At 41.1% G+C, this 49,323-nt stretch carries 36 protein-coding genes; 18 read left to right on the top strand and 18 right to left on the bottom strand.

What is annotated here, in order from left to right; all coding sequences use genetic code 11:
- Positions 1 to 297 precede the first annotated feature (297 nt).
- Positions 298 to 1,203, top strand: a complete 906-nt coding sequence (locus L1266_RS18180; RefSeq protein WP_235378064.1) for a LysR family transcriptional regulator — start codon at positions 298 to 300, stop codon at positions 1,201 to 1,203.
- 24 nt (positions 1,204 to 1,227) lie between these two features.
- On the opposite strand, the gene L1266_RS18175 is transcribed toward L1266_RS18180, so the two are convergent.
- The 3 genes from L1266_RS18175 to L1266_RS18165 all read right to left on the bottom strand — a co-directional run bounded on the left by L1266_RS18175 (position 1,228) and on the right by L1266_RS18165 (position 5,602).
- Complete coding sequence (locus L1266_RS18175) at positions 1,228 to 2,325, bottom strand: serine hydrolase domain-containing protein (protein WP_235378063.1); 1,098 nt, start codon at positions 2,323 to 2,325, stop codon at positions 1,228 to 1,230.
- A 108-nt stretch (positions 2,326 to 2,433) separates the two neighbouring features.
- Positions 2,434 to 3,033: a hypothetical protein gene (locus L1266_RS18170; RefSeq protein WP_235378062.1), complete on the bottom strand. Its 600-nt coding sequence runs from the start codon at positions 3,031 to 3,033 to the stop codon at positions 2,434 to 2,436.
- Between the two features lie 115 nt (positions 3,034 to 3,148).
- The gene (locus tag L1266_RS18165; protein ID WP_235378061.1) at positions 3,149 to 5,602 is read right to left on the bottom strand and encodes a S9 family peptidase; all 2,454 of its coding nucleotides are present in this window, start codon (positions 5,600 to 5,602) and stop codon (positions 3,149 to 3,151) included.
- 162 nt (positions 5,603 to 5,764) lie between these two features.
- Here L1266_RS18165 and L1266_RS18160 point away from each other — a divergent pair, with 162 nt between their 5' ends.
- The 4 genes from L1266_RS18160 to L1266_RS18145 all read left to right on the top strand — a co-directional run bounded on the left by L1266_RS18160 (position 5,765) and on the right by L1266_RS18145 (position 11,732).
- On the top strand, positions 5,765 to 6,772 hold the full coding sequence (locus L1266_RS18160; RefSeq protein ID WP_054553993.1) for a LacI family DNA-binding transcriptional regulator: 1,008 nt from the start codon (positions 5,765 to 5,767) through the stop codon (positions 6,770 to 6,772).
- Entirely contained in the window at positions 6,769 to 7,989 is a 1,221-nt protein-coding gene (locus tag L1266_RS18155) for a glycosyltransferase family 4 protein (RefSeq protein ID WP_235378060.1), read from the top strand. Before L1266_RS18160 ends, L1266_RS18155 begins: the two co-directional genes overlap by 4 nt.
- A 149-nt stretch (positions 7,990 to 8,138) precedes the next feature.
- A complete protein-coding gene (locus L1266_RS18150; RefSeq protein ID WP_082389304.1) occupies positions 8,139 to 9,365 on the top strand; it encodes a threonine/serine ThrE exporter family protein in 1,227 nt (408 codons plus the stop codon).
- Between the two features lie 126 nt (positions 9,366 to 9,491).
- A complete protein-coding gene (locus L1266_RS18145) occupies positions 9,492 to 11,732 on the top strand; it encodes a tetratricopeptide repeat protein (RefSeq protein ID WP_235378065.1) in 2,241 nt (746 codons plus the stop codon).
- 40 nt (positions 11,733 to 11,772) lie between these two features.
- Here the strand turns inward: L1266_RS18145 and L1266_RS18140 are convergent, their stop codons facing one another.
- Positions 11,773 to 13,269, bottom strand: coding sequence for an arylsulfatase (locus L1266_RS18140; protein WP_054553996.1), 1,497 nt, complete (start codon positions 13,267 to 13,269; stop codon positions 11,773 to 11,775).
- 335 nt (positions 13,270 to 13,604) lie between these two features.
- On the opposite strand from L1266_RS18140, the gene L1266_RS18135 reads away from it, so the two are divergent.
- The 3 genes from L1266_RS18135 to L1266_RS18125 all read left to right on the top strand — a co-directional run bounded on the left by L1266_RS18135 (position 13,605) and on the right by L1266_RS18125 (position 16,180).
- On the top strand, positions 13,605 to 14,396 hold the full coding sequence (locus L1266_RS18135) for a hypothetical protein (protein WP_235378059.1): 792 nt from the start codon (positions 13,605 to 13,607) through the stop codon (positions 14,394 to 14,396).
- Between the two features lie 42 nt (positions 14,397 to 14,438).
- Positions 14,439 to 15,608, top strand: a complete 1,170-nt coding sequence (locus L1266_RS18130; protein ID WP_235378058.1) for a BamA/TamA family outer membrane protein — start codon at positions 14,439 to 14,441, stop codon at positions 15,606 to 15,608.
- A 110-nt stretch (positions 15,609 to 15,718) separates the two neighbouring features.
- Positions 15,719 to 16,180 (top strand): hypothetical protein, encoded by a 462-nt coding sequence (locus tag L1266_RS18125; RefSeq protein WP_054553999.1) that lies wholly within the window; start codon positions 15,719 to 15,721, stop codon positions 16,178 to 16,180.
- Positions 16,181 to 16,188: 8 nt separating this feature from the next.
- Here the strand turns inward: L1266_RS18125 and map are convergent, their stop codons facing one another.
- The 4 genes from map to exaC form a co-directional block, all read right to left on the bottom strand.
- Entirely contained in the window at positions 16,189 to 16,971 is a 783-nt protein-coding gene (map, locus tag L1266_RS18120; RefSeq protein WP_235378057.1) for a type I methionyl aminopeptidase, read from the bottom strand.
- A complete protein-coding gene (locus L1266_RS18115) occupies positions 16,964 to 17,170 on the bottom strand; it encodes a ParD-like family protein (protein ID WP_119853080.1) in 207 nt (68 codons plus the stop codon). The genes map and L1266_RS18115 overlap by 8 nt, the downstream gene beginning before the upstream one ends.
- A 72-nt stretch (positions 17,171 to 17,242) precedes the next feature.
- Entirely contained in the window at positions 17,243 to 18,727 is a 1,485-nt protein-coding gene (locus L1266_RS18110; RefSeq protein WP_235378056.1) for a S41 family peptidase, read from the bottom strand.
- A 655-nt stretch (positions 18,728 to 19,382) separates the two neighbouring features.
- Positions 19,383 to 20,903, bottom strand: coding sequence for an acetaldehyde dehydrogenase ExaC (gene exaC / locus L1266_RS18105; RefSeq protein ID WP_138618950.1), 1,521 nt, complete (start codon positions 20,901 to 20,903; stop codon positions 19,383 to 19,385).
- 177 nt (positions 20,904 to 21,080) lie between these two features.
- On the opposite strand from exaC, the gene L1266_RS18100 reads away from it, so the two are divergent.
- Positions 21,081 to 21,989: an AraC family transcriptional regulator gene (locus L1266_RS18100; protein WP_054554004.1), complete on the top strand. Its 909-nt coding sequence runs from the start codon at positions 21,081 to 21,083 to the stop codon at positions 21,987 to 21,989.
- On the opposite strand, the gene L1266_RS18095 is transcribed toward L1266_RS18100, so the two are convergent.
- On the bottom strand, positions 21,979 to 22,650 hold the full coding sequence (locus L1266_RS18095; protein ID WP_138599247.1) for a YoaK family protein: 672 nt from the start codon (positions 22,648 to 22,650) through the stop codon (positions 21,979 to 21,981). The genes L1266_RS18100 and L1266_RS18095 overlap by 11 nt on opposite strands.
- Before the next feature lie 129 nt (positions 22,651 to 22,779).
- On the opposite strand from L1266_RS18095, the gene L1266_RS18090 reads away from it, so the two are divergent.
- A complete protein-coding gene (locus L1266_RS18090) occupies positions 22,780 to 23,811 on the top strand; it encodes a LacI family DNA-binding transcriptional regulator (RefSeq protein ID WP_138599246.1) in 1,032 nt (343 codons plus the stop codon).
- Here the strand turns inward: L1266_RS18090 and gtfA are convergent.
- On the bottom strand, positions 23,808 to 25,280 hold the full coding sequence (gtfA, locus tag L1266_RS18085) for a sucrose phosphorylase (RefSeq protein WP_138599245.1): 1,473 nt from the start codon (positions 25,278 to 25,280) through the stop codon (positions 23,808 to 23,810). The two genes, L1266_RS18090 and gtfA, sit on opposite strands and share 4 nt — an antisense overlap.
- A gap of 138 nt (positions 25,281 to 25,418) precedes the next feature.
- On the opposite strand from gtfA, the gene L1266_RS18080 reads away from it, so the two are divergent.
- Positions 25,419 to 26,639 carry an MFS transporter gene (locus L1266_RS18080; protein WP_054554008.1) on the top strand — a complete coding sequence of 407 codons (1,221 nt, stop codon included), beginning with the start codon at positions 25,419 to 25,421 and terminating at the stop codon, positions 26,637 to 26,639.
- 152 nt (positions 26,640 to 26,791) lie between these two features.
- Positions 26,792 to 29,191 (top strand): TonB-dependent siderophore receptor, encoded by a 2,400-nt coding sequence (locus L1266_RS18075; RefSeq protein ID WP_235378055.1) that lies wholly within the window; start codon positions 26,792 to 26,794, stop codon positions 29,189 to 29,191.
- 279 nt (positions 29,192 to 29,470) lie between these two features.
- On the opposite strand, the gene L1266_RS18070 is transcribed toward L1266_RS18075, so the two are convergent.
- Both L1266_RS18070 and L1266_RS18065 read right to left on the bottom strand, forming a co-directional pair.
- Positions 29,471 to 30,436, bottom strand: coding sequence for an MFS transporter (locus L1266_RS18070; RefSeq protein ID WP_235378054.1), 966 nt, complete (start codon positions 30,434 to 30,436; stop codon positions 29,471 to 29,473).
- Between the two features lie 134 nt (positions 30,437 to 30,570).
- A complete protein-coding gene (locus tag L1266_RS18065) occupies positions 30,571 to 33,069 on the bottom strand; it encodes a S8 family serine peptidase (protein WP_235378053.1) in 2,499 nt (832 codons plus the stop codon).
- Positions 33,070 to 33,625: 556 nt separating this feature from the next.
- On the opposite strand from L1266_RS18065, the gene L1266_RS18060 reads away from it, so the two are divergent.
- The 4 genes from L1266_RS18060 to L1266_RS18045 are packed head-to-tail and all read left to right on the top strand — an operon-like array spanning position 33,626 to position 36,757.
- A complete protein-coding gene (locus L1266_RS18060) occupies positions 33,626 to 35,140 on the top strand; it encodes a curlin (RefSeq protein ID WP_235378052.1) in 1,515 nt (504 codons plus the stop codon).
- Between the two features lie 36 nt (positions 35,141 to 35,176).
- Positions 35,177 to 35,569: a curli production assembly/transport protein CsgE gene (locus L1266_RS18055; RefSeq protein WP_054554012.1), complete on the top strand. Its 393-nt coding sequence runs from the start codon at positions 35,177 to 35,179 to the stop codon at positions 35,567 to 35,569.
- On the top strand, positions 35,559 to 35,984 hold the full coding sequence (locus L1266_RS18050; RefSeq protein ID WP_054554013.1) for a curli assembly protein CsgF: 426 nt from the start codon (positions 35,559 to 35,561) through the stop codon (positions 35,982 to 35,984). The genes L1266_RS18055 and L1266_RS18050 overlap by 11 nt, the downstream gene beginning before the upstream one ends.
- A complete protein-coding gene (locus tag L1266_RS18045) occupies positions 35,984 to 36,757 on the top strand; it encodes a CsgG/HfaB family protein (RefSeq protein ID WP_054554014.1) in 774 nt (257 codons plus the stop codon). Before L1266_RS18050 ends, L1266_RS18045 begins: the two co-directional genes overlap by 1 nt.
- A 149-nt stretch (positions 36,758 to 36,906) precedes the next feature.
- Here the strand turns inward: L1266_RS18045 and L1266_RS18040 are convergent, their stop codons facing one another.
- From L1266_RS18040 to L1266_RS18025, 4 genes are all read right to left on the bottom strand, one after another.
- Positions 36,907 to 37,605 carry a helix-turn-helix transcriptional regulator gene (locus L1266_RS18040; RefSeq protein WP_054554015.1) on the bottom strand — a complete coding sequence of 233 codons (699 nt, stop codon included), beginning with the start codon at positions 37,603 to 37,605 and terminating at the stop codon, positions 36,907 to 36,909.
- Between the two features lie 163 nt (positions 37,606 to 37,768).
- A complete protein-coding gene (locus L1266_RS18035; protein WP_138599239.1) occupies positions 37,769 to 39,277 on the bottom strand; it encodes a trehalase family glycosidase in 1,509 nt (502 codons plus the stop codon).
- Between the two features lie 2 nt (positions 39,278 to 39,279).
- Positions 39,280 to 40,536 carry an MFS transporter gene (locus L1266_RS18030; protein WP_054554017.1) on the bottom strand — a complete coding sequence of 419 codons (1,257 nt, stop codon included), beginning with the start codon at positions 40,534 to 40,536 and terminating at the stop codon, positions 39,280 to 39,282.
- 104 nt (positions 40,537 to 40,640) lie between these two features.
- Positions 40,641 to 41,645, bottom strand: a complete 1,005-nt coding sequence (locus L1266_RS18025) for a LacI family DNA-binding transcriptional regulator (RefSeq protein WP_054554018.1) — start codon at positions 41,643 to 41,645, stop codon at positions 40,641 to 40,643.
- Positions 41,646 to 41,901: 256 nt separating this feature from the next.
- Here L1266_RS18025 and L1266_RS18020 point away from each other — a divergent pair, with 256 nt between their 5' ends.
- Positions 41,902 to 44,160: a TonB-dependent receptor gene (locus tag L1266_RS18020; protein ID WP_235378051.1), complete on the top strand. Its 2,259-nt coding sequence runs from the start codon at positions 41,902 to 41,904 to the stop codon at positions 44,158 to 44,160.
- 77 nt (positions 44,161 to 44,237) lie between these two features.
- On the opposite strand, the gene L1266_RS18015 is transcribed toward L1266_RS18020, so the two are convergent.
- Both L1266_RS18015 and L1266_RS18010 read right to left on the bottom strand, forming a co-directional pair.
- Complete coding sequence (locus tag L1266_RS18015; protein WP_235378050.1) at positions 44,238 to 47,333, bottom strand: M1 family aminopeptidase; 3,096 nt, start codon at positions 47,331 to 47,333, stop codon at positions 44,238 to 44,240.
- A 50-nt stretch (positions 47,334 to 47,383) separates the two neighbouring features.
- Complete coding sequence (locus L1266_RS18010) at positions 47,384 to 48,253, bottom strand: ABC transporter ATP-binding protein (protein WP_235378049.1); 870 nt, start codon at positions 48,251 to 48,253, stop codon at positions 47,384 to 47,386.
- 303 nt (positions 48,254 to 48,556) lie between these two features.
- On the opposite strand from L1266_RS18010, the gene L1266_RS18005 reads away from it, so the two are divergent.
- Complete coding sequence (locus tag L1266_RS18005) at positions 48,557 to 49,213, top strand: hypothetical protein (RefSeq protein ID WP_235378048.1); 657 nt, start codon at positions 48,557 to 48,559, stop codon at positions 49,211 to 49,213.
- Positions 49,214 to 49,323 lie beyond the last annotated feature (110 nt).

The following is a 49,323-nucleotide window of genomic DNA, read 5'->3' as shown; positions in this document are numbered from 1 at the left end:
TCACTAAAGCAACTGCTTCTTGCTTAAATTCGGTTGTATAAGTTTTGTTTTTTCGTTTTGTCATTTAACACCTCAATATTAGATCATTGTCCATTATTAAAGTGTCCTGCTCAATTAAACCAGTTCAAACTGTATTTTTACCTAAACCGCGATTACCACCTGTGATCACTGCAATTTTGTTGCTCATCGTGCTTACCCTTTTGCTTTGAAGTAATTGTGAGCAACCAGTATATTTACACTGCAAAACCAGATAAACCATGTAAAATCGAATTAACTGTTCGGAAATAACAAACAATCATGAATGAACTAAATGCCATGAAAACCTTTGTTCAGGTTGCAGAGCTAAAAAGCTTTTCGGCTGCAGCACTTGCACTGAGCATGCCTAAATCATCCGTCTCGCAGTTGGTCAAACAACTCGAAGATACGCTAGGTGCTCGGCTTCTAAACCGCACAACAAGACGGGTTACGCTGACCAATGAAGGCACTGTGTTTTATCAGCGCTGCAAAGATATGCTTGCTGATATAGACGAACTACAAACCCTATTTCATAAAAAAGACGAAGCGTTATCAGGGCGTCTTAGAGTAGATATGCCACAGCCAATTAGTCGGCGCTTAGTGCTACCGAATCTAGACAGCTTTTTATCTGCACACCCGCAATTAGAGATTGAACTGAGTAGTTCTGACAGACGAGTTAACCTAATTGAAGAAGGCTTTGATTGTGTAGTGCGAGTCGGTAATTTAGAAGACTCATCGCTGATTGCGAAAAAAATTGGCCACTGCCCTATGATTAACTGTGTCAGCCCAGGTTATATTAAAAACTATGGCAACATAACAAAACTTAGCGATTTAGCCGAGCACTACATTGTTCGCTATAGCCAAACGCTCGGCCAACTTGACCCAGGCTTTGAATACCAAGATACGCATGGCGATTGGCAAACCCTGACCATGAAATCACAACTTACAGTCAACAATACTGATGCTTATAAAGCAGCGTGTTTAGCTGGGCTTGGCCTTATTCAAGTGCCTCGTCATGGGGTTCTCGACGAGCTCAGCCGTGGTGAACTTATCCAAGTTTTACCTGACTATAATTTGCCGCCCATGCCTATGAATATCGTCTACCCAAATCGACGCCATTTACCAAGGCGTACCCGAGTGTTTATTGATTGGTTAAGCGAGCAATTAAAACCGATTACCCATAGCTAAGATACTTGCTATGTGCGCTTCAGTTTAACTACCTTTAATTACAGACAGCAGGAGTTGATCAATTTCATTATTCACTCCACCAACGCTACTATTGTTTAATATTACATAACCAATATTTTTATCTGTCACAGAGCGAGTTAAGGATGTCCAGCCTCTATTAAACCCTGCAAAACCTAGACTGTTATTCTCAGAGTCTACGACATAACTCATACTCCATCGCCCTCCTGTGTGAGGCTGAGCTTGAATCATATTTGCAATAAGCTGATTTGATAAAATATTTGAACCAATGTAATTACCTTGCTCATTTTTTAGCACTGCCTGATTAAACTTAGCTAAATCATCTGCCGTTGTTATAAAGCCAGCGGCAGCTGTTTCTGTAAAGTACACCATAGCTGTTTTGTTGCCATTCTCATCGTAAGGACTAGCCAGCTTTGCTGGAGAAATACGGTTGATATCAAACGAAGAATTTGTCATTCCGAGGGGTAAAAGAACGTTTTCAGTCATAAAATTACTGAAAGATTGATTAGTCAGGTCTTCAATTAACAGCTGAACTATCGTGTAACCACCACCTGAGTATGACCATTTAGTGTCAGGTTCATGAATAATTTTAACGGCTCCATCACCCGTATTATTGCCTTCTAATGACTCTACAAGAGTAGGTAATGGATCTTCAGCACTCCATCCATTGTAGCCACTTAATGAAAGCCCTGCAGTATGAGAGAGAATATTACGTAAAGTTACTTTGTTAGCATCAAACTGAGAATTCGGTATTTTCCAGCTTTTTAAGTAATCATTAATTGGTTTATCAAGTTCAACTTTACCTTGTTCAACTAGTATCATTGCGCCCCAAGCTGTAATCACTTTAGAAATGGAGCCAACATTGAATAAAGTTTTGTGTGTGATTGGGGTTCTATTTTCAGCGTCAGCATGGCCATAAGAATATGAACCAAGCACCTCATTCCCTTGAACAATCGATATAGCAATACCACGCGCTTTGCTTTTTTCAAGAATTAACGGGATCTCCTTATCTAGCACTTTAGAAAATTCTAAACTTTTGGTTTGTTTTGCATGTAATGAGCAAGACGATATTAAAAATAATATAAGAATTATAAACTTATTCATGAGCATCCTTGTTTTATAACGACCGCATCAAAGGCCTAATTTAATTGACTAAAATAGCATTCAAAGCAGAAACCAAGCACTTAGGACCTTCCCTTAAGCTATTGCCTGCTAAACTTTTAGAGCTGATAGTAACTTCTCAGCTTCATCAGATAGCTTAACGCGTTCATCCATTTCTGAAACATGCTTTAAGCGCGTGTAGATTTCAATATAACGTGTTCTTGCTTTTACAAAAGCCTCTGAATGATAGCAGCTGTAAATCCACTCCAGCTCTTGCTCTGATATGCTTTCGAGAACTCTGTATGGTACTTCCTCACAATACTCTAACAGTGAGAAGTTTGTTAGATGGCGCATATCAATAGGTTCTACTTTTTCATCAAGTAGCCATGGCAATAAATATACATTCGAAAACATAGTTTCAGCTAGTTCGTAAGACGCCTTATTAATATCACCAATACGAAACGTTAGTATCGAACGACACAACATTTGCACTGGCTCACCCATATCATCAGGAAAGTGTGAATCATGCCACTGTATATGTTGCTCAGCTTTTTTCATATCATTGAGTACGAGCAACAAAGGAAATATTAAATATCGCTTACCATAACCATCTGAGATACAGCCATAATCTCTAATCTCTCGGTTAAAAGCAGATTTATAGCTAGATATCTTTGCGCGAATTTTCTTGTCGGTATCTGGAATTATAAACATGAACAACATTTCCTCTTATTTGCTAACCGCTTATCTACGAATAAGAATATGCAAGTAGGCAATACAAAAATCCCCGCTTAATGGGCGGGGATTCCTAATATAACCATTTAACTAACTACTGAGTGACACCGTCAGCGGCAACTGGCTCTACGGGTTTTTCGTCACTTAATAAGTATTTTTCTAACCACTGCTCTTGCTCCCAAAGTACATGCAGCAAGCTCTTACGAGCGCGATAGCCATGCGCCTCATAAGGTAACATCACTAAGCGGGCTTCTTTACCTAAGCCTTTTAATGCAGCGTACATACGCTCACTTTGCATTGGGAAAGTACCCGAATTAGGATCTTCTTGACCATGGATCATCAGCATAGGCTCATTGATTTTCTCAGCGTGGAAAAACGGTGACATAGCCGCGTACACATCTTGCGCTTGCCAAAAATCACGCTCTTCACCTTGGAAACCAAATGGCGTTAGGGTGCGGTTGTAAGCACCACTGCGAGCAATACCGGTTTTAAATAAATCGCTGTGCGCTAATAAATTCGCCACCATAAAGGCACCATAAGAGTGACCAGCAATGGCAATGTTATCTTTATCTGCCACACCTTTTTCAACAAGTACATCTACCGCAGCCTTAGCACTTGCCACCAGCTGCTTACGGAATAAGTCGTTTGGCTCTTTACCGTCAACACCCACGATTGGCATTTTCGGGTCGTCAAATACGGCAATACCTTTTGCAAGGTAAGGCATTGGCCCCCAATAACCGATGTAGGTAAATTCATACGGCGACTCGCGCATTTGCGACGCAACGGCTTTATCTTTATATTCAAGCGGATAAGCCCACATTAGAACCGGTAACGGGCCTTGAGTTGAATCATAACCCGGCGGTAAATAAAGCGTACCACTAAGCTCAACACCATCATCACGCTTGTATCGTATTAACTCTTTAGTCACCCCTTTAAATTCTGGGTAAGGGTGCTCAAAAGTCGTAAGTTGAGTCAGGGTTTTATCGTCTAAGTCGCGAATAAAGAAGTTAGGTTGCTCAGTTTTAGATTCGCGAATCGTAATTAAACGCTCGCCTTCATCATCAAGCATTGCACGCACACGCTCATAATATGGCGCTTCTGATTGCCAAACGCGTGTTGTGGTATTGGTTTTTACATCATATCGGTCTAAAAACGGAATATTACCTTGTTCAGAGGCACCGTTACCGCGTAAGAAAAGATAACGCCCACCAACAACTTTTAATACGTCAGCGCCTAAATCATTCTTTTCATAAATTGGGTAACCTGGATCTTTATACGCATCGTTATAGCTGCGCTCAGAAAATAGCACGCGGTTTTTATCTGCATTACGTGGTTGAATAACAAATGTGCGAACTTGTCGGTCGCTAAAGCGCCATTCAGATAACAGAGCAACATTACCGTTGCCCCAAGTAATTGAGTCAAAACGGCGTTCAACTTTCGCAAATAACTTCGCATCACGTTTAAATGGTGCTCTTAGGCTATAAAGGTAATCGTGATGAGAAACGTCGGTTTTCATATCACCGCCGTCTTGTGCTTCTGCCCAAATGACTTCAGCGCCTTGATCTGCTCGCCATTGAAATTCGCGGCGACCAGTACGCACACTGTCATAACCTTGTGGAATGTTATCTGCTAAAGGCTGCTTCGCAAGCTCTGCAAGCGTATAGCCACGCATGCCCCAAATTTGCCAAGTCGCTGCAAATCGGCTGTAAGGTACTTGATACGAAAAAGGCTCATCAATCATGCCAACCAAAATATTGGTTGAATCAGGCGAGACCGAAAACGATTTAATTAAGCCCGGTTGACCAATCGGTTGGCCTTGACCACTGAGCGGAATATAAGTCAGCTGGCTTTGGGCAAAGAACTTAAATTGTGCTTCATCGTATGGGCTAGTTAGCAGGTTTTGATAAGTACGCGCAGGCGCTTTTTCACCACTACTTTGCTGAATAACAGGCACAACCTGCGAGCTGTCGTTGCTGATACGTGCTTTACCAATATTGACCGCTGCATTAGCGACAATAGCGCTGCTATCTGGTAACCAAGTATAAGGCGTGCGCGTTAGCACAGAATTAAGAGGCGTATCACTTAACTGGCGGGCTTGTTTAGTACTTACATTATAGACCCATAGGTTAGCACTCGATGCTTGTTCAACCACAAACGCCAAGTATTGACTGTCGCTTGACCAACTTGGTGAGCGTAAAATGCCATTTGGCAAACCAGATACAACAATTTCAGAGCCTGTTTCAACATGCTTAAGCACTAAAGATGTAAATTTATTACGCACTCGTGAGCGCGAAAAATTAGCAGGATTAAGCTTAATGCCCGCAAGTTTTAACTCTTCTTTGGCTAAGTCTTGTAAGGTATCGATGCGTTTTCTATCAAATAACGCCAGCCACTGGCCATCATTCGATAAATAACTACTTGGTGCGAGCTTAGCGTCAACCACAGCAGCCAGTGCCGGCGATGGAGTTTGATAACCTTGATTAGCAAAACTGGGTGTGCAAACAGCTGCGCCAATGACTAGCGCAAAAAGCAGTTTAAATGCTTTCATGTTCGTTCCTTTTTCGTTTTTATTTTCGATTCTGTAAACAAGTAGAACATGTTTGCAGCATTTCATAAAGAGTTTCGACCCTTTTGGCAGCCAATCAGTGACTTAAACAGCTAAATTACGCTAAAATAAGAGCACTCTATTCGCCACTTTTTGCTAATAAAAATGAAAAAATCGACAGGCAAAGTCACAATTTGGGATGTGGCTGAACAAGCACAGGTTTCAAAGTCAACCGTGTCTTTGGTCCTTACCAACAGTGATAAGGTCAGTAAAAAAAGTAAAGAAAAAGTACTGGCTGCCATTGATAAGCTTGGCTATGTGTATAACCGCGATGCTGCAGCCCTACGCAGCAAGCGATCAAACCTAGTCGCGTTGGTTATAAATGACTTAACCAACCCGTATTCAGCTCAGCTTGCTGTTGGTCTCGAAAAACACATCTTTGAGCTTGGCATGCTGCCAATGCTGGTGAATATTGCAGAGTGTGTCGAAAGGCAAACTCAAGTGGTGAAAACCCTAAAAGAATACAACGTATCGGCGTTTATTATGTGTCCAGCACCGGGGACAGAGCAGCAGTGGCAAGATGATTTAATAAATAGTGGTTTTCCGGTTATTAATATCATGCGTGAAATTCCGTTTTCAGCTGCGCCTTGTATTTTGCCTGATAACAAAAAAGGCACACATATTTCGACTAGCCATATTTTATCGCAAGGCATAGAAGAAGTTGCATTTTTAGGCGGCACGGCAGAAATATCTGACTACCATGAACGTTTAAGTGGTTTTTTAGCTGCGCTTGAGCAATTTAATATCACTGACGAAAAACCCGTTATTCAAGCGCCGACAAACCGCCAAGGTGGCCGAGAAGCCTTTAATACCCTTATAAAACAAGCGCCAAATACCAAGGCCATTGTCTGTTTTAATGATGTGATTGCTTACGGCGCGATTGAAGCTATGCGCCAACACGGCCTTGAGCCGGGTAAAGACATTAAAGTTATTGGCTTTGATGACCTAGAAGATTCACGCTTAATGCTGCCCTCTCTTTCAACCATCGCCATTAATGCCGATGAAATCGGTAAACGCACCTGCCAGGTGTTAAAAGAACTATTAGATAAATCAACGCCACCCGTTCGCACCTTGGTGGATGTTAACTTAAAAATACGAGATTCAAGTCAATGAAAAAAGTGTTAGTGATCGGTTATGTATGGCCTGAGCCTAATTCGTCGGCAGCCGGCACCCACATGATGTCACTCTTGCGCGCCTTTCGTGCAGAAAACTGGCAAGTTGAATTTGCAAGCCCAGCGCAAAAAACCGAACACATGGTGGATCTCAGCGAAGATTGCATTACCACACAGGTCATTGCATTAAACTGCTCAAGCTTTGATGAGTACGTGCAAGCGTATAACCCTGATATTGTGATGTTTGATCGCTTTATGATGGAAGAACAGTTCGGTTGGCGAGTCGATAAATACTGCCCTAACGCACTTAAAATTCTTGATACCGAAGATTTACAGTGCCTAAGAAATTCCCGTCACGAAGCTCACAAAGCAGGCCGAGAATTCAGCCATAGTGATTTACACAGCGATATTGCAAAGCGAGAAATCGCGGCAATTTTACGCTCAGACATCAGCTTAATTATCTCGCATTACGAGATGCAGCTACTCAATGACGTTTTCAAAGTAGATAACGCCCTACTTCATCATTTACCATTTTTGGTTGATTTACAGCATATTCCTACCAGCACCAAAGCATTTGCTGAGCGTAAGCACTTTATGACCATTGGTAATTTTCGTCATGCGCCAAACTGGGATGCAGTGTTGTACTTGCAACAGATTTGGCCGCTGATCCGCAAACAATTACCCGATGCTGAACTCCATATTTATGGCTCCTACCCGCCACCTAAGGCGACAGCGCTTAACAATCCAAAAACCGGCTTCTTAATCAAAGGCTGGGCAGATGATGCTTATCAAGTTATGGAAGATGCCCGAGTATGTTTATCGCCACTGCGTTTTGGGGCGGGTATTAAGGGTAAGTTACTCGAAGCGATGATCATGCAAACGCCGAGCGTAACAACCCCTATTGGTAGTGAAGGCATGCATCAAGATGAGCCATGGTCAGGCGCAATCTGTGAGGATGCACAGCAATTTTCAGGTGCTGCAGTAGCACTTTATCAAGATGAAGCGTTATTTAATGAGGCACAGCAAAATGGCCAGCAGTTATTGCAAAAATATTATGATAAATCAAAACTTCAGTCGCAGTTAATCGCTAAAATCACCGCCATTAGTGAGTCATTAGCGCAGCATAGACAGCAAAATTTTACCGGCCAAATGCTTAAACATCACACCATGCGTTCGACCCAATACATGGCGCAGTGGATTGAAGCAAAAAATAAGTAATTTTGCCGTAAATAACACTAGACATAGCGGCTTTTGTCGCTAAAATCGCGCTGGTCAATTTAAGCGATATAGTCTAGCTATTAGACTATATCTTATTGAATTTTGGTCTATCCTTAACTGAACAATTTAACCTTTGGTTCAAAACGCCTTTGAAAACCGCAACGTTTACTGAAAAACGAAAATTTATCGTGAAGCTTGGCAAAATGCTTCATAAATACGGTACACCTGCATACCGACTAGAAGCGCACTTAATGGAAGTTGCGACTTACCTCGGTTTAAAATCATCTTTTGTTATGTCGCCAACATCCGTGACTTTTGTGATCTGGACAGATGGTCACGAAGAAGAGTATACCCATGTGGCGCGTGTTGATCCGGGCGATCATGACTTAGGCTCGCTGGCAGATACCGATGACTTAGTAAACAAAATGCTTAATGGCGAGCTGACGCTACAAGAAGTCGATAAACAGCTCGATATTATTTACACCATGCCAAACCCATATAATAAATTTATGACTGGCGTTGCATTTGCGACCTCAGGTGGGGCATTTGCCATGTTGATGGGCACTAGCTGGAATGATGTATTTTGGTCAGCACTGATCACCTTAGTGGTGTATTTATTTGTACTTTGGTCAACACGCTCTAAGCGTGTTGCGCATATGCTTGAACCATTAGTTGCCATTGTTTCTGCGATGATTGCCTGCGCTGTAAGCGTATACCTTGATGCCCAAATAAACATACGACTGGTGGTACTTTCAGCCATCATTGTATTTATACCCGGCTTAGCATTAGCCCTCGGTTTAGCAGAGTTAGCGGCAAGGCATTTAGTATCTGGTACAGCTCGGGTGATGGACTCATTCATGCTGCTGTTTAAACTGTATTTTGGTGCTTTTATTGGTATCGGTATTGGTTTTGCTATTTTTGGACAAAGTGATTTTGTGCAACCGGAACCATTACCAAAGTGGACAGCCTGGCTTGCTATCTTCATGTTATGTAGCAGCCTAATCGTTATTTTTAGAACAAAATTAAAGCATGCAGTTTGGTCAATCGCTTCTGGCTTTATCGCGTATGGCACAAGTATTGGTTCCGCTATGTACCTAGACTACACATTAGGTACATTTGTTGGTGCTTTATCTGTCGGGGTATTCAGTAACTTGTTTAACCGTGTTGCAAATGCACCCGCCTCTATTGTAGCCATGCAAGGTTTAATTGTTTTAGTACCTGGAAGTAAAACCTATATCGGTTTGAACTCATTAATTGAAGGCCAAGATTTCGTTTATGCGGAGCATATAGGCCAACAAACCTTCTTGATATTTATGTCATTAGTGGCGGGGCTTATCTTCGCTAACGTTGCGCTGCCACCGAAGAAAAGTCTATAACTTACTAAGCCCGAGCTTCTCGGGCTTTTTTATATCCCCGTTTTAACAAGCCGACTTTGCTTATCTGTAACAAACTGATATAACTCATAAGTGCATGTGGTAAAAATAAAAAGGATTTATTCTGTGATGAGATTGGCTTGGCTGTTATGTAGCTTTTTCGCATTTAGTGTGTTTGCAGAGTCCCAGTGTGTTAACTGTCATCAAAGCCAAGTTGCAGACTGGCAAACATCCCATCATTTTCATGCTATGGAAAAAGCCACTCCCGCTTCAGTGCTTGGCAATTTCAACGAACAAACCCTCGACTATCAAGGTCAGCAGGCGCGCTTTTTTCAAAAAGACCAACAGCTTTTTATAAGCATGCCAAACCTTGATGGCAAGTTGACTGACTACCCTGTTTTATACACATTTGGCTATGAGCCATTGCAGCAATACATGTTTAATATGGGCAAAGGCCACATACAACTGTTTCCATTTGCGTGGGACTCACGCACTAAAACAGACGGCGGTCAGCGCTGGTTTGTACTGCATCCTGAGCAGAAACAACACGACCTTTTTCATTGGTCGCAAAAAGGCCAAAACTGGAATCATATGTGTGCCGATTGTCACTCAACTGATTTCAAAAAGCAATTTGACCTTAAAACGAATAGCTTTGATTCAACTTATTCAAGCATTAACGTGAGCTGTAAAGCGTGTCATGGCGACACACAAGCGCATTTAAAATGGGCTGATGGCGATAGCAGTATTGCTGATAAAGGCTTTACTCATAATATTAAAAAGCAAACCCCGCTTTTTACCCAAGAAATCGATGGCAGTATGCAAAGCGTGCAGCCTCTGGTAAAAAGCGAGCAAGTGCAAGTGTGTGCAACATGCCATGCTCGCCGCTCACAGCTTGATGACCGCAAAGACCCACATAGCTTTTTACAACACTTTCAAGGCTCATTACTCACTCCAGAGCTTTATCACGTTGATGGTCAAGTGTGGGACGAAGACTATGTTTGGGGTTCATTTTTACAAAGTAAAATGTTCAATGCCGGGGTAACATGTAGTAACTGCCATAACCCTCATTCGGGTAAATTAAAGCTACCGGGTAATCAAACCTGTACGCAATGTCATAGCCAAGAGGTGTTCGACACGCCAAAACATCACGGTCATAAAGTGGCAAGTACTGGTAGCCAATGTGTTGATTGTCATATGCCTGCCACCACCTATATGCAAGTGGATGCAAGGCGCGACCACAGCTTTCGGGTACCACGTCCAGACTTAACATTAAAAACCAATGCCCCAAATGCCTGTAATAGCTGCCATGAAGACAAGACGCCACAATGGGCGGTTGCTAAAATAAAAGGCTGGCATCCACATTCAAAGCACCTTGGCACTGCGCATTTTTCTGAGGCGTTTTATGCCGCGGATAACCGTTTGCCTAATGCATCAACCATGCTGACCAAAATCGTGCAAGATAAAGGCTTTCCTGAGATCATCCGTGCATCAGCATTAAGCCGCTTAGCCGCAAGCCAAGATAACAATGCTGTCGTCGCGATTGCTCGCTCAGTAAAAGACAGCGAACCATTAAAACGCCAAGCAGCCATTGAGGCGGCGATGCCGTTTGATATCAACCAGCGCTGGCGCCTGTTGAACCCGCTTTTAGATGATGAAAATTTGCCTATCAGAGCCGAAGCTGCACGAGCACTTGCAGGTATGTTAATTCAACCCTTCCCTACGGGGCTCAATGAGCAAGACAGCAAACGTTTAAATGCAGCCCTTGATGAATACAAAGGCATTCAAGAGTACCAAGCAGAGCGTGGCTATTCACACACCAATTTAGGCAATTTGGCGCTCACATTACAAAAGCCTGAGCAAGCCAAAGCACATTACCTGCAAGCAATCAGTGTTGAGCCTATTTTTGCTCCCGCTTATGTCAATTTAGCAGATTTATACCGTAATCAAGGCGATGAAAAAGCAGCGCAAGCCATCTTAAAACAAGGCTTAGACGTTAACCTAGAAAGCGCCGACATACATTATGCCCTGGCAATGAGCCTTATTCGCGCAAAACAAAAAAACACCGCTCTTAACCATTTACAAAAAGCAGCGCAGTTTGCACAAGAAAATGCAAACTATCAGTTTACCTACGCCCTGCTATTACAAGATTTAGGCAACATGCCCGCAGCCATATCGGCCCTTGAGCGCGCATTTAATTTAACACCGAATAACCCAGATATCAGCTACAGTTTGGCACAGTGGTATGTGGCAGAAGAGAACTACAGCCAAGCGCTGTTTTATGCCAGAAACCTAGCCCGCTTGGTACCGGGTAACCAGCAAGTTGAGCAGTTTGTGAAACAGCTCGAAATGATGAATAGCATTAATCATTAAAAAAGGGCCTAATCGGCCCTTTTCAACTTATGGTTAATAATTAATGCCCATAGTTTAGTGATTTTGCTTTTTCGATTGCTTCATTCACGTTAAGTGACGCCGCTTCTTGACGTGGAGGGAATTCAACAAAGGTTTGAACATGTTCATTTAACTTAGCAATAATCGGCTGCATCAACCAACTCTTACGCATGATTTGATGAAAACCAGTTACCCCATCATAGTGTTCTAATGGATCTTTACGTAAATTAAATAATTTAGGCATACTGTGAGTTACCATATCTTCGTAATATAAGCCATTTGGTTTGGTCGCGAAGTGCATTTTCCATGGACCAAAACGTACCGCCGTAAGTTGTGACTCATAGTAATAAAAGAAATAGTTACGTGCAGATTTATCAGCTTTACCAGTCCAATAAGCTAGGTTGTTTTCACCATCAATATACACTTTGTCTGACTTTTTAAGCTTTTCACGTAAGTTCTTTTCACCTAATGCAGCAGCAACTGTAGGGAAAACATCTTCATGTGATGAAATGCCATTGAGCTTTAAGCCTTTTGGTATTTCATCAGGCCAGCGTACCAAGAAAGGCACGCGCACGCCCCCTTCCCAGGTTGTCATTTTTTCACCACGGAACTCAGTGGTTCCTGCATCAGGCCAGCTTGATTGCTCAGGACCATTATCGCTGGTGTAAATAACAATGGTGTTATCGGCAATTTTTAGCTCATCAAGTTTATCTAGTAGCTTGCCAACATGACCATCATGCTCCATCAAGCCACTACCAAAAATATCTTCTTCAGAACTAATGCCTGTCGCTAAATTTCGGCTTTCAGGTTTTAGGTGAGTGTAAACATGCATACGACTTGTGGCATGCCAAATAAAGAATGGTTTTTTCGCTTTAACTGCGCGTTCCATAAAGTTAAGTGAGCGCTCTAACACTTCTTCATCAAACGTTTCCATTCGTTTGCGAGTAAGTGGGCCAGTATCAGTGATTTTGCCATTGGCGTAAGATTCAATCACACCACGCGGGCCAAACTTTTTAACAAACTTAGGATCTTTAGGGTAATCAGCCTGCTCGGGTTCTTCAGACACATTTAAGTGGTACAAATTTCCGTAAAATTCATCAAAGCCATGCTTTGTTGGTAAGTGCTCATCTAAATCACCTAAATGATTTTTACCATATTGAGCCGTCATATAACCGCGAGCTTTTAAAAATTCGGCTAAGGTAGGATCGGCTTCTTTTATACCAAGAGGGTTACCAGGTTGACCCACCGTGGTTAAGCCTGTCCGCACAGGCAACTGCCCCATTAAAAATGCTGCACGGCCCGCAGTACAGCTAGGTTGTGCATAATGATCAGTAAACAATGCACCTTCGTTAGCAATGCGATCAATATTAGGGGTTGGGTAGGTCATACCGTGCGAGTATGCACTGAGTGAAATTGGCGCAACGTCATCAACCATTATGGCCAATACGTTTGGCTTATCAGCTGCAAGGCTTACCGTTGAAACCAAACCGCAAATAGCTGCCGCTATTAGTTTTTTCATAAATCATCCTTTATTAGTTAAAGCAATACCTTTCACTCACAATGAGCTTTCATCAGTATAGATGAAAAAACGGTCGATTCTAGCACTTACCTTTATATACATTGGCCTCTATCAATAAAACCACCTATTTTCTATAAACCGCTTTTGAAATTAATAATTAATACCTAACAACAAATACTTAGTGAACTTTTTAGCTATACTAAAAAACTAATACTCCATAAATTTTAACTACTGGATCCCCATATTTTCGCCCTCAATTAGGATTGAACAAGAACAAAAAATAGACTATAACTAACTAATGAAACAGCCTTTTTATCTCTGTGTAAGGACAACACATGACTTCATATCACCTCATCACACTAATTAGTATTGGGGTTTCTTTTTCCAGTTATGCGGATAATCAAAAAGAAGTACAAGACATGTCAGATCCTCTGGCTGTTTATACTCAAATAGGCTTTGGTACCACTAACAAAGGGCTAAACTTAAAAGTAGGCCAAGCATACGATACAGGTATCGCAACAACTGCCGGAATGAATGTTATTGAAGTAAAAGGCATATATGGCGATGCACTAGGCTGGGAAAGCGACAGCAAAACAACAGATTCTATCGACTCGTTTCGCTTTCGAAACTTCTCTGTTGATTTGAGCTCTATGAGTGCAACGCAAATTGATGCTAACTATAACCTTAATGCCAATCTTGTTGCTGACGAAAGTATGGATGTTTCGTACAGCTTTATTAAAGCTTTAAAACCTATGGGACGTTTCACGTTCTATCCGTTAGCTGGTGTGGGTACATCGCTTGGTGAAAATACCCTAGAAGATGACGGCAGTCGTGACAGTGGTTATTCCATTATGGGTGCTTATGGTTTAGTGGGTATGTACGCTAAAGTGACAATTAACGATAAAATATGGCTTAACTACAATCCATTTTGGCTAACCACTATCGGCGGTAGTGATAACTACAAAGACCATTACTATGGGTTGAACCAAAGCCATATTTTAACTCATGAATTCGCCGCAAGTTACCAAATAAACCCGCGAATGAATCTCCGCTATTTTGCAAATTGGAATGAAAACGTTGACTTTGTGGATGGCGACCACCGTCTCGAGTTTAATTATCAACTATAAATTAAGATTTGAAGAAGAATAAACTACAGGGTAAGGGATTAAGTGAAAAAAGTAGTACTAATAAATATGTTGGCGGTAAGTTTACTAAGCACTGAAAGCTTTGCATCAAGTTACGATGAATATGCAATAAAACCTGCCGAGCAACAATTAAGCAATCAACAACAAAAAGTTGATGAACCTATTTCATTTTTGCCCATCCCGACGTTTATTACAGAGCCAGCTGTAGGGCCTGGCCTTGGTGTTGTAGGCCTTTTTTTTCATGACAACGAGAAGAAGGCTAAAAAGGAGAAAAAAGAGGGCTCTACCCTACCACAAAGCATTAGTTTAGTTGGCCTTATGGGCACTAAAAATGGCACCAAAGGCGGCGCTGTTGGCCACATTACGTTTTGGGATGAAGACCGAATTCGCTATCAAGGGATTGTTGGCTGGGCGAGTATCAATCTTGATTTTTATACCTTCGATGAAATAAAGCTTCTCACGCCATTATCGTTAAATATTGAAGGTCCTGCTGTGTTCCAAAATCTTAAGTTACGCTATGAAGATAGTAACTTCTTTTACGGTTTTAAACAGATTTATCGCCAAGTTGATATTAGCTTAGCCGATAACCCTATCGAAGATTTTTTACTTGAAAACGACATTATCAAGGAGCACCTTTCACTTGATGTAAATACGTCAGGTATCGGTCCGCTACTGGAATACGATAGCCGAGATAACCCGCTTAACCCTGAACGTGGCTTTAATTACAAGGCCGAATATTTATATTTTGATGAGGCTATTGGCAGTAAGGTTGATTACACCAGTCTAAAGCTAACCGCCTTAAACTATTGGCGTTACACCGATAAGTTTAATTTTGCTTTACGCATGCAGTATGACTCGGTTAATAATCGAGGTGAGAAACGCTTACCGGTTTACATTCCGCCAAGTATTAGCTTGCGTGGGGTGTCAGCAACGCGTTATCAAGGCCTAGATGTATTTGTTACTGAAGCTGAAGCAAGCTATAAAGTCACACATAAAATAAAACTCAATGTGTTTACTGGTATGGGCTGGGCAGCCGATAGCTTTTCTGACTTATCAAAGGCTGAAACCATTGATACTGTGGGTGCAGGGTTTCGCTATTTGATTGATGAACATTACGGTATCAGCATTGGTTTAGATGTAGCCCATGGTCCTGAACAAAATGCTATATACATTCAAGCAGGTTCTACCTGGTAGCAAAACCAGTGCTTTTCCACTAGTTTTCAAGAAAATCCAAACCAAAAGATTGAATTCGTTGATTTCACTGCTATTATCAAAAGCTCAATAAATATTCAGGGATTGAACGGATGCATAAAAAAGTATCAACAAACCATTATCCATTCAAAAACTTTAAACCTCACGGCCTTGTTGAGTTTTATCAACGTGAAAATACACTTTTAACAACCGCAACAGGTCCTTTCAATGAAGAGATTATTGACGCGCACTCTTTTATGCAAAAGGATTACATCAATAAGCTCAACGCTGATTACGGCCAGTGGTTTGAATTAGTTGAATTTAAAAATTCGTGTATGGCAACCCCTGATGCACTTGAAAAGTTAATGGTGTATTTTGTTGAACTCAAGCGTAAGGGCATTGCACCAGCCAAAACAGCCTTAGTCATAAAAGATGGGCTTGAAGGCGGTAGCTTGCTGAGTGATACCTACTGCAATTTGTATAAACGAGCAGGCTTGATAATGAATGTATTTAAGTCAAAAACAGCGGCCCTTAACTGGTTAGCAGAAGAGCCCGTTGCTGAATTAGCCTGTTAACACACTATTTAATTTAAAAAGTGTTGCTCTTCTTCGCGTAAGGTCAACACTTCAACTCCCTCAGCCGTTACTGCTAAAGTGTGCTCCCATTGCGCAGAAAGCTTTTTATCTCTTGTAACCACAGTCCAGCCATCAGGCATGGTTTTTACTTTAGCAGCCCCTTGATTGATCATTGGCTCAATTGTAAAGGTCATCCCCTCTTTTAATACCAGCCCGGTATTTTTCTTGCCATAATGTAATACCTGTGGCTCTTCGTGCATTTGCTGGCCGATACCATGACCACAGTATTCTTTAACCACACTATAACCATGTTGATGAGCAAAGTTTGCAATCGCATTACCAATATCCCCCAGCCTCACGCCTGGTTTTACCATTTTAATCGCGTGCCACAGGGCTTGCTGGGTACTATCTACCAAACGCTTTGCTAAAGGCGATACATCTCCAATTAAGTACATTTTGCTCGAGTCAGCTAAATAGCCATTTTTCTCAAGAGTGATATCAATATTCACAATATCGCCTGCTTTTAAAATACCCTTCTCGCTTGGAAAACCATGACATACCACCTCGTTCACAGAGGCATTTAGTACATAAGGGTAGCCGTACTGCCCTTTACTTGATGGCCTTGCTTGTAACTGCTCAACAATGTAGCGCTCAACGAGATCGTTTATTTCCATTGTAGTCACTCCCTCTTTTACAAAAGGGTCGAGATAAGCAAATACATCAGCAAGTAATCGACCAGACTCTCGCATCAAAGCAATTTCGTCTGCATTTTTAATTACAACTTTACTCATCACTCACATCCTTAGCCTTCACATCAGCTTGACGAAGTTGCTCTTTGATAATATCGCTGTAAGTCATGGTGGGGTTAAGCTCTGCAAGCATCCCTATTTTAATCCAATACTCAGATTGTGAGTTGATTGAGCGTACCATCGCTGTGCTTGCTTTACGGATTTCTTCGTGTAGCTCATCGCTTATTTTAACAATACCCATCATGCGACCTATATATGAAACGTATATAGATCGTATTCATATAATATAAAAAAGCAAGAAGAACTTGTTTAATTACAACTCAGCAATCATTTTAACAAGCGCTTGCGTTGTCCATTCAAGTTCATTGAATTGAATATCAGGTTGATAATAAAAGCCTTTTTCTCGGGGTCTGTTCACATAGACCTTTATCGGCAAAATGACATTAGCAAAACCTGAAGGTAGGGTTTCGAGCCTCACTTCCATATAGGTAGAATCGGTACTACTTGGTGCGCCAACTAACTGTGTGTTTGCAAATAATTTAAAACTATCAAGTGCGTCTAAACAGGCGCTGGCACATTGCCCTGGCACAATCACATAAACCGGTGTAGTAAACTTGCTGGCGTTTTTTGGCAATGCTGGCTGCTCTGCTGCAGGTATCTCAACATAAAAATGTTCACCTTTTTCATAAGCCGCCTGCATACTTTCGTGAGTCGTCTTTAACCATTGATACCAAGGGCTAGCTTTATCATAGCTTGCGACTACATCGCCAAAATAGTCAGTATTGCCTTTAGAAGCACGCCACCACACTTGGGTATTTTTGTCTAACTCATAGCGGCCATATTTAAACTGTTCGCTACCCCAAAGTGCTGAGGCTATTTGCTCACTCCACATCGATGAGCCACCTTGATTATGGCGAAGATCAAGCACCACAGCTTTAGCTTGCATTAACTTATCATGTTGCTGTTCAATGGCGCTCAGCATCGTTTGGTAATCTGCTTGCTGCTGCTCATTGGGTGCATACGTTGGCATACTGATCCACGCAATATCCTTTAAAGGCCAATTAAGCTCAATTGGTAACTTGTCGCCGTTGTAAGCATGTTTAAGTTTACCACTGACATCATCAGGCCTAATACGCCAATTTAACTTTAAGCTGTAAACAGAGCCGTCGGCTTTTTCAAATGTGCAGCTTTCAAGTGGCGATAAAAACGGGTTTCCGTCATCAATAGTTAGTCGCCAGCCATGATTCCACCAACTACCAGGTTGCTCAACTTCGCCGTAATAGCGAAAAACACGTTCAACGAGCAAAGTATTAATTGCTGTATTATCACAGCTTACGAGCTTATCGCCCTTGGCAACTGTATCTAATTCGCTGTAATACACTTTTAACGCATCACCGCGCCATACAGTTGAAAAGCCCGGCCAACTTCTTTGGGGTTTTAATTCACTTGGTAAGGTATCAATCGCTCCCGCATGACCATCTTGTAGTACAGTTCTAAAACGTGCAATAGCCGCAGCAAAACCTTGTGAACTATGCGCTTTTACAGCCAGCTTTAAGCCTTCTTGCTTTGCTTTTTCAAGCTGTTTAGCAAAGCCTGGATTTCGTACATCATGCATCCCTGGGTGATTGATAACCGATAATTGATAAGCCGCTTCAACATCTTTTATAGCAAGTTCAGACCAATTAATTTCAGAGTGAGTGACTGTACGCCCCTCATCGGCACGACATAGATTAACACCAAAAGGGCTAAAGTTTAGAGCTGTAAAGATGAGTGATAAGTAAAGCGTCAAGCGTTTCATAAAAATCCATTTTAAATAATTATTATGTTTAAAAAACACCCTATTTAATCACTAAGGCATTGTTGTGGCAATAAAAAGTACTTCACATGCTAATAGATTAAAAAAATTCATCTATCAGGTTTATTTTAATCGTTTGTCGAATTAGAAGGATTACTCTAAAGTTAACTCATCAGCGCTTTTAAGCTAAACAGCTTCACACCATTGAGCGTGTTTGCGCTAACCGAATTGTTGTCACAAAAAGTCTAGCTTGTGTGTTCTCTGGGCTTTTTTATATACCGAGTCACTGCATACGTGGTGACTCAACCAAATTGTTGTCAAAAGCTTAGTTTGTGTGTTCTCTAAGCTTTTTTATTCCGAGTCATTGCACACGCGGTGACTCAACCAAATTGTTGTCAAAAGCTTAGTTTGTGTGTTCTCTAAGCTTTTTTATTCCGAGTCATTGCACACGCGGTGACTCACCAAATTGTTGTCAAAAGCTTAGTTTGTGTGTTCTCTAAGCTTTTTTATTCCGAGTCACTGCACACGCGGTGACTCAACAAATTGTTGTCGAAAAGCCTGGCTTGTGTGTTCGCCGGGCTTTTTTATGCCCGTTATAAAATAAAAACGCCACTAGATGTGGCGTTTGGGTAGTTTCGACAACAATAAGAAATTGCTTTTAGAAGAAGCCCAGTGGATTCTCACTGTAACTGACTAATAGGTTTTTAGTTTGTTGGTAATGATCAAGGGCAAGTTTATGTGTTTCGCGGCCTATGCCTGACTTTTTATAACCACCAAACGCAGCGTGTGCTGGGTACATGTGATAGCAGTTGGTCCAAACACGGCCTGCTTCAATCTTACGACCAAAGTGATAAGCACGGTTCATGTTTCGACTCCATACACCAGCACCTAAGCCAAACTCAGAACTATTAGCAAGGGCTAACGCTTCGTCTTCATCTTTAAAAGTCGACATTGAAATAACCGGGCCAAAAATCTCTTCTTGGAATACACGCATGTCGTTAGTGCCTTTTAATAGCGTTGGTTGAATGTAGTAACCGCCATTAAACTCATCAGACAGTTGCTCGACTTCGCCGCCAGCGAGAACTTCGGCCCCTTCTTGTTTACCAATTTCGATGTAGCTTAGGATCTTATCAAACTGAGCTTGTGATGCTTGAGCACCCACCATAGTTTCGGTATCAAGTGGATTACCCCGTTTAATTTGTAGAGTTCGGGCAAGAACACGCTCAATAAATTGCTCATAAATATCTTCTTGAATAAATAAACGCGATGGACACGTACACACTTCACCTTGGTTAAAGTACGCAAGTACAGCCCCTTCAATCGCTTTACTCAAAAACTCATCGTCTTTTTCCATGACATCGTTAAAGAAGATATTTGGTGATTTACCACCTAGCTCAACCGTCGAAGGAATAATATTATCAGCAGCGCATTTTAAAATATGTGAACCCACTGGCGTTGAGCCTGTAAAGGCAATCTTCGCAATTCGAGTACTGGTTGCCAGCGCTTCGCCTGCTTCTTTACCATAGCCGTTAACCACATTTAGAACACCTGCAGGCAATAAATCACCAATCACTTCAAGCAACACTAATATAGATGTAGGCGTTTGTTCAGCTGGTTTTAAAACAATACAGTTACCCGCAGCAAGGGCTGGTGCAAGTTTCCACGCCGCCATTAACAATGGAAAGTTCCAAGGAATAATTTGCCCTACTACACCCAGTGGCTCATGAAAATGATAGGCAACCGTGGTTTCGTCTATCTCACCGATTGAACCTTCTTGCGCACGCACACAACCTGCGAAATAGCGAAAGTGATCAGCCGCGAGTGGCACGTCTGCCGCAAGTGTTTCACGGATTGCTTTACCGTTATCCCAGGTTTCGGCCACTGCCAGCATTTCTAGGTTTTGTTCAATACGATCGGCAATTTTTAATAAGATATTGCTACGCTCGGTGACCGACGTTGTTCCCCATGCCCCTTTTGCATCGTGGGCTTTATCAAGTGCCAGCTCGATATCTTCTTTTGATGAACGAGGTACTTTACAAAACACTTTACCGTTTACTGGGCTAATGTTTTCAAAGTATTCTCCTTTTACAGGGGCAACCCACTGGCCACCAATATAATTCTCATACTGCGCTTTAAAGTTAACTTTTGCGCCTTCACTGCCTGGATTTGCATAAATCATAATGTGTTCTCTCTTCAAATTGTTGTGTTTTATTTAGCATTGACTAAATTATGCGGTAGGTTATTGTTTAATGAACCGCTAACAATTGAAGTTAGCTCAGTTACTGAAAACACACTTGATTCCTAGTCCAGACTTTTTGACTATTTGTCCAGAATTTAGGACGACAGCGAGGCAACAATGAACACATCAGTTAGTAGCAGAAGTTTAGATAAAAAACGACAACGTATTGATGTGCTTATTGAAAATAAAGTCAGTTTTGCGGGCGAACATGCCGAATTAAGTATTTACGACACCTATTTAGATGCCCAAAAAGTGGCGTTACATTCCACTGAATTATTATTTTGTGGCATGATCAGCGGTAAAAAAATCATGCATGTTGCCGACAGTGATTATCATGAAGAGTTTTTACCAAACCAATCATTTGTACTTGCCCCAGAGCAAGGGGTGCTAATAGACTTTCCCAATGCATCTCTCAATCAGCCAACAACCTGTTTAGCGATTGAAATCAGTACCGATAAAATAAGCCAAGTAGTTGATGCTCTTAATTTTAACCAGCAAATTACCCAGGATGACTTTTTTCAATATCAAACCAAGTTAGTGCACGCCCAGCATAACCCGCAAACTCAGCAACTGCTTGAGCGGATGATCACCCTATTTAGCGAAAATGAACAACACCGCGATTACTTAATTGATTTATCACTTAATGAACTCATAACCCGCCTGTTACAGCAGCAAAGCCGAGATTTAATGATTGCAAGTTGTAAGCAAGGCAAGCTCGCAACCCCGTTAAGTCATGTAATTAGTTATATAGAACAGCACCTTGCTGAGAATATTGATATTGATGTGTTATGTAAAATAGCCTGTATGAGCCGCAGTAAATTTTATCAGCAATTTAAACTAGCCTTTGGTGTTACGCCCGCTCTTTGGCAACAACAATTACGCTTACAAAAAGCGTATAAATTGCTCGAGAAAGGCGAGGCGATTAGCCAAGTTTGTTACCAATTAGGCTTTAATAACCCAAGCCATTTTAGCCGTGTATTTAAACAGGCCTTTGGCGCAACCCCAAAAAGTATCGCTAATCATTAAGTTCTGGATTGCGATGAGAATAAACGCGATAGGTTAAGGCGAGTAAAATACAAATGGCACTTGGTACATAAAGCGCCGCAAAGGTCATTTTTGCAAATAACCACGCCCCTGCTAAGCCACCAAATATAAAGCCAATAATGATTAGGCCGAACAGCTTAGCCTTACGTTTATCAAGCGCCTCGCCACGAAAAACCCGACCAAACATAATACCTAAATCAGTAAAAATACCCGTAACATGGGTAGTACGCACAATTGCACCACTGTAAGTTGTTGCCAAGGCGTTTTGTAACCCACATGCCGCAGAAGCTAAAAAATGTCCATAGCCCGAGCCATTAAATAATAACCAAAGTGCGCCCAGTAAAAGCCCTGCTTCGATCAGCAATGCCGTGTCGTAATGACGACCTAGTTTAAGTGCTGAACTATGCAGCAAGAACCCGGCAATACCAGACCCAACTAAAAATGACAGTAATACACCTAATAAATGTAAAGCATCAAGGCTATTGCCATGCATGAGATCTGCGCCAAGCAAGGTTGCGGTTCCCGATAAATGCGATACCGCTTGATGCTCAAAGCTAAGTAAACCAACTGCATTCACACACCCAGCCACCAGCGCCAAAATAAATGCACCAACCTCAACCCATTTTGGTAACTTAGAAATCACTCGCTACTCGCATTTTTCTCACCCTCGTACTCATTCTTTTATGGTACGCCTATTTTTATGACTAAAAACACTTTTTTTCGACTCTTTATATGGTAATTTACAATTAAGTAAATCGATTAAGAACCTACAATGACAAAGCCAAAAAGTTGGACGCTGAAAAGTATTGCCCAAGAGTTAGGTGTTTCAAATGCCACTGTATCAAATGCGTTTAACCGCCCTGATCAATTATCGAAAGCACGCCGCGAAGAGATTTTGGCTGCCTGTAAAAAGCTTGGCTATTTTGGCCCTAACAAGGCGGCACAATCATTGCGCCGAGGCACCTTTAATATTGTTGCGTTAGTATTACCAGACAGCGTTGAATATATGATATCTGACCCGGTTGCTAGCAGCTTTATGCGCGGTGTGTCAGCGGTGCTCGAAAAAAATGGTATTAACCTTTTATTATTTTCAGGCAACAGCGATAACCTAAATAGCGTTGTCGACTTTGTAGATGGTTTTATTTGCTACGGCCGCCCACGTAATAAGCAACTTGTTGAGCAATTAAAACAGGTTGCCAAACATGTGGTAACGGTTGATTTTAATATCGGTCGCGATGCCTCAGTAAACGTAAACAACCAACAAGCCAGCTTTGATATTGCAAAACACGCACTTCACAAAAATGATGATCGGGTTGCTATTTTAGGCCTGCGTTTACTCGATAACGACGTATTATGCCGAGTATACGAACATCATGAGTTTGAAGCAGGTCAGTCGATTGCTCATCAACGACTGCGCGGTTATCACCAAGCAATCAGCGATGCTGGCATCACCCTGGGTGATGATAGAACATGGAATATTCCAGAAAGCAGCGAGCGCTTTGCCAGCATTGCCGCCAAAGAAGCACTTAGCAGTACACCAAGGCCAAACGTATTGTTATGTATGAGTGATTTGATCGCCCTTGCCGCCATGCGCGAAGCATTAAAAATGGGCTTATCGGTTCCTGAAGATGTCAGAATTGTTGGCTTTGATGGCATCGATGAAGGCCAACGATTTGTGCCAAAACTCACCACTGTTCATCAAAATAGCGAAGAAAAAGGCCGTATTGCTGCGACCTTGTTTCTATCGAAAGAGCAGCAAACAGCCGAAATCGACTATCAACTGCAATTGGGTCAAAGTAGTTAAGCTAAAAAGTCAGCCAAATCAACAATACTTTGTTCGCCTTCACGGTGATCAACAATGATCACTTCACGGCTTAAAAAGTCAACTTTTAACTCGATTGAGCTGGTATCATCATGCCAGCTTAAACGACACACACTGCCTTCACCTTTAGCAATAAACTCACCGTTAAATGCTGGGTGCTCATTACGTAATTGAATTAGCTTGATCAAACCTTTCACCACAGGTTTAGCAAGCGCAGCATCAATGTCTTGCGCATTTAAATAAGGGCGATTGATATCACGACCTACATTGGTACGAGCCAGTAATTCCATATCGTTTTCACAAGCGAACAGGCCACCATAATAAACTTGTGGAATACCTGGCGCGAAGAACTGAATCGCACGCGCTAATAAGTAATCAAAGTCATCTGCACCCAAAGCATTGTAGTATGTACAGTTTACTTGATATAAATCGACATTACTTGCTGCTGCACCAGTTGCTAAGCGGCTTTGCCCTTCACTCTTTTCATGAATGGTTTCAACCAAGTTATCAATTTCTGCTGCGTTTAATAAGCCCGGTTTATCACCCATCGGGCCTGCGTCAATGATGCCAATGCCATCATGGGTATCGAGTACCGTTAAACAGTTTCGCGGCGAAATGGTTAGCCAATTCAGTAGAGCTTGCGCATCATTGCTAAACAAGCTGTGTAAAATAAGGGGTGGTAAAGCAAAGTCATAAACCATATTTACACGCTTTGCGACTTCAACCTGAGTCTGGAAATGGCTGTGGATCTCGGCAATGGTTTCCATACCCGCTTCATTTGCTTGCGCCGAAAGCTTATTTAAATACTCAAAGGTTTCATCCAACATAAAGCAGTTTGTGCCAGCTTCTTTAATCGCATAGCCTGCTGCATCTAAACGAATAATGTTGACATTATTATCAGCAAATTTGCCAAGCACCGTATTTAAATACTCGATACCCGCCGTTGATTTCACATTAATATCAATTTGGTTATCGGTAAATGTGGTCCAAAAATCATAGGTTTGGCCATCACCACACGCAATAGGTGTAAAACAACTACCTGGACGCGGACGATAAATCGCTTGTTGCTCAGCCTCAGACATGCCATTTGGGAATACATCGTCTTTAGTTAAAAATAAATCCCAAAATTCAGATTGCTTGCCTTTAGCGAGTACATCTTTAAATTGGAAAGACTGTGCAGAAACATGGTTAACAATTAAGTCAGCCATTAGATCATAGTTTGCACCAAGCACGTTAATATCGTCCCAGCTACCAAGGCGCGAGTCTACTTCACTATGATCAATAGGATCAAAGCCAGCATCACTGCCATCAATCGGATTATAAAATGGCAACAAATGTACACCTGCAAACACATTGTTAAGTGGGCCATTTAATAAATTACTTAATTCATCAATACCTTGACCAGTAATACGGTCTGCGTAGGTGATTAATTGCACTTTATTGTTGATCATAATTGTTAATACCAAGTTGAAACTTAATCGATTAAGATATATCTTTAACCACGACAGCAAATTATTCAAGCAGTTTTTATAGTTTTTATACACTAATATACATAGTAAAGGCGCAGACCTTTCGGTGGGGATACAACAATGAATAGAACACACGATCCTTTGCAAACCATTAGATGGCTGACATACATGATGTTTTTTATGTTTGCGATGACCTCTGATGCGGTTGGTATGATCATACCTGAGCTTATCGAAGAATTTAATTTAAGCATGACCCAAGCCAGTGCTTTCCATTATGCACCGATGGCACTTATTGCTTTTAGTGGCCTGTTTTTAGGCTTTTTGGCCGACAGCTTTGGCCGCAAACAAACCATCATGCTAGGACTCGGCATCTTCACCATTTGTTGTTTTCTATTTGCTGTCAGCAGTAGTTTTAGCGTATTTGTAGTGCTGCTTAGCTGTATTGGTCTTGCTATTGGCCTATTTAAAACCGGTGCTTTGGCACTGTTAGGTGATATTTCTACAAACAATTTAGAGCACACAAAAACCATGAATTTGGTCGAAGGTTTCTTTGGTGTTGGCGCCATTGTAGGCCCTGCCCTTGTCAGCTTTTTAATCACCCAACAGGTTAGCTGGACCTACCTTTATGTTATCGCTGGGGTTTTATGTTTGATTTTAACCATAATTGCTTGGCGTGCAGATTACCCTAAACCTAAAAAGCTAGAAGAACACGCAAAACCGGCCTCTCTTGCAACCACCATGAGCATGATGAAAAACCCTTATGCACTGGGCTTTTCATTAGCAATTGCCCTTTATGTTGCAACCGAAGTAGCAATATACGTTTGGATGCCTACTCTACTTGGCGATTACGACGGCCCGTGGCAATTACTGGCAACCTATGCACTGACCTTATTTTTCATTTTACGCGCTGCGGGGCGTTTCTTAGCGGTGTGGCTATTAAATCACTTAAGCTGGCAAGCGGCGATGCTGTATTTAAGCTTAGGAATTGCACTGTGTTATTTAGGCTTAATCTTCGGTGGTGTTGATTGGGCGGTATTCTTACTCCCTTTATCTGGGCTATTCATGTCGATGATCTACCCAACTTTAAACTCAAAAGGTATTTCTTGCTTTGCGGTGCAACAGCACGGTGCTGTTGCTGGGGTTATTTTGTTTTTTACTGCCCTCTCTGCTGCAGCAGGCCCATTATTAATGGGTGTGATCAGTGACTACTTTGGCCACATTCGTTACGGCTTTTATCTCGCAACAGGCTTCGCATGTTTACTGTTTTTAGCCATGCTATATAACTACTTACGTAACCCTGCTGAGCAAGCGTTAGCGCAGCACAGTGCATTAAGCCACTAAATAAAAATCGTTAAAAATCAATCATCGAACATAAATCGTGCAAGTTTTTCACTAAAAAGACTTGCACTGTGTAAAATTATTGTTATCTTTACTTAATCGATTAAGATAACAATTTAGACAACAAACCATCTGGGATTGAGACGAGGCACATTATGACAACACACAAACATGCCCTTTATACATTAAGCGCGCTTGCATTAGCAGTAAGCCAAAACTTACACGCCGAAGAGCAAGCACAACCTGAGGCTAAAAAAAGCGGCCTTGAAACTATCGTTGTAACCGGTGTACCACGCCGTACAACCATCATGGCATCAAGCTCATCGGTTAGCAGTGTTACATTAGCTGAAATTGAAGTATCAACACCACGCTCTACTGCAGAAGCCTTCAGAACAATTCCGGGTGTACGTTCAGAATCGACGGGCGGTGAAGGTAACGCAAATATCGCGGTACGTGGTTTACCGGTTGCATCGGGCGGTGCTAAATTCTTGCAACTACAAGAAGATGGCTTACCTGTTATGCAGTTTGGCGATATTGCCTTTGGTAACGCAGACATTTTCATGCGTTTAGATTCAACAGTACAAAGTGTTGAATCAATCCGTGGTGGCTCAGCATCAACAGCAGCAAGTGATGCCCCAGGTGGTATCATCAACTTTATTTCAAAAACAGGTGAGAACGAATCAGGCAGTGTATCAACCACTGTTGGCCTTGATTATGACTCTATTCGTACGGACTTTGAGTATGGTACTTACCTAAACGACAGTGTGCGCTATCACATTGGTGGCTTTGTTCGCCAAGGCGAAGGCCCGCGTGAAACTGGTTATACATCTAATAAAGGTGGCCAAATTAAAGCAAACCTAACGAAAGAATTTGATGCCGGTTATGTACGTGTGTACTTTAAACACCTCGATGATAAAAGCGTAGGTTACCTACCTATGCCTATGTACTCAGATGGCGATTCAATCCCAGGTTTCGATGCGCAATCAGATACGCCGCATTCTGCTTTTTTCACACAAACGCTGCGTTTAAATGGTGATAACCAAATCAGCACGGGCGATATGACCGACGGTATGAACCCAGTTGTTACCTCAGTAGGTTTTGAAGCGGCATTTGATTTAGAGAACGACTGGCGCATCGAAAACCGCTTTAGAACATCATCAGTAAGCGGTAACTTTATTTCTCTTATTCCAGCTGAAGTTGCAAGTGCAAGCTCTATTGCTTCTAGTATTGCTGGTGATGGTGCATCGCTGGTTTATGCAAATGGTGGTTCAGCAGGCAAAGCCTATGGCGATGACGATTTAGCAATGCGTATTCATACATTCGATGTAACGCTCAACGACATGGGTTCAATTGTTAATGACCTTAAGCTGACTAAGTCGTTCTCTGATGACACCAGTGTTACGTTTGGTTACTTTGCATCAAGTCAATCGATTGATATGTCGTGGCTTTGGAACTCATATGTTATGGAGCTAAAAGGCGACAACGCGGCATTACTTGACGTTTACGCTGCGAATGGCGACAGCTACTCAGATAATGGCTTGTACGCTTATGGCACACCTTACTGGGGTAACTGCTGTCAACGTAACTACGACACAGAATACGAAACACGCGCACCTTACATTAACTTAGCGACTAAGTTTGGCGATTTAAGCATTGATGCAAGTGCTCGTTATGATTCAGGTGAAGCACGCGGTAACTACGCAGGTGCAGTAACATCAACAATTGATATGAATGGCGACGGTACCATCTCAATTCCTGAGCAAAGTGTTGCTGGTATTGATAATGCAAATCCTAGCATTGTTAACTACGACTGGCACTACAGCTCATACTCAATTGGTGCGAACTACCAAATTGATCCAAGCTTTGCGACTTTTGCCCGTTTAAGTAAAGGCGGCCGCGCAAATGCAGACCGCTTACTATTCGGTAAAGTAGAAGCTGATGGCTCTGTTGCTGAAGCCGATGCAATTGATGAAGTAAATCAATACGAAATCGGTGTGAAAAAACGTTTTGATTCACTATCAGTATTTGCAACTGCATTCTATGCAGAAACTGAAGAGCAAAACTTCGAAGCAACATCACAAAAGTTCTTTGACCGCGAGTACGAAGCAAAAGGTATTGAGGTTGAATCAACCTACTACATAGGTGATTGGGATTTCCGTGGTAACTTTACTTGGACAGACGCAGAAATTGCTAAAGATGCGTTATCGCCAGAGTTAGTCGGTAATACACCACGTCGTCAAGCTGACCTTATTTACTCACTAATGGCAACTTACAACTTTGACAAAGGTGCTGCAGGCCTAAGCTTTATTGGTACAACGGATGCTTACGCACAAGACAGTAACGACCTTGAGTTTGATGGCTATACACAAGTGAATGGTTTTGTAAGTTACAATCTGTCTGAAAACTTAAGTCTATCACTTAACGTGAATAACCTGTTCGACACTGTGGGTATCACAGAAGCAGAAGAAGGCTCAGTACCAGATAACGACATTATTCGTGCCCGTACTATCAACGGCCGTACAACGTCGCTTACTTTAAAATACTCTTTCTATTAATTACTCTCCTCCCTCGTTTTAGCCCAGTGTTTACTGGGCTTTTTGCGTTTTATGTGTTCTTACCAACAGTAACAAAAGGGTGCTGTATTTGACTAAGTTGCTGCTCATTTCGTTTTACATAACTAAATAGTATTAAGCACCCAAGGGCCAAACTGGCTGCTAGCATTGAGCCAAGTGTTGCAAACCTAAAACTATAAAACTGTGCAACAACCCCAGTTGCCCCTGCCCCGCACATAACACCCAGTTTAATGGCGTTCGTGTAAAACGCTGAGGTAAACCCTATTCGTTCGGGGAGCTGATCCCCGCAAAAATACCGTAAAACAGCCCATTCAATACTTGTAACGCGATCAAATGCCAAACTTGAGTGGCAAAAAACACTCCTAAATAAAATACAATGGCACAACAAAATGCCACCGCAAGCATCGCGACTTTACTGTATTTTTTAGCAAGCTTAGCCCCATACAGCATGATAGGAATTTCTAACAGCGCCACTACACCCATAAACAGCCCAGGCGTATGTTCAGCGAATCCTAGTTCAGTAATGCTATAAAGCGGCAGTGCCGATGAATACATAATATTGCCCGTTGAACCAAGCATAATAGCTAAGCCCAACAACCAAAATGATAAACTCGCTCCGGCTGCAGGCTCTGAGCCATTTTGTGATTTCTTAGCGCTGTAGTCAGGAATAAACTTAAATGCAAAAATAAGAGCAACCAAGGCACACACCGCAGCAAAGTAAAACGAGCGGCTAAACTCGCCTCCAGCGGCTAACAAATAACCAAGTGGCGGACCGCCCACCCACGCAAAGGAAATAGCAGCACGTAAACGGGAATTAAAACTGGTGATGTCGATGTTCTGTTGACGCCCAGCCCATTGTCTTGCCACGGTCATCATTTGCGGAATTGCCGCATTACCCATCGCAAGAAACAACACGCCTGCGAGCAAGACTTGCCAAAATGCAGTAGCATTCGCAAAGGCCACTAACGCACACACCATACCTGATACAGCCACCATAAATAACTTTCGCGCACTGGTGCCTTTATCAGCCATGCTACCTAGCCACTGACTGATAACTAACCCCATAATGGTGACCGCCACCACATAAACACCTAAGTACATAGGGGGTGCTCGCAGCCCTTCTACAATAAATAAGCTCATCAATGGGTTAACGAATGCCCCCATTAACCCGGTTAGCATACTTAGAAGAATAAAAATTACACCATGCTGTTTCAGCAATGCTTTCACTCACAACCCCACATCAATACGACAAGTCAACATTTAAAGGGCGCATATTATACATTGTTGTAGTAGAAAACTCATTTTGTAATACAAATAAAAAAGCCCAGCGGGGAAACTGGGCTTTGTCGTGTGGAACAATGTTAGTCGAAGGACACTGTTACTGGGTTAGAACAAGTCGTTTCAGTTACACATACTTGATACTCATAGCTTGGCAACTCAGCCTTACGCTGTACATCGCGGTAGAAACCACGATCAGCGACTGTTTCAAGTAGTTCACCGTTACGATAAATGCTTACTTGATCGGCCACTGTTTGCCAACCTAAATCAACACGCATCGTACCTAATCGTGTTTTACTTGCACGTTTAACAGATAGCTCAATTTCGACATCAGATACCACAACCGTTTGTGTAAACGTATCTGTTTGACCTTCGCTATCGGTCGCAGTTAGCGTTACTTCATAGCTACCCGCTTGTGCGTAACTATGCATAGGGTCAGCATCTGTTGAAGAAGCACCGTCACCAAAGTCCCACGCCCAAGCAACAATATCATCGTTACTATCAGTGCTGGTGTTAGTGAAAGTGACATTTAAGCCTGATGTTTCAAATGCAAAGCCAGCTTGTGGTGGCTGCGGGCTTACTTCACCAATAGCGCTAAACGTCAGTGACCAGCTGTTTAAAGTACCCGTATCAGCTGACAGTACGTCTTTCACATTAAGTACCCAATCACCTGTCGCAACTTCACCATTAAAGTTTGCTAGCGAATAGCTTTGTACTAGGTCGTCGGCACCACCACCTGATTGGCTGTGTAGTGTAGCTGTTGTACCTTGCGGCGACGTTAATGTAACGATTAAATCACCAATGTAAGTATGAGCAATATCAATACTTGCATCCGTTGAGAAAACCGTCAGTTCATCTGCAACTGTAATGATTGAATCAACACCCGTGTCATTGTTATCTGGAATAGACACTGGTGTTTCATTTGAGTAAGTAAAGTCATTTAAGCCAACAGGGTTAACAAACAATGACGCACTGCTTTGTTTAGCTAGCTCGCCCGATGTTGCATCAACAACAAAACTATAGCTACCCCACGCTGTTGCCTCTTCTGTTGGTACAGTTAAAGTAACTACATCACCAGGTACCGCCTCAGTTTGCGATAGCGTTGCGCCCGCTAAGTCAGCTTGAAGTGCTAGGCTAACAACACCTTCCCACTGGGCGATTGAGCCAATTTCAAAGGTATAAGTTGCCGTTTCACCAGCAGTAATCTGCTGTGAACTTGGCGAAACCGAGATTTTGAAGCTTGGAGTCGGATCAGCTTGTTCTAGTGCCTGATTCACATTTAAACGATTGCCAGACACTGTTTTACCTTGTAGTGCTTCATTCTGGTCACCGCTATTCATTAGCAACTCTTTGAGTTCAAGCGCTGTTAAATCAGGATTAATCGATAGCACTAATGCTGCGGCACCCGCAACATGTGGTGTTGCCATTGAAGTACCCGAATAACTAGCATAACCATTGCCCGGTACCGTTGATAAAATAGCACTACCCGGTGCACCTAAATCAACACTGGTTAAACCCCATTGTGAAAAGCTAGACATGTTATCTCTGCTATCAGTGCTGGCAACAGATAATACGCTGTCGTGCTCGTAGTTTGACGGATAGTGAGGGTTTTGGTCATTATCAACCGCATCGTTACCCGCAGCAGCAACGAATAAGATATCAGCTTGTTCACTCGCTGTGATAGCATCCGCTAGAGCTTGGCTAAAGCCACCACCGCCCCAACTGTTATTTAGAACACGTAAATTTACGCCTTGATTCTTAAGATCAACCATGTAATCAATACATTTAATAGCGTCAGAAGTGGAACCGGTACCATCTGCACTTAAAAATTTACAACCTACAATCGATACTTCGTGGTTAACACCTACAATACCCGTGCTGTTATTACCTGACGCGCCAATTGTACCCGATACGTGAGTACCATGGCCTTGGTCATCCATTGGATCACCAGAGTTAGTGATAGCATTAATACCGTGAACGTCATCAACATAACCATTACCGTCGTTATCGATGCCATCTCCTGGAATTTCGCCTGGGTTGATCCATGCATTATCAGCTAAGTCTTCATGGCTGTAATCAACACCCGTGTCAATCACACCAACAACAACATCGCGACTACCTGTTGAGATAGACCATGCTTCAAGCGCATCGATGTCAGCATCATCTACACCACCTGTCTGACCCTCATTGTGTAACCCCCACAATGATGAAAAATCTGGATCATTAGGCGCACTTGCAATTGAGACTCGATAATCTGGTTCTACATATTCTATGGCGGCATGAGTTTGTAGACGCTTGATAGCTTCTTTTGTACTCATTCCTGCAATTTTAAACTTAGCTAAACGGCCAGATAAAATCGCTGAGTAATTATCATCAACACCATCTTTATTCATATCGCTGATTGTGGCTCTGACTAAGCTACGAGCATGAGCACGCATTGCTGCAGAAGTGCCCTTTTTATACATAACGAGTACAGAATCTTCACTTGCACCGACGAGAGTTGTTTTTGCTGGTGTGCTGATTTGCGCAGCACCTATACAAGGTAATAAGGCGAGGCTTAATACAGATAATTTAGTTTTCATATTTACTATCCATAATTAGTAATACTGACCGAATCAACATGATTCGACCACCAAAGCTCATTACTTCTGAAAATGATTATCACGCGGCATACCCCATAAATGGCGAATTGCAGATAACAGGCAAGGAAAAAAATTAAACAGGCAGAAAATCCATGCTTTTTTACCAATTTAGATTCTAAATTCAGATAAAAATCAGCCTTTTTCGTGACAAATGGAGCGTCAATTACCCGAGGTTATTTATCAAACTTTTTTACTGCTTTGTAATAATTCCTCATATCAAAACCTGATTAGATAATTATAAGATCATGAAAATAAAGAATTAATTAAAACCACAAAAACTGCTGATTTTATATTATTCCATATCTGTCTAAAGTGATTTTCTGTTAATTGCTTTATCTTTTCAGTGCATTTAACAATTTTGCTTCATTCACTTCTGATTGTTAGCGAACACTTGAATATCACGCAATTTAATCCGGCAAGGCATGCCGGTACATGGCCCTAAAAGCAAAAATAATATTTTAGGGCTTTGATTAATAATAATTTAAAGGAAATAATCATGAAGTTAAGAAAGTCTCTTCTTACCTGTGCAATCACCTTTGCACTCGGTTCAAGCTTTGCTGCTAACGCAAATACTGATGACGAAGCGCAGTCTAGCTCTGAGCTTGCTACTCAGGTAACAACTTTAGGTGTTAGCAACTCAATTATTCTAGATCAAGTATCTGTAACAGGTGTGGGTAATGAAGCAGTTATTACCCAGCAAGGCACTGGACAACGTGCAGAAACCGTCAGTATTGGTGACGGCAATATGGTTCAAGTTAACCAAGCACAAACATCTAACTTATCACTTATTTATAATACAGGTGATTTCAATGATGTTGCTCATACTCAGAATGGCACAATGAATGGCGCACTGTCTGAAACAGTAGGTAACGACAACGCTATTCGTGTTGAACAACAAGGTGCTGGCTTCTTTGGTATTAATAATGAAGCTATTAACACAGTTACAGGTGATGAAAATACAATTACTGTAACCCAAGGTGATGGGGGCCACTGGTTCTACAACTTCGATTTAGAAGGTAATAGCAACACAGTAAGCTCTGAGCAAGTTGGTTTATTAAATGAAGCTACATTTAATACTGTCATTGGTGATGACAACACGATTGAAGTAGCTCAAGAAGGCTTATTCAACGCCTTTACGTCAGATGAAATTGTCGGTAATGGCAACGACATTACAATTGACCAGACCGGTGCGTTTAACAGTGCAACATTAACTTCTGTTCGTGGTGATTACAACGAAGTTGAACTTGAGCAAGATGGCGACTCAAACACTGCGTTAATTGCTGAAGTTACAGGTAATGATAACGAAGTTAAATCAGACCAAGAAGGCAACAGCAATAGCTTTGAATCAGCGGTATTAATTGGTGACGGCAATACGTTACTTGTTAATCAAAAGCAAGATGGGAATACTGCTGGCTTAGATGCAATTGGCAACGATAACGAGCTAACGGCATTCCAAAATGGTAACGGCAATGATGTATACCTTGGTGCAATTGGCAATGATAATGAATTTGTTGCAAACCAAATTGGTGATGCAAACAGTGCACATATTGCTAACTTCAATGGCAACGATAATAACGTTGATATTGCACAAGCAGGTGATGAAAACACGGTACTGGTTCAGTCTTCTTATCCAGATACATCGCTATCTTCAAATGATAATGATATTGCGATTAACCAAGAAGGTAATCTAAATGAAGCCGCACTAACGTTTGCAAGTGTGCTTGATAGCAACAATAACCAGGTTGCTTTCACACAAGTTGGTGAACTAAATGCGATTGACCTTATCATGGAAGGAAGTAGCAATTCAGTTGATATTAGCCAAACTGGTTCTGAAAACTTTGTTGCAGGCATTGGTGAAGGCGCATTCTTGTTAGGTGGTGAAGGTAATTCACTGGTCGTTGTCCAAGAAGGTAATGCTAACCTTGTAGAAGGCTCAATGATTGGCTCTAACAGCACGGTCGTTATCACTCAGCTAGGTGATGGCAATATCGCGACTGTAACCCAAGAATAATCATATTTAGGGGGAGCCCTGCTCCCTCATTTCGCTATGAAATTAAATAACTTTCTCCGCATATGTTGTATCTTGCTTGCAGCTCAAAGTGCTGCTAGTTATGGCGAAGATCTCGAAATTGATGGTTTAGTACTCGATAGAAGCATTAGCCGATTTGGCCATCAATTTTATTTTGAGTTTGCCAATCTTTGGCGCGACTTACCTTCAACAGCTGGCTTTAATATCGAAATAAAAGAAACGGTATTACCTCGAGCGGGTACTCGCCTTGTTTTAAGAATGAACAACCAAATTGTGTACGTTACCTACCTAGGGCGTCGTTTAGAGCCATTAGATGAGCGTGTTAAACAAGCCATGTATAGCGTAATGGATGCAATGGCGCGTAACAAAATGCAGCAATCATCACCTGATATGGCAAAAAATGGATGGTAAAATGAAATACTTAACAACACTAATAATAATACTCTGCCCCCTCTACAGTTGGGCAACTGAACTCGTTTATACCCCTATAAATCCAAGTTTTGGTGGCAGTCCACTCAATGGCAGCATGCTGCTTAATAAAGCGCAATCCCAGAATAAACATAAAGCGCCAACAATCGAACAAACTTATGGTGAAAAATTTCAAGACTCATTAGAGCGTACCTATTTAAATCGCATGGTTCGTGAGATCACCGATATGGCGTTTGGTGATGAAATCGACGACAGTATTTTTAACGGTGACTCTATCTTCATGACAGGTGATTATGAAATTCAGATCATTACCAGTACTAGCGATTCTATTACTGTAAGAATAACAAATACTTCTGATGGAACAATTACAGTTATTGAAGTACCGAGGTTTGGATAATGAGAAGTTTAATCTTAACCACACTAATCGTAATTTTGTCGGGTTGTTCATCAATGGGCAATTTAATTCCACCGACAAAGCAACTCGCAAGTACACTAGAGCCAACAGAAACCTTTAAGGCATTGCAAGCACTTCCACAACCAGTGGGCAGCATTCCTGTTTCTGTGTATTCATTTCGCGACCAAACTGGGCAATACAAACCTCAAGCTAATGTCAGTTCGTTTTCTACCGCAGTGACCCAAGGCGCAAACTCTATTTTAGTGCAAGCATTACATGAATCAGATTGGTTTATTCCGGTAGAACGTGAAGGTCTACAAAATATTTTGACTGAGCGTAAAATTATTCGTGCCGCGCAAGCCGAAAACGACAAACTGCCTGAACTGCCACCGCTTACGACTGCAAAAATAATCTTAGAAGGCGGTATCATCAGCTACGATACTAATATTAAAACGGGCGGTATTGGGATGGAATACTTCGGGATTGGCGCATCAGAGTTATACCGTGAGGATGCAATCTCAATTTATTTACGCGCTGTCGATGTTCGCACAGGCCAAGTTTTGCTATCCGTTGCGACAAGCAAAAAAGTGCTCAGTCAAGAAATGCGCGCAGGGTTCTTTCGCTATGTCAGTTACAAGCGTTTAGCTGAAGCAGAAGCCGGTTTTACCGACAACGAGCCTATGAGCATCTGCGTAACTCAAGCAATAGAAAAAGCATTAAGTGATCTTGTACTAAAAGGTATTAACAAAGGTATTTGGGCTGCAAAAGCGGTCTAATTGAATTGTGGCGCTGAACATCACAGCGTCACACACTTAAAATGAACTGCCGACTTTCGTCACCAAGAACTACTACTAACCATGCTAGAGCTAAGCACTGGGTAAAATCACTCTCCTTTAAACGCAATACTTACACCTTTGGATTATAATCACTGTGTATTTTGTAAAGACAAACTCACTGCCATGTAGCTTTGTGCCCAGTTAGCTAGTTCTACGCGATTACGTGATGATGTTTTCTTAAATGCGCTGTAAAGATGGGTTTTAACCGTATGATCGCTGATGTTTAAACGCTCTGCGATATCTCGATTACTCGCGCCTTGTGCAAGTAGATGAATCACTGATTTCTCGCGTTTAGTTAGTAAGCTGAGATCAATATCGTTATTTACCGAATCATTACTGGCACTAAATTGACTACGAGACATAGCATAAAGCATGTGATTAAAGGTTGTAGAAATACTTTTACGACTAAAAAATAACTCACCATTGATCACTCTCACAAGCCCTGAAAAAATATCTTCAGGTGATTGCTCGGCAAAAAACACGCCTTTAATGCCATTTAAAAGTAGGTTCTTTTCACAGATGGCGTCAGCATCTGCATTAAAAATAACCACTGAGTTTTGCTTAGCAAGTTGTACTAATTCTGCTGGTAATAGGTCTTTCCAATCGGTGTTAGTGCTATCTATCAGATAAAGATCAAATTCGTCGCGCATCGCATCTTGGGGTAAGCTTGTATCTACTTTGACGCGGACAAAGAATGCATCAAGCATCTTAATTAAATATTGATAGCTTTGACTACGGTTTTGCAGTTTTGGTTGTGCTTTTAGAAAAACAGAAGTTGGTTGAATCATCTCATTTCTTCCTTGAAACATTTTATTCACAATACCCAATTTGGATACATGATTCAACCATTTATAATCCTTTATTTTAGTAATTTACAACATCACCAATCCATTTGGATGATTAGGCGCGCGAGTTAACAAATTGTAAATGACCATACTCACATCTCCCCTTTTACAGTGAGTCATTGAGTAGTTTGTAAAAACGTGATGTTACGCCGTTCGTCCAACCAAACCCTTGTTGTACTGTGTATTCACCGCCACCAGCACGACTTACCAATTCACATACATTGTATTTTTCAAGAAGACACTTATCCTCAGCAAAACGCATTTCGATCATACTCAACCAATTTTTCATGACAGCTTCGGCTTCGCTGATAAAGCCATAGTCAAGCAAACCCTTAACAGCAAACCATTGCAGAGGTGCCCAGCCATTAGGGCTATCCCACTGCTGAGGAGTATTAGATAATGTTGTAACTAACCCTCCAGGTTTTAAAAAGTCACTCATTAGTTTAGTTTTTACTTGCTGAGCTTGCTGCTCAGATGCAGCACCGACAAATAAAGGTACAGCCATTGCCATAGAATCAATGGGACTTTGCTTATTTAAACGAATATTAAAGTCTCTATAAACGCCTTTATCATTGTCCCAACAATATTGATTAATTGCTTCTAGTCTAAATAATGCCAATTCAGCAATTGCTCGACTTTTATGCTCTTTGTTAATTAAGCTGTAAAACCTTTCTAAGGTCTTTTCGAGGTTATAAACTAAACAATTTAAATCAATGGGTACTATATTTGTTGTTTCAATACTCTTCAAATCACTTGGCTCACTGAGCCAGCGACTGCTGAAATCCCACCCTGATTCACAGGCAGCACGAATATTCTGAAAGTAACTCAACTGCTGATCAGCTGAAAGATTTTGCGCATCATGCAAATCTTCTTTCAACGACTCTGGTCGTGGCGAGCGGGCGCTATCCCAATATCGATTTAAAATAGCCCCATCAGACATTTTAACGACACGCTTAGTAGCTTGTTTATCGTCAACTAACTCTTCACACCCTTTCATCCAAAACTGATATTCAGCTTCTAATGCCGCTATCGCATTTTCTAGCCAAGAAAAATCTTTGCGTTGCTCATATTTAGCCTCCCATAATAGCGTAACCATCAAAGCTAAAACGGGCGGCTGAGACCGAGAGCTGTAATAAACTCTATTTCCATTTGGAATGCAGCCATTGCGCTTTTGCAAGTCAATAAAATTATTAACCATGGCTTCAATGGTTGCCAGGTCGCCTATGTCCTCAAGGCCTAATGCTGTAAAGTAACTATCCCAGTAGTAAATTTCTTGAAAACGTCCACCAGGAACAATGTAGTCAAACTGTAGAGGCATCAAAGAGCTTGATAAATCACTATCGGCACTGCGATGCAGGTGCGGCCATAGATCGAGTATATACTGGTTTACCGATGTCGTATTGAGTTTCGCCATTGGTATAGCTTGGTTGGCGAATGAAAAGTGTGACATAACAAACTCACGAAGCTTTTCACCTTGCAGAGGACCTACTAATTGGTATAACTCACTCGCACTCTGCCAAGATAAATTGGGGACTGCATCTGCAAATGTTTTAGAATCAGCAAAAATTTCTGCCATTTGCACATCTTTAAATAGCTGGCTATTAACAAAGTTCATAATCATTCCTTAATTGCCTGACGTGTCAGACCATTTTCTAAAACAAGCGTCGCTTTTTTAAACGCCGAAACACTTACTAACAACAGGACTATTGGCAGCAAAGTTAAATAAAAGGCGTGCTGGCCACTAAACTTATCGAACACAAAGCCCGTAATTATTGAACCCGTGGTGCCCCCTAAAGCCGAGAAAACAACGATTAAGCCAGTCATCGCAGCATGTTTATGCTTTTCTAAAGAACTCAGCATGACTGAGTTGAGTAAAGGGTAAATAGGTGCCATAAAAAAACCGACTAGAGGCAACATATATGCCGCAAAAGGCACATCAAAAATATTTTTTACTTGGCTGCCATCAACATCATGAGTAAGAGGTAAAACAAGTAAAATCAACAGCCCCATTGTAATCAGGCAAGTCAATAACATCTTGAACCAACTAATAAACCTAAGTACTTGCCCAGCAACCAAACGGCCAAGCGCTAACGCTGCAGCAAATAAACTAGCGAGCTGAATACTGACATCAACGGGGAGTTTTAAAACTTGATTGTTAAAGGTAGGCAGCCAGGTACCCACTCCTTGTTCAATTAAAACGTATAAAAAAGCACTAACTACAAAAATAAGCACCAAGGGTTGGTATGTTAATTTCAGCATATCTAAGAAAGCGTCTACTTGTGACTGTTTCTGGTTATGTAACTCAGGAGATTTAATTGGCGCTGTTAAAACAGTAAAGGTAGTCACTAAGACGATCGCTGCTAGCATGTAATATACATTCAACCATTCGTTACTTTGGGGGTTATTAGCATCGATGAATAATGCAAAGATCCAGTAACCCGATAACACCCCAAGCATAAACACCCCTTCAATAGTGTTTAGCAAAGACGAATGTTTGTTCGCGTTATCAGAAAGTTGACCAATAATTGAGTAAACAGAGATTTTCACTACAGCGAAGCTACAACCAATTGCAGCAAATAATGCTTTTAGCACCCAAAATTCAGCAATGCTTGGCACCAATAAACAAAGAGCCGACACTAACAATAATGCACAGAGCATCGCGATTTTGTAGCCTATTCTTGGAATGAATGAAGCGACTAAAAAAGACATAATGGCAATGCTCAAATCCTTAAATCCCTCTAAAACAGAGGCATCCGTCTTGCTAACGTCCAGGCTATTAATTGCTTGTAAAATAACAGTGCCTACACTATTGAGCATAATTGCAAATACAAAATAGCTGCTTGCTAACGCTATGGTAATTCTTAATGAAGCCATTTAACTATACCGAAAGTAATTTTTACTCAGTCTAGTTGAGTGGAATCTCTTTTGCAAACGTTTGCAATAACAAAATACACAATTTATTCACAAAAAACCGAGCTCTATTTGCTAGATTGTCGATTTATCATTTCAATTTCAACAACTTGGGAGTTAACTTTTTGGCCTGCGAGTTGTGCAAGTAGTTTTTCAACCAAAATAATAGAGGCGCGCTGGGTATTTTGCTTAATAGTTGAAAGTGATGGATGACTAATATCAGCCATAGAAATGTCATCAAATCCGATAAGACCAACATCATTTGGTATACTGATGTAGCGTTCTTTAAGGGCCTTCATAGCGCCAAGAGCGACCATATCACTACATGCCATAATCCCATCGAAACAAAGCCCCTTATCTACCAGTAACTGATTTATACCCTGATAGGCAGCTTTACTCGTGATATCGATAGACAGTACATTTGGCGTGGCTTTTGCCTTTGAAACTGCATCTAAGTAGCCTCTGTAGCGTTCACCAATTTCAGCGTGAGCAGGATCGCCCAAAAACAACACATTTTTTGCACCGTGCTCAAGTAAGCGTTCAGTGGCTAGACGGCCTCCCAAGTAATTATCACTACCAACTATAGGGTAATTACTTTCTGTTTTTGGATCGCCCCAAACAACCAATGGAACACCCGCATTTGCAGCTGCCTCAATATTCGCCTGGCTTTTACCTTGTCCGACAACAATCAAACCATCAGCCCGACGGCTGTTGATGAAATAATTGACCCAATCATCACTTGCCATAAATGAATTAGAAAGTAAAAGTTCGAGGCCATGCTTATTCAGTGCAAGGTTAATTTCGCCAACAAGTTTCAGTAAAAAAGGGTCATTAATTGATTGTTCTGTGTCACCATCAAGATTGATCATCACAGCAATCACATTGGTTTTTTGCGTTCGAAGACGGCTTGCAGCAGTATTCAGACTAAAGTTGTGTTTCTTCGCTAAACGCTGAAGCTTCTGCCTAGTTTCTAGTTTAATCAAAGGGTTATCATTAAGTGCTCTTGACACTGTCGAGGTAGATACACCTGCTAATTTAGCAAGATCAACTAATTTTAATTTTTTATCGTTCATGGCAGTAACACAGTAATCCTTAAACTGGGATAACAATATAGCATTTTTTTAAACAAACAACTGCTTAAAATTTTTTATTAAAAATCAATAACAAAACCAAGTTAACTGGAAGAAACCAAGAAAATTGTGAAAAACAGTTACAAAATTGTTTGCAAACGTTTGCATAAACTTCTATGGTTTAAATAGGCAAAGCATTAACAATTTTTTAAAATCTTGTTATGCAGTGTACTTAACAACAGATTAGTGGGAAAAAACTATGGCAACAAAACACACACGAACTGCAATTGCATCCGCAATTCTTTTAGCAATGTCAGGCCAAACTGCTTTTGCTGAAGAGCAGACACAACAGGCAGCAGAAGAAAAAGTAGAACGCATTATTGTATCTGGTACACCAGGTGGTGTAGGTGTTCGCAAAATTGACGCCGGTTATGCCGTGACGAATATTGATGCTGACCAAATTGTTAAACTTTCACCTAAAAGCACCGCGGACTTGTTTAAAGCTGTACCTGGTGTTTGGGTAGAAAGCTCTGGTGGTGAATCAGGCGCGAACGTATTTGTACGTGGCTTTCCGGGTGGTGGTGATGCACCATTTTTAACAATTAGCATTGATGGCTCTCCTATCTACCCTGCTCCGACGCTCTCATTTTTAGAAAACTCTTCTATTTTCCGCCTTGATGAAACAATTGAGACAATGGAAGCACTTCGCGGTGGCCCTAACCCAGTTGTTTCAAACGGTCAGCCCGGTTTAACAACAAACTTCCGCTTAAAGCGCGGTAGCGAAGATACCGAAGCTATTTTTAAGTACACAACATCTGATTATGACCTACAACGTATTGATGCGATGGTAAGTGGTGAAATTTCTGAAGATTTTTACTACATGGTAGGTGGTTACGTTAAGAGTTCACCTGGTATTCGTGACGCAGGTTTTACCTCAGAAAAAGGCAATCAATTTACGATTAACCTTACAAAGGTGCTAGACAATGGCACCATCAACTTATACAGCCGTCATACCGATGATCACGGTGCGTGGTACTTACCTACGCCTTTAAATGTTGAAGGTATTGATGCTGGCTACACACAACTTGGCACTCTAAATCGTCAAGCAGCTATATATACTGGCCCTAACAATGATGAACATCAAATTGACTTAGGTGAAGGGCGCGGTTGGAAAGGTCATGTGTCTGGCGGTAGCATCAAGCTTGAATTTGATAATGGCTGGCAGTTTGTAGATCGCTTTAACTTTACTAAAGGTGATGCAAATACCTACGGCCTTGTTCCAGCAGGCTCTGCAACAACATTGGGTGAAGTAGCAACTAATGGTGAAACCGCAGCAGGTGCAGCAACAGGCACTGTTTATGATGCAGATACACCAGTACAACAACTTGGCCGTTGGGTTGTATTAAAAGAAATTAGTTCATTCACTAATGATCTTGCCTTTTCTAAAGACTTTGGTGACCTGTCTGCCGCATTCGGTTATTACACAGCAAGCACATCAGCAAACGACTGGTGGAGCTTAGGAAACGCTGCTTATCATGTACTTGAAGCAGGCGGTGAGATGTTAAATGACATTGAGTGTAATGCAAGTACTGAAGGTTGTGCATGGAACTACGATATTAACTCGACAGGTGATGCACGCACCAATGCGTTTTACTCAACAGCTCAGTATAAAATCAATGATGCATTCACACTTGATGCAGGTATTCGTTTTGAAAATCACGAAGTAGAATACACGGTAGATGAAGGCCTAGATGGGGTTATTACTAAATCTATCCAGTACGATGAAAGCAAAACATCATGGACAACAGGTATTAACTACTCAATTAATGATGATATGGGTGTATTTGCACGTGTTAACCGTGGTTATAAAATGCCTTATTTCGATGATTTTCGTGATAACTACGGCGCTTACCAAGGCGGCGAAAAGTTAATCAAAGAAGTGACACAGGCTGAATTCGGTTACAAGCTTTTGACCGATAGCACTGATTTTTATGCCACTTTATTCACGAATGAAGTAAAAGGTGACACTTTTGTTCGTCGTCCAGGCGCCCCTGCTGAAATTTTAACAAATGAAGCATACGGTATTGAGCTTGATTATAACTATAACCACGAATCTGGTTTCTCAGTTAACTTAAACTCAACACTGCAAGAAACTGAGATCACAGAAAGCCCGACCAACGAAGGCAACGAAAGCCAACGTCAGCCAAAATGGCAAGTACGTGTTACACCGAGCTATGACTTTGAAGTCAGCGGCATGTATGCAACTCTATACGGCACAATTTCAGCAGTTGATGATCGTTGGGGCGACAACGAAAATACTGTTACATTAGAAGGCTATGAAAAAGTTGACCTAGGTTTAATTGTTGAGCCTATGGAAGGTATTAAAATACAGTTAGCTATTGATAACTTAACTGATGAACAAGGCATTACCGAAGGTGATCCTCGTAATGCTGATGCACCAAATGGCCGTTATATTATGCCTCGCACCACGCGTTTAAGCGTAAGTTATGAGTTTTAAACTCTCCTAAAATCCCTTGGTTGTAAGTCAATCAATACCCAAGCCACAGTGTTTTACAACCTGTGGCTTTTTTGTATTTATACTTCCAAAAAAAGCTTATTAATTAAGTCTTTCTCTTGTTCATTAAGTTGTTCTTGCAACGCTCTAATAAAATCCATTGACGTTGCTGGTCGGTTAGGAAATGCATATTTTTGCCATACTGATTTTAAAGCAGCCACAATCACAGCATCGCCAATTTCATTTCTAAGTTTTGCAAATACAAGAGTAGCTTTGGAATACTGATCGTAACTTTTTGATGAGTCTACCAACGCTTGCTTTGTCGAAATATCTAGCCGAGAAGCTTGTTGATATCGCTGAGTTTCATATTTGACTAATGCATCGACAGCCTTTTTTCCGTATCGTTTTTCAATCACCACAAGCTCTATATACTTAGCTAATGATTCAATCAAAAAAGCGCTATCTTCAGGAACACTATTGCCAATATCATGACCAAACCATTGATGAGCCGTTTCATGTACTGCACGGCGGTAGCGTTGATCAAAACCTGCGCCTTCACTTGGTTTAGCTCTAAAACCGACCTTATTATCAATCAACATGATTTCAGGTAATGCATACCCTGTCCCACCAAATCCTGTTGCGTCGATCAAACTGAGCTTTGAACCTTTGTACGCATTAAGATTATTATTAAACCAAAAAAGCGTGTCACTCATAGCTTGTAAGTTAACTTTTACGGCATCTTTATTAGCTTCTGTTGCACTTGATTTAGTAAAAACCTGTAACTTCACACCCTCATAAATTAACTCAGTTGCTGCAAATGGAAATGACAACCAAGCAGGTAAGTTGTTAATTGGCACTGTCGTCTGAAATTTAAAAACGGCTCTTTGCCCTTCAACAATATGCGCTATTTTCTTCCCCTGTGAAACGACCTGATAACCTAGGGCGGTGGTAACTTTGCTTTTCATGGTGATGCGTTCATAGTTATATGGTACTTGGTATGTTGCATTAAAAAGCTTTGAAGGCGGTGTTTTAACATAGAGTGGAAGCCCATAATCTAACCTTAACTGCTCGTCATCTAATTCATAGTTTCTTTGATACCCAAGCGTCGGTAATAGCGGAACTGAACGAATATAACTAAATTCAGGCGTTATGATTTGATGCCCTTGTGTAGGCCATAAATTGGCTTGCTTTACTACAAATTGCGTTTTTAGTTGCCTTGTTTCGAATGGCTGAAGTGCGGATTTAAACTCGTAAATAGCTTGGTTCATTGATGGATAAAATGCGACTTCCTCAGCTCCTTCTATTTTAATATCTGCCCATTGATAGAAGCCTGCACGACCTATCAATACCTGTTTTATTGGTTTTTTGTGAGGGTTAGTAAATGAGTAGGTTAAGTTAAATTGGGCTGACTGCTTATAAGGATAGAAATCTATTTCTGCATCGATATGACTCACTTTTGGCTGAGCTTTATGTTTCCAATCAGCAAACATTTTTTCATAATTTGCTTTAAATGTTTCTCGTTTATAAGAGTTACTTAATGGCTTTTCTGAAATTAAATTAGTATGTAGCTGCCAAAATAAATTGATAGCCAAAACTGCAGGTATTAACAGCCAAGCATCTTTATTTTTAAGTGCCCTACTGCCCATTCCTGTCCCGCGGTGATTAAAAGCCTGACTAACAAGCACAACACTAAGTAATAATACTAGCCACGCGCGGACATAAGGCCAGTAACTACTTAAACTTGCTCGATATCCCCAAAATTCATTAGCCGGCTGCAATGGTGTCCAAGCTACACTCCAAAACGTGTGTGTTAGCCCCAAATAAGTCATTACTGGGGTAAATTTAAGTAACAAAATGGCAAACACCACTAAAGAAGCAACAAGCTCTGAGCGCAATAAATTAAAAATACATACAAATATCGAAGCAATAATAGCTAGCGGCAGTCCCATTAAAGCTAAGGTATAAATAGCGTGATAAGCGTCAAAGTCACTGCCAATAAAAAGTTCAGCTAACGATGCACCAACAAAACCTATTAACGAAAAAACAAACACCAAACTCACTATTGCCAATAATTGGCTATGCAAAATCGAAGCAGTCTTAATAGGCGCTGCCGCAATTATCTCTGCTATTTTATAGTGCCTAGCATGACAACTAAGTTGCCAACTCCATAGAGCCATCAGTAAACAACCGAGCAATATATACATATCAAAGGCATATTGATTAACAGCATCAATGCTAGTTGCTTTAATAACACTCATTGGTTCTGCATACTGAGAAGAAGATGCAACACTATTGAACACTAACCCTAGCCATAAAAGTAACAGAATAAGAGTTATAGGTTGTTTTAATATATTTAAAATTGCAGCTTTATATAGCTCGAATAGAATCGAGCTTTGACGAAATGTAGGCTTTACCGTTTGAAATTGAGTGTAAGGCCTAAGGTCAGACTCAATACATTGTTGTTTGGGTTGCTTTGTCCTTGCATATACTTGGGGGTGCGAGCCAACAGCATGAGTAAAAATTACAATTGCTAGAGTAAAACAAATAAAGCGATTAGTATAAAAAGGCGTATTTTGTGACTCGCTAAAACTTGCTATTACCGTTGTATAAGCAAATGGGTCTAACCAAATAAATAACTGATAAAACGTTTCGTTTAGTACACTACTTCCTGCCAAAATTGGATTACCCGTTATACTCGCAGCGAACAAATAAGCAATCCAAACACTTGCAAAAGCGGCGTAGATAATCATTGAGCTTCGAAACCTTTGACAAAGCCAAAATGCCAAAGCAATAAGTAAAAAACAGTTTATGAGTAGAACAAAACCACTATAAAAAACTGTATAACCAAGTATTTGCCAACTAAATCCATTATTTTGAAAATGTACGTAACTCATAACCAACGTACTGCTTAATGAAACCATCATTAATAGACTTACAAAACCACCTATTCGAATATAGTTTTTTTGTTTTGAACTTACTGATGCAACAGCAATAATTTCGTCCATATGAAAGAGGTGGTCACGTAAGAAAATTGCTGGCGATAATGCTCCAACCAATAAAGCCAATTGCATCATGTGTAATGACACTAAATGCAATTGATACTGCTGTAATGGGTCAACATTACTTGTTGCAAGCCCTGAAGAAAGTGAAAATGCAAAACTTGACGCAATAAGCAAGCATACCCAAACTATTGGTTGACGAAAAAGATACTTTAACTCATTGATTATTAGAATAATTCACCTCTTCGAGATTTTAGTTCAAAGAAGTACTTATCTTGTAATGATTCTGCCGCCAAAACAGCCCCTGTAGTTGGGCGCTCTGCGGCATAAACTCGAAAGACGGGCTCACCATATCGATAACTTTGGCTCAGTACTAAAGCATCTTTGGGCAGTGCGCGTGGCAAAGTTTTTAATACCCATACTTTACCTTTGAGTTGGTTTACTAAGGTATCGATATGGCCACTTTGGATCAGTTGACCACCTTTAATCATCGCCACAAAGTGACATTGGTTTTCTATGTCTTCCACAATGTGTGTTGAAAGCAAAATCAGTCGATTCTTACTCATTGAAACTAATAAGTTATTGAGACTCTCTCGCTCTGCCGGGTCAAGCCCAGCAGTAGGCTCATCTAAAATGATTAATTTAGGATCACCCAACAATGCTTGAGCAATACCAAAGCGTTGTTTCATTCCCCCAGAAAAGTGACTGACTCTTTTATTTGCATGCTGAGTTAAATTTAATGCAGTAAGCAGGTCATCAATCTGTTGCTTTGTCTTTTTAGATTCAAGCCCTTTTAATATGGCGATGTGTTCAAGTAATGCTCTACATCCCATATGTGGGTAAACACCAAATTGTTGTGGTAGATAACCAAGTTGCTTACGTAACTTGTCAGAGTCTTTTAATATATCTAAGCCACTAAACTGTATACGGCCAGAATTAATAGTTTGCAGGCATGCAAGAGTTCTCATCAAACTAGACTTGCCAGCGCCATTTGGCCCCAGCAACCCTACCATGCCGCTGGGTAACTCAATGGTTATATCGTTAAGTGCTTGAGTTCCATCAGGGTATGTTTTCGAAATATGCTCAAGTGTTAGCATTTATTGGCTCCTTAATTAGCACAAATCTAGATTAAGGAATGGCAAAGCTCGCTGCTACGAAGTAATGATCAATGAGTCAAGTTTGATGATGAAAGCAAAAATTCTTATTTCGTCATCAAAAAAAGAACTTTCATCAAGATGTGGATGAATAAAGAAATAAAAACGTTAAGCTAAATCCATTATAACGCTTAATCAGAGTATTACTCCCTCAGTTTCCACATTATTTAGAAATTAGGGTAATATATAAATGTTCGAAAAAACAACAGTGTACGTTGCAAAAATAAAAACTGAACGGAGTAGATTTTGCTGGCAGCTATTAGCTATCTATCATCACCTAAAAACACAAAAAACATGGTTGCTCTACTACCATTAATCGCTGCGATACTACTTGAAAGTCATATTCGCTATCTTTCGCTGAGAATTGATTCACCCAGTACTTATCTAACAGTAAATTTACAGCTAATATTTGAGTGTATCCCTTTCTTAATCGCTCACTGGATGGCATCACAGCATTCTTCAAAGCAGGCTTCAAAATGGTGGTTATCTGGGTTTATTGGTTACCCAATACTCATTTATCTGTTAAGCAACAGCTTGCCACCTTATGATAAATGGCACTACTTACAAGAGCAATGTTGGTTACTATGCAGTCTAGCAAGTTTACTTTGGCTTTCATCCCAACGCTTTAAGAAGAACCAAAAATCCAAATTAACCAGTTGGATGAGCTCTTTGTTTACATTAAATAAAGTTGTTTTTGTTATATGTTTTGGCTGGGCCTTTGTCATGGCTGGCATACTCAACAGCCATAACGAACCTTTGCTAAATCAACCCTTTGCATTGATATTTGATACTCAAAAGCTACTTACAAACTATAATCAATTTATTTGGTATTTTTCTCAGCTTTTGGTCTACGCAATTATTGTACACGGCACTTTTTTATTTAATCGTGGCGTTGTTTCCTAAAAGTTTGAACTATCTTGCCAGCCTGTGATCAGATCATCTATATCCTACTAGCCCGTGCAACAACAATGAGCAAAATCACAAACTGGTCTCACTATAATCAAGCCCTCGTT

Origin of the sequence: Pseudoalteromonas sp. Cn5-37, assembly GCF_021532495.1 — a bacterium.
GTDB lineage: Bacteria > Pseudomonadota > Gammaproteobacteria > Enterobacterales > Alteromonadaceae > Pseudoalteromonas > Pseudoalteromonas simplex.
The sequence above is the reverse complement of the archived record's forward strand: the minus strand, read 5'-3'. Positions and strand labels throughout refer to the sequence as shown.

What these genes read in the sequence shown, in the direction of transcription:
- L1266_RS18180 (WP_235378064.1), top strand. Translation starts at nt 298, where the DNA reads ATGAATGAACTAAATGCCATGAAAACCTTTGTTCAGGTTGCAGAGCTA.
- L1266_RS18175 (WP_235378063.1), bottom strand. Translation starts at nt 2,325, where the DNA reads ATGAATAAGTTTATAATTCTTATATTATTTTTAATATCGTCTTGCTCA.
- L1266_RS18170 (WP_235378062.1), bottom strand. Translation starts at nt 3,033, where the DNA reads ATGTTTATAATTCCAGATACCGACAAGAAAATTCGCGCAAAGATATCT.
- L1266_RS18165 (WP_235378061.1), bottom strand. Translation starts at nt 5,602, where the DNA reads ATGAAAGCATTTAAACTGCTTTTTGCGCTAGTCATTGGCGCAGCTGTT.
- L1266_RS18160 (WP_054553993.1), top strand. Translation starts at nt 5,765, where the DNA reads ATGAAAAAATCGACAGGCAAAGTCACAATTTGGGATGTGGCTGAACAA.
- L1266_RS18155 (WP_235378060.1), top strand. Translation starts at nt 6,769, where the DNA reads ATGAAAAAAGTGTTAGTGATCGGTTATGTATGGCCTGAGCCTAATTCG.
- L1266_RS18145 (WP_235378065.1), top strand. Translation starts at nt 9,492, where the DNA reads ATGAGATTGGCTTGGCTGTTATGTAGCTTTTTCGCATTTAGTGTGTTT.
- L1266_RS18140 (WP_054553996.1), bottom strand. Translation starts at nt 13,269, where the DNA reads ATGAAAAAACTAATAGCGGCAGCTATTTGCGGTTTGGTTTCAACGGTA.
- L1266_RS18135 (WP_235378059.1), top strand. Translation starts at nt 13,605, where the DNA reads ATGACTTCATATCACCTCATCACACTAATTAGTATTGGGGTTTCTTTT.
- L1266_RS18125 (WP_054553999.1), top strand. Translation starts at nt 15,719, where the DNA reads ATGCATAAAAAAGTATCAACAAACCATTATCCATTCAAAAACTTTAAA.
- map (WP_235378057.1), bottom strand. Translation starts at nt 16,971, where the DNA reads ATGAGTAAAGTTGTAATTAAAAATGCAGACGAAATTGCTTTGATGCGA.
- L1266_RS18115 (WP_119853080.1), bottom strand. Translation starts at nt 17,170, where the DNA reads ATGGGTATTGTTAAAATAAGCGATGAGCTACACGAAGAAATCCGTAAA.
- L1266_RS18110 (WP_235378056.1), bottom strand. Translation starts at nt 18,727, where the DNA reads ATGAAACGCTTGACGCTTTACTTATCACTCATCTTTACAGCTCTAAAC.
- exaC (WP_138618950.1), bottom strand. Translation starts at nt 20,903, where the DNA reads ATGATTTATGCAAATCCAGGCAGTGAAGGCGCAAAAGTTAACTTTAAA.
- L1266_RS18100 (WP_054554004.1), top strand. Translation starts at nt 21,081, where the DNA reads ATGAACACATCAGTTAGTAGCAGAAGTTTAGATAAAAAACGACAACGT.
- L1266_RS18090 (WP_138599246.1), top strand. Translation starts at nt 22,780, where the DNA reads ATGACAAAGCCAAAAAGTTGGACGCTGAAAAGTATTGCCCAAGAGTTA.
- gtfA (WP_138599245.1), bottom strand. Translation starts at nt 25,280, where the DNA reads ATGATCAACAATAAAGTGCAATTAATCACCTACGCAGACCGTATTACT.
- L1266_RS18080 (WP_054554008.1), top strand. Translation starts at nt 25,419, where the DNA reads ATGAATAGAACACACGATCCTTTGCAAACCATTAGATGGCTGACATAC.
- L1266_RS18075 (WP_235378055.1), top strand. Translation starts at nt 26,792, where the DNA reads ATGACAACACACAAACATGCCCTTTATACATTAAGCGCGCTTGCATTA.
- L1266_RS18065 (WP_235378053.1), bottom strand. Translation starts at nt 33,069, where the DNA reads ATGAAAACTAAATTATCTGTATTAAGCCTCGCCTTATTACCTTGTATA.
- L1266_RS18060 (WP_235378052.1), top strand. Translation starts at nt 33,626, where the DNA reads ATGAAGTTAAGAAAGTCTCTTCTTACCTGTGCAATCACCTTTGCACTC.
- L1266_RS18055 (WP_054554012.1), top strand. Translation starts at nt 35,177, where the DNA reads ATGAAATTAAATAACTTTCTCCGCATATGTTGTATCTTGCTTGCAGCT.
- L1266_RS18050 (WP_054554013.1), top strand. Translation starts at nt 35,559, where the DNA reads ATGGATGGTAAAATGAAATACTTAACAACACTAATAATAATACTCTGC.
- L1266_RS18045 (WP_054554014.1), top strand. Translation starts at nt 35,984, where the DNA reads ATGAGAAGTTTAATCTTAACCACACTAATCGTAATTTTGTCGGGTTGT.
- L1266_RS18040 (WP_054554015.1), bottom strand. Translation starts at nt 37,605, where the DNA reads ATGATTCAACCAACTTCTGTTTTTCTAAAAGCACAACCAAAACTGCAA.
- L1266_RS18035 (WP_138599239.1), bottom strand. Translation starts at nt 39,277, where the DNA reads ATGAACTTTGTTAATAGCCAGCTATTTAAAGATGTGCAAATGGCAGAA.
- L1266_RS18030 (WP_054554017.1), bottom strand. Translation starts at nt 40,536, where the DNA reads ATGGCTTCATTAAGAATTACCATAGCGTTAGCAAGCAGCTATTTTGTA.
- L1266_RS18025 (WP_054554018.1), bottom strand. Translation starts at nt 41,645, where the DNA reads ATGAACGATAAAAAATTAAAATTAGTTGATCTTGCTAAATTAGCAGGT.
- L1266_RS18020 (WP_235378051.1), top strand. Translation starts at nt 41,902, where the DNA reads ATGGCAACAAAACACACACGAACTGCAATTGCATCCGCAATTCTTTTA.
- L1266_RS18010 (WP_235378049.1), bottom strand. Translation starts at nt 48,253, where the DNA reads ATGCTAACACTTGAGCATATTTCGAAAACATACCCTGATGGAACTCAA.